Raw genomic sequence first — 56844 nt, 5'->3', positions numbered from 1 at the left:
ACCCTCTCCAAGAGTGGCCCCTGCCAATAGGCAGACAAGGTATCTACATCATCAAACTGATGATAGGCATGGTACGTACAACTCTTGACATCCCCTTTGAGATCAAACTTCGACAAATCTGTCTCCTCTGCCGGAAAAGACTTAGGAGCTTGTGCACAAGCTGCCAGAAAGAGGATACAGAGAAGAAGAATCTTAGACTTCATGGGACATGAAGAGGCCATTAGTTGTGATAGGTGATCTCTCGCTCGGTGACATTCTTCAATGGGGTCACTTCACCGTCATAGATCTGGGTGAGTTCGAGGCGTATCCAGTTACCTTTACGGTCATACTTATAGACTCTCTTCAAGGTCTGAGAGTTTCCCTGTCTGGGATAATCCGACACCTCCTCTATAGAGTTGCCCTTGTCATCGTATTTGTACTTGGTGCGAGAGTCGACATCCATCACATTGTCATCTGACAGGGAGTAATGCACAACTTCGACAAGAAGCCCCTTGGCATCATAGATCTTTTCGAGCTTGTACGACAACTGTTCGGAGCTGTAGTCCTCTTGAAGAGTGATCGCTCCGGACGGATCATAGTGTTCGACACGCGCATAAGAGCAATTGCCTTGCTCATCATAGCTTCTGTGCTCTGTCGTTACCTTACACCCTTTCTCATCATACGAGTGAATAACCTCCTCTAACAAAAGCCCTGATGGAATGTAAGTCTTGGCATTCACGAGACTGTCTATGTCATTGTATGCAAATATGGTCTTGATGGGAAAATCTTCACCTGAGTCTTCGAGAGTCTCGATGAGTCGATTTTTTTCATCATACACATTGACGGTCTTGTACATTCCCATGCTACCCTCGGACATACCCGTAGACTCAATGAGGTTGTTGTTCTGATCATACTTGTAGTGATCCGACAGCACAATAGGCACAGAATCAGGTATCGTAAGATCAGAACGAATGAGACGCCCCTGATCATCATAAGTCTTGAGGGTGACCGTCTCCTCTTCATTGGCAGAAGATTGAACAAATTTGATCAACTTCCCCTCGGCATCGTATTCATAAGATGCAATATAACCGCCATCTTCGCCATCGGACTTTTCATAGATGAGTCTTCCGCTCTCATCAAATTCGGAATAAGCTTCGTTGTAAAGAATATTGGTGGGCTCTCCATCGATCGTGCCTGTGCCATAGCTCTTCTCTTTTACGGACTTGACATCACCGACGAGTTCGTAGTCTTTGAGCGTCAAAGTATCTCCCATGATTGCGCCCCTCTTCGACTGTTGAGTACAAGCGATGCCTAAAAAAAGAACCATCGCCATCAAAATACTGACTTTAATTTTCATTTCTATTTTATTCTAAGTTTTTGGTTTGTGGCAACGACAACTGCTCCTACCCTCATGGATGTAGAAAGGCCTTACATCCATTTCGCGACAAGCAACATCACGACAAATATATGAATTATGATGCAACTGAGACTAGCTTTGTTGAAAAGAAGACCGGAAAAATAAAAATAAACACAGCCGGGCAATCAAAGCATTCTAATGAAATATCAATTCCTTGTAATGAATCTCAACCGTTTCTTGATAAAAAGAGAGCCGTGTCAAAATTACGGTTTTGACACGGCCCTCTGAGTTATGGGGACTATATTATTTTAGTCTATCAGTTGTCTTCCGGCATTGTAGGGAACGAGCGCTCACGAGTCACAGCTTCGGCTGCACGTTGAGCTTCGATATCCTTTTTATTGCCTACGACAAGTTTGTCGTATTCTCGGAGACCCGTACCTGCGGGGATCAGATGCCCACAGATGACATTCTCCTTGAGTGCGTCAAGTGTATCAACCTTACCTTCGATAGCCGCATTATTGAGGACCTTTGGGGTCTCCTGGAATGAAGCTGCAGACATGAAGCTCTTAGTCTGAAGTGCCGCTCTGGTGATACCTTGGAGCACCTGGTTGGTCGTAGCAGGCATCGCATCGCGAACAACGACAGGACGAAGGTCCTTGCGCTTCAAAATACTATTCTCGTCACGTAGACGGCGAGCAGAGATGACCTGACCGGCAAAGAAGATTTCTGAGTCTCCCGGATCTTCGACAACCTTCTTACCCCAAAGACGATCGTTCTCTTCCATAACATCGAGCTTGTCGACAAGCTGTTGCTCAAGGAAACGAGTATCTCCCGGATCGAGGATCTCAACTTTACGCATCATCTGGCGAACAATGACCTCAAAGTGCTTGTCATTGATCTTCACCCCTTGCTTGCGATAAACATCCTGAACACCGTTGACGATATAGTCTTGTACGGCATTTGGACCCTTGATCGCAAGGATATCGGCAGGTGTGATCGCACCGTCAGAGAGTGGCATACCTGCACGGACATAGTCGTTTTCCTGTATCAAAAGTTGCTTTGATAGTGGGATAAGGTACTTACGTTCTTCACCAAGTTTGGAAGTAATGGTGACTTCACGATTACCACGACGTACACGTCCGAGTGAGACTTCACCGTCGATCTCTGCTACGATGGCCGGGTTGGTCGGATTACGTGCTTCGAAGAGCTCGGTCACACGTGGAAGACCACCGGTGATGTCACCACCCTTGAGAGTCGAACGTGGGATCTTGACAAGTACGTCACCGGTCTTGACAGAATCTCCATTGGACTTCACGAAGTGTGCACCCACAGGGAGGTTGTATGTGCGTAGGATATCGCCCTTGGAGTTAAGGATACTTACAGAAGGGGACAAGTTCTTATCCTTGCTTTCTATAATAATGTGCTCCTTGTGTCCTGCACTGACATTAGAGTCATATTCGACCTTGTAGGTCACATTCTCGACGACATCTTCAAACTTGAGTTTACCGGTCTCTTCAGCGATAATCACAGCGTTGAATGGGTCAGACTCAAAGATATTGTCATCCTTCTTCACCTTGTCACCGGGCTTGAAGTACAACTTCGAACCGTATGGGATATGGTGTGTGATGAGGGTCATACGAGTATTCTCATCGATGACGCGCATCTCGGCAAGACGACCGACAACGACTTGATATGCATTGCCTTCTTCGTCCTTGGCATCGACGGTACGCAACTCATCGATCTCCAAGATACCGTCGTACTTAGCCTTGACATACTTCTCACTACCGATATTTGAAGCGATACCCCAGCGTGGAAGGTACGAAGTGTAAGCTGTGTACCGGGTTCACCGATAGATTGTGCCGCAACAACACCAACAACCTCACCGATATGTACCATATGACCTTGTGAGAGGTTACGGCCATAACACTTCGCACAGACCCCCTTCTTCGACTCACAAGTGAGTACCGAGCGAATCTCGACATTGGTGATAGGAGAGTCTTGAATGATGGTTGCTGCCTTTTCGTTGATCTCTTCGCCTGCCTTGACGATGACTTCACCGGTATTTGGGTGGATCACATCATGTACAGAGACACGACCGAGGATGCGTTCGTATAGAGAAGCGATGACAACGTCACCTTCTTTGATCTCTTCGGTGACAAGCCCACGAAGTGTGCCACAGTCCTCTTCGGTCACGATAACATCTTGCGAAACGTCTACAAGACGACGTGTGAGGTAACCCGCATCGGCAGTCTTCAATGCCGTATCCGAGAGACCCTTACGAGCACCGTGGGTAGAGATAAAGTACTCGAGCACAGATAGCCCCTCCTTAAAGTTGGAGAGGATCGGGTTCTCCATAGTGTGCGCCCCTTCGGTACCGCTCTTCTGAGGCTTGGCCATAAGACCACGAATACCTGAAAGCTGGTTGATCTGGTCTTTCGAACCACGAGCACCCGAGTCCATCATCATGAAGATAGAGTTGAATCCCTCGTTGTCCTCACTAAGCTGCTTCATCAAAATACCCGACAGACGTGTATTGACGTGTGTCCAGGTGTCGATGATCTGATTGTAACGCTCGTTGTTGGTGATGAAACCCATATTGTAGTTAGACATGATTTCATCAACCTCAGCGAAACCCTCCTGAATGAGGGTGTCTTTTTCCTTAGGAATAAGGACATCTGAGAGGTTGAATGAGAGCCCACCCTTGAATGCCATCTGGTAGCCAAGATCCTTGATGTCGTCGAGGAACTTTGCTGTCTTTGCGATGCCACACTCCTTGATGACATGCCCGATGATGTCACGGAGTGCTTTCTTACCCAAGATGCTGTTGATATAACCAACGCCTTGTGGCACACACTCGTTAAACATCAAACGCCCGACAGAGGTCTCTACCAAGTGACGAATAGGATTACCGTCGGCATCGACATCATCGACCATCACCTTTATAGGTGCGTGAATAGCAACTTTGCCATCATTGTAGGCAATAGTAGCCTCTTCACGTCCGTAGAATACAAGCCCTGCCCCCTTAGCATCCTTACGGAGCTTGGTGATATAGTAGAGCCCAAGCACCATGTCTTGTGATGGTACAGTGATAGGAGCTCCGTTGGCAGGGTTGAGAATATTGTGCGAAGCGAGCATCAACATCTGCGCTTCGAGGATAGCTTCGTTGCTGAGTGGTAGGTGCACCGCCATCTGGTCACCGTCAAAGTCGGCATTAAAGGCCGTACAAGCAAGTGGGTGAAGCTGAATCGCCTTACCCTCAATGAGCTTGGGCTGGAAGGCTTGGATACCAAGGCGGTGAAGTGTAGGAGCACGGTTGAGGAGGACCGGGTGTCCCTTGATGACGTGTTCGAGAATATCCCAAACTTCAGGTCCCTTCTTATCCACGATACGACGTGCAGACTTCACAGTCTTGACAATACCTCTTTCGAGAAGCTTACGGATAACGAATGGCTTGTAAAGCTCAGCAGCCATATACTTTGGCAGACCGCACTCGTGCATCTTGAGCTCGGGACCGACGACGATAACCGAACGCGCAGAATAGTCGACACGTTTACCGAGAAGATTCTGACGGAAACGCCCTTGCTTACCCTTCAAGCTGTCTGTAAGAGACTTGAGTGGACGGTTGCTGTCAGACTTGACCGCCCCTGCCTTACTTGAATTGTCGAACAAACTATCCACAGCCTCCTGAAGCATACGCTTTTCATTACGGAGGATCACCTGTGGAGCTCTCTGTTCGATCAGACGGCGTAGACGGTTGTTACGTATGATGACACGGCGATATAGCTCGTTGAGGTCGGAGGTAGCAAAACGGCCACCATCAAGTGGCACAAGAGGACGCAACTCAGGTGGAATGACGGGTATGACCTTCATCACCATCCATTCCGGACGGCTATAACCTTCGCTGGCACGGAAGCTCTCGACAACTTGAAGTCTCTTGAGAGCTTCTTTCTTTCGTTGCTGAGACGAGTCCTTAGAGGCCTTCGCTCTGAGTTCGTATGACAGCTTGTCAAGATCTACACGACACAAGAGGTCGTAGATTGCTTCTGCACCGATTTTTGCGATGAACTTCTCAGGAGCATCGTCTTCCAAATCTTGGTTGCCTTCAGGCAAGCTATCGAGGATATCAAGATACTCTTCTTCGGTGAGCAGATCACCTGCAGCAAGCCCTTCGACAGTACCAGGCTGAATGACAGCATAACGCTCATAATAAATGATAGCATCAAGCTTCTTGGATGGAATACCAAGAAGATATGCGATCTTGTTGGGGATAGAGCGGAAGAACCAGATGTGAGCGACAGGCACCTCGAGTGCGATGTGTCCCATACGCTCTCTACGGACCTTCTTCTCAGTCACTTCCACACCACATCGGTCACAGACGATACCACGGTAGCGAATACGCTTGTACTTACCGCAGTGACATTCGAAGTCCTTGACGGGTCCGAAGATACGTTCGCAGAATAGACCGTCTCTCTCGGGCTTGTAAGTACGATAGTTTATTGTCTCTGGCTTAAGGACTTCACCACTTGAATTTTCCAATACCTCTTCGGGGGAAGCGATACCGATCTTAATACGGGTGAAGTTGGCCTTTATCTTTGTATCTCTTTTGAATGCCATAACTATATAATGGGAGATTTATTCTGATGAGGAAAAAACTATAATCACATATCCTCGCCTATTACTCCATACAGAAGCTTAGACCAAGACCTTTGAGCTCGTGTAGGAGGACATTGAGAGACTCAGGAATGCCCGGTGTAGGCATGGGAGCACCCTTGACGATAGCCTCGTAAGCTTTCGAACGCCCTACGACATCGTCACTCTTGATGGTCAACATCTCCTGAAGGACGTGTGCAGCTCCGTAAGCTTCAAGGGCCCAAACCTCCATCTCTCCGAAACGCTGGCCCCCGAACTGTGCTTTACCACCGAGAGGCTGCTGAGTGATGAGAGAGTAAGGACCGATAGATCTCGCGTGCATCTTGTCGTCGACCATGTGCCCAAGCTTCAAGAAGTATGTCACACCGACAGTCGCAGGCTGGTCAAACTGTTCGCCTGTACCTCCATCGTACAGATAGGTCTTACCATAACGTGGGATGCCGGCCTTGTCTGTCCACTGATCCAAATCATCGAGCGAAGCCCCATCAAAGATCGGAGTAGCAAACTTCACATCAAGACGGCGGCCTGCCCATCCGAGGACAGCCTCAAAAATCTGTCCGAGGTTCATACGCGAAGGCACACCAAGTGGATTGAGACACAAGTCCATAGGAGTACCATCTTCCATAAATGGCATATCCTCCTGACGGACGATTTTGGATACAATACCCTTGTTACCGTGACGTCCCGCCATCTTGTCACCGACCTGGATCTTACGCTTCTTAGCTATAAGCACCTTAGCGATCTGGATGATACCATTGGGGAGTTCGTCACCGATGGTTGCATCAAACTTCTTACGTCTGTACTCAGACTCTATCTCCTTAGCCTTACGCAAGTAATTGGAGATAAGTTTCGCCACGAGTTCATCGGTATGCTCATCACCGGTCCAGTTGAAGATTGCCACTTCGCCAAACTCAATCTTTGAGCACACAGCAGGGGTCAACTTTACACCCTTTGGAACAATCTCGGTGTCTTCGAAGTTACGAATACCGTTGGACAACTTATTATCTGTAAGCTGAATGAGTTTCTTGAGCATGAGCTCTCTCAATTCAGCAAGATTTTCCTCCATCTCCTCGTCAAGCTTCTTGACGATTTCACGGACGCCACCCTTATCCTTCTTACTGTGCATAGCCTTTGAGAAGAGGTGGGTCTTGATGACAACACCACTTAGAGAAGGGTTCGCCTTGAGAGAAGCGTCCTTAACATCACCGGCCTTATCGCCGAAGATCGCATGCAGAAGCTTTTCCTCCGGAGTAGGATCGGACTCTCCCTTAGGAGTGATCTTACCGATAAGGATGTCTCCGGGATGTACACGAGCACCGACACGGATGATACCTCTGTCATCGAGGTCTTTTGTAGCCTCCTCGCTGACATTAGGGATATCCGAAGTGAGTTCTTCGAGCCCACGTTTTGTCTCACGCACCTCCAAGATGTACTCGTCCACGTGTACCGAAGTAAAGATATCTTCACGTACCATGCGTTCGTTGAGCACGATAGCATCCTCATAGTTATACCCCTTCCAAGGCATATAAGCCACCTGCACATTACGTCCAAGAGCCAACTCTCCATTTTCGGTCGAATATCCTTCGGTAAGGATATCCCCCTTCTCCACTCTGTCGCCCTTACGACAAATAGGTCTCAAGTCAATGGTGGTGCTTTGATTGGTTTTGCGGAACTTCGGAAGGTTGTATATTTTGAGATTGTCCTCGAAGCTGACAAATGTATCATCTTCTGAACGATCATATCTGATCTTGATCACAGAAGCATCCACAAACTCAACTGTACCTGCACCCTCTGCGACTATCTGTGTACGAGAGTCATGTACAAGTTTTTGTTCGACACCTGTACCTACGATAGGAGCATCACTATGGATAAGTGGCACAGCTTGACGCATCATGTTCGATCCCATGAGTGCACGGTTAGCATCGTCGTGCTCAAGGAATGGGATAAGAGATGCTGCGATAGAAGCAATCTGTATAGGAGAAACGTCCATCAAGTCGATCTCTGATGGAGACACCACAGGGAAGTCTGAGCCATATCTTGCCTTGACAGCATCCTTGATGAACTTACCATTTTCGTCAAGTGGAGCATTACCCTGTGCGACAGTCTTGTCCTCTTCCGCTTCTGCAGTATAGTATTCGACTCCATTCTCCGAGAAGTCGACCTTACCATCGACCACCTTACGATAAGGGGTGGAGATAAATCCAAGGTCGTTGATCTTAGCATAGACACAGAGAGAGGAAATCAGACCGATGTTTGGTCCTTCAGGAGTCTCGATAGGACAGAGACGACCATAGTGCGTATAGTGTACGTCACGAACCTCGAAACCAGCACGGTCACGGCTCAAACCACCGGGACCAAGGGCTGACAGACGTCTCTTGTGTGTGATCTCAGCCAATGGGTTAGTCTGATCCATAAACTGAGAAAGAGCATTCGTACCAAAGAATGAATTGACAACAGAAGAAATTGTCTTCGCATTGATCAAGTCGATCGGAGTGAAGACTTCGTTGTCTCTGACGTTCATACGCTCTCTCACTGTACGAGCCATACGAGCAAGACCGATGCCGAACTGGTTGTAGAGCTGTTCGCCCACAGTACGTACACGACGGTTACTCAAGTGGTCGATATCATCGACGACCTGCTTGCTGTTCTTCAACTCTACGAGATGAGCAATGATCGCAGTGATATCCTCTGTAGTCAAGACTTTGGTCTCCTCATCGATGTTGATACCGAGCTTCTTGTTGATACGATAACGACCGACATCACCAAGGTCATATCTCTTTTCAGAGAAGAACAAGCTGTTGATCACTTCTCTTGCCGAAGCATCATCAACAGGATCCTGATTACGAAGTTGCTTATATATATGATATACCGCTTCTTTTTCAGAGTTAGAAGGGTCCTTTTGTAGCGTATTTGTGATTACCGAATAGTCCAGACCAAGCTCACTGTCATCCTTGGTGATAAGGATATTCTTTGCGCCGGACTCGATGATCTGATCCACATTATCTTCGGTAAGGAGTTCATCACGATCGACGATGACATCATAGCGTTCCATAGAGACCACTTCACCGGTCTCCTCATCCACAAGATCCTCGATCCATGAGTTAAGCACACGAGCGGCAATTTTGCGCCCGTAGTACTTCTTTAGATTAGACTTACTCACCTTGACTTCTTCAGCGATACCGAAGAGGTTGAGTATGTCCTTATCTGTTTCAAAACCTATTGCACGGAGGAGTGTAGTCACCGGCAACTTTTTCTTACGGTCGATGTAAGCGTACATGACATTATTGATGTCTGTCGCAAACTCGATCCAAGACCCCTTGAATGGGATGATACGGGCAGAGAAAAGCTTTGTCCCGTTTGGATGCACGCTCTCACTGAAGAACACACCGGGCGAACGGTGCATCTGAGATACGACAACACGTTCAGCACCATTGATGATGAACGTACCGGACTCGGTCATATAAGGTATAGGACCGAGATACACATCCTGTATTACCGTTTCGAAGTCCTCATGCTCAGGATCCGTACAATAGAGTTTCATCTTAGCCTTGAGAGGGACATTGTACGTCAATCCCCTCGAAATACACTCATCGAGAGTATACCTTGGAGGATCTATGTAATAGTCCAAAAACTCAAGAACAAAGTTATTTCTCGTATCGTGGATTGGAAAATTCTCTGCAAAGACCTTGTAGAGTCCCTCCTTTTTTCTCTTCTCGGGAGGTGTATCAAGCTGAAGAAAATCCTTGAAAGACTTCAGCTGCACATCCAAGAAGTCAGGATACTCCATTGGATTCTTAATCGATGCAAAGTTTACTCTTTGTGTAGGATTATGTGAGGACATATTAGGGAGTAATTTGTGATAATCAAAAAAGACACGAAAAGGTTAAGAACCCACTTTTGTGGATTCTTAACCATATCCTGTTAGCAAACAGGGCTAAAGGGCGGTTTACTTAAGTTCAACCTCTGCGCCTGCTTCTTCTAGAGCTGCCTTGAGAGCATCAGCTGTAGCCTTGTCTACACCTTCCTTAACTGTTGAAGGAGCGCCGTCTACGATGTCCTTAGCTTCCTTAAGACCAAGACCACAGTGTTCCTTAACTGCCTTTACGACTTGGAGCTTTGCAGCACCTGCAGACTTAAGGATTACGTCGAAAGAAGTCTTTTCTTCAGCAGCTTCACCTGCAGCAGCAGGACCTGCAGCGACAGCAACTGCTGCAGCAGCTGGTTCGATGCCATACTCTTCCTTAAGGATAGTAGCGAGTTCGCTAACTTCTTTTACAGTTAGGTTTACTAGTTGTTCAGCAATAGCTTTGATATCGGCCATTTTCGTATTGTTTTAAGTGTTTATACTTTCTGTTATTTTTAATTACGCTCTTGTAGAGTTTGTAAAACCCCATGGATGGTGTTGCCACCGGATTGAAGTGCAGAGATAACATTCTTCGCAGGAGATTGCAAAAGTGCAACAACGTCTGCGATGAGTTCTTCCTTGCTCTTGATATTTACCAAGGCCTCCAAGTTCTCTGGACCGACGTAGATACTTTCCTGTACATACGCACCCTTGAGTTGAGGCTTTCCTTCACCTTTCTTTTCGTTCTTCGTAAAGTTCTTGATCACCTTAGCAGGCACGTTAGCTGTTTCAGCGAACATAACTGCGGTGTTACCCTTTAGGAGAGGGAAGAGAGGCGCAAATGCTTCTTCATTGACTTGTGACATCGCAAGGCGGAGGAGTGAATTCTTCACTACCATCAACTTCACCTCACTCTTGAAACACTCTCTACGGAGCTCACTTGTCTTATCAGCTGGGAGAGCTTCGATGTCTGTAAGGTAGACATGTGGATATTTACCTATCAACTCGACAAGCTTCTCTACTACTAATACTTTATCTTCCTTTTTCATAATCTACGCGTTTTAAATTTCGTCAATTGATTTTGGATCAATCTTGATACCAAAACTCATAGTACTTGAAAGAAAGATACTCTTAACATAAGTACCCTTTGCAGCTGCTGGTTTGAGCTTGATCAAAGTGTTAACAAACTCCTTTGCATTCTCAGCGATCTTCTCGGGAGAGAAAGACACCTTACCAATAGATGCGTGTACGATACCGGCCTTATCGACCTTGAAGTCGATCTTACCTTGCTTGATTTCAGTGACAGCCGCAGCGACATCGTTAGTCACTGTACCGCTCTTTGGGTTAGGCATGAGACCTCTTGGACCGAGTACACGACCCAAAGCACCGATCTTACCCATGATAGCAGGCATAGTGATGATGACATCAACGTCTGTCCATCCACCTTTGATCTTTTCGATATATTCATCGAGACCAACAAAGTCTGCACCAGCAGCCTTAGCTTCTTCTTCCTTGTCAGGAGTACATAGAGCCAATACTCTTACCTCCTTACCAGTACCATGTGGGAGAGACACAACGCCTCTGACCATTTGGTTGGCTTTACGAGGATCAACGCCCAAGCGAACATCTACATCAACAGAGGCATCAAACTTTGTGGTAGTAATTTCCTTTACTAATGATGATGCTTCCTTAAGAGAGTAGACTTTCCCTGGCTCGATCTTACTCAAAGCAATCTTTTGATTTTTTGTCAGTTTGCTCATAACGTTCAAATCGATTTAGATATTTTCTGGGAAAGTTCCCTTGATACTGATACCCATACTCCTTGCAGTACCTGCTACAAGACGCATAGCAGCAGCCAGCGTAAAGCAGTTAAGGTCTACCATCTTATCCTCAGCGATGCTCTTCACGTCATCCCATGTCAATGTAGCCACCTTTTTACGGTTAGGCTCTGCTGACCCGGATTTCTTCTTAGCTTTCTCAAGGAGTTGGACAGCTACAGGAGGAGTCTTGACAATAAAGTCGAAAGATTTATCGCTGTAATAAGTAATGATTACAGGAAGAACCTTTCCGGCTTTGTCTTGGGTTCTGGCGTTGAATTGCTTGCAAAACTCCATGATATTAACCCCTTTAGCACCAAGTGCAGGGCCTACAGGAGGAGAAGGGTTTGCTGCCCCACCTTTAATTTGCAGTTTGATTTGTCCAGCAATTTCTTTTGCCATGATTAAACAGTTTAGTAATTAAGTAAATTGGTTGGATTTTGAGAAAGCGACCTTATCGAGATATGGCTTAGTTCTCTTTCTCCACTTGCATAAAATCAACTTCCATAAGTGTCTCACGACCGAACACTTTGACGAGGAGCTTGAGTTTCTTCTTTTCATTTTGCACCTCAGTGATCTCTCCGAAAAATCCGGCGAAAGGACCGAAGGCTACTTTTACTTTTTCACCGACGAAGAACTCCAAGTCGAACTCTTCCTCTTGCTCTGTCAGCTTATCCATGACTCCCAACATACGCTTCACCTCCGAAGGGCGAAGAGGAGCGGGATCCGGATTAGCTTCGAGAAAGCCCAAAACATTCGGAGTCGAACGCAGGCGATGTTGCACCTCACCTACGAGCTCAGCTTGGACAAAGACATAGCCCGGATAGTATGGACGATCTTTCGAAACCTTCTTCCCATTGCGTATCTGATAGGTACGCTCCATGGGGATAAGGATGTCGCTCACATACTGCCCGAGGTCAGTGTGCTTCATCTCTTTCTCTATATACTCCTTTACCTGCAACTCCTTACCATTGACGGTACGGAGCACATAGTAATGCCTCTGATTATTGTTAGACATAAACCTACAACAACTCAGATGATTAGTTTATAGATCTGCTTGATGATGACTTCGAATCCCTGGTCCACAAGGAAGACGAATGCCGACATGATTAGGGAAGCAATCAAAACAATGACAGCACTGTTCGAAAGCTCCTTAGCTGTTGGCCATGATACTTTGTATCGAAGTTCATTATAGCACTCGCCTAAGTAAGAAGACAATCTCACAAAGACGTTTTTCTTTTCTATAGCGTTAGGATTAGCCATATTAAAATCCATTTTTTCTTATTGGCACGGGTTGAGAGACTCGAACTCCCGACACCTGGTTTTGGAGACCAGTGCTCTACCAACTGAGCTAAACCCGTATATTTCAGATGAAGTCAGGACTTCCCCACCAAGTCGGCAAACCCGACTTCATCTGATATTTTATTGTTCAGATAAGGTAATCTGATTAGTCTAATAGTTCTGTGATCTGACCGGCACCTACAGTACGTCCACCTTCACGAATAGCGAAACGAAGACCTATGTTACATGCTACCGGATAGATAAGATCTACTGTGATAGATACGTTATCACCTGGCATTACCATTTCAGTACCTTCAGGAAGAGTGATCTCACCTGTCACGTCAAGCGTACGGATGTAGAACTGTGGACGGTACTTGTTGTGGAATGGAGTGTGACGACCACCTTCTTCTTTCTTCAAGATATAGACCTCAGCCTTAAATCTTGAGTGTGGCTTCACCTGACCTGGCTTACAGATAACCATACCTCTCTTGATTTCGTTCTTATCGATACCACGGAGGAGAAGACCTACGTTGTCACCGGCTTGACCTTCATCAAGAATCTTGCGGAACATTTCAACACCGGTTACAACTGACTTCATACCTTCAGCACCAAGACCGATGATCTGAACTTCGTCACCTGTGTGGATGATACCGGTTTCGATACGACCTGTTGCTACAGTACCACGACCTGTGATAGAGAACACGTCTTCAACTGGCATCAAGAATGGCTTATCGATGTCACGTGGAGGAAGTGGAATCCATGTATCAGCAGCTTCCATAAGCTCCATGATCTTGTCTTCCCACTTAGCCTCACCGTTGAGTGCACCAAGAGCAGAACCGCGGATGAATGGAGTATTATCGCCATCGAACTCATAGAATGAGAGCAGCTCACGCATTTCCATTTCAACAAGCTCAAGCATTTCCTCATCTTCGACCATGTCACACTTGTTCATGAATACAACAAGGCGTGGCACGTTCACCTGACGAGCAAGAAGGATGTGCTCACGAGTCTGAGGCATAGGACCATCAGTAGCAGCAACTACGATGATAGCACCGTCCATCTGAGCAGCACCGGTAACCATGTTCTTTACGTAGTCGGCGTGACCTGGACAGTCAACGTGAGCGTAGTGGCGGTTAGCAGTTTCGTACTCAACGTGTGAAGTGTTGATTGTGATACCTCTTTCCTTTTCTTCTGGAGCGTTGTCGATAGAATCGAATGAACGCAATTCCGAGAGACCCTTCTTAGCAAGCACTGTTGTGATCGCAGCAGTCAAGGTAGTCTTACCGTGGTCCACGTGACCGATGGTACCGATGTTCACGTGCGGTTTCGTCCTGTTAAAATGTTCTTTTGCCATAGTTTCAATACAATTATAATTGAGTTAAATAGTCTCTTTTTACTTACTCTGATAGAGCACAACGCCCGCCTATTCTCCTACTTAGGAGACCATGACAACCAGGCATCGCACTCTTCCTGTAGACCGATCAGAGCCGATGCCGGGATTTGAACCCGGGACCTCTTCCTTACCAAGGAAGTGCTCTACCCCTGAGCTACATAGGCATTATTAAAAATTTGGAGCGGAAGACGGGGCTCAAACCCGCGACCCTCAGCTTGGAAGGCTGATGCTCTATCGACTGAGCTACTTCCGCAGTCATTGAAAAGAAGCAGTGGGCAGTGATGGATTCGAACCACCGAAGGCGTAAGCCAGCTGAGTTACAGTCAGCCCCATTTGGCCACTCTGGTAACTGCCCTTAAAGTTTCCTCCTTTTCAATTCTTTGAGCCTCTTGTCGGATTCGAACCAACGACCCCGAGATTACAAATCACGTGCTCTGGCCAACTGAGCTAAAGAGGCAATTATTGTCGTTTGACAACCGACCAACCACCGTAAGCTAACCAAAGCCTGCGCCACAGTGGCTAATCGGTTGCAAAGTTAAGTATTAATTTTTAATCTGCAAATGTTTCGTCTTATTTATTTCCCTCTCACCTTATCCTTATACTTATCGAGCTGCTTCTCCAAAGCCTCGCAAGCCTGATTTACAGCTTCTTCAAAAGTATCGGCCACCTTTTCGGCAAATAGATTATCATCCTTGACAACAAGAGTGATCTTAGCAGACTTATTATGGTTCGTTTCGGGCTTCTCCACACTAAGGAGCACTTCAGCATTGATAATATCGGCATAGAACTTCTCCAGCTTCCCGACTTTCTTCTCTGTATATTGGATCAATTTTTCAGTCGCCTCAAAATTGGTGTGTTGTACTCTTAGTTTCATGATTTCGTTTCTTTTTTTGCTCTTGGATGAGCGTTATACATTCGTTTGAGCTCCTCAAACGTGGTGTGAGTATAGATTGCCGTGGTGGATATAGACTCATGCCCCAAAAGCTCCTTTACACTCATAAGGTCGGCGCCATCATTCAAGAGAGCCGAGGCAAAGCTATGTCTCAACACGTGTGGATTCTTCTTGGTGTATTGTTCCAAAGGAGCGAGTGCCCGACGCACGACCGCATACACATACCCTTCATTGACAGGCACACCTTTGCTGTTGACGATCAAGCGATCAGTAAGAGGATTCCACTCCTGCCTATGACGCAAATATAACTTTATTTTCTCAAGAAGCAAAGCCCCAAAAGGTATAATTCGCTCCTTTTTTCGCTTTCCCAAGACTTTCATCTGACACTGTGCCATATCGATACTCGGGAGGGTCAAAGAAACAAGCTCTGCACGCCTCATACCGGTCTGAAAGAGAAGATCGGTGATGAAAGCATTTTCCAGACGATTCCAGACATCTGAGGAGCCGACCTCCAGACCTTCCTCAAAAAAAAGGTACAAGGTCTCGATATGATCAGTAAGCGTGGCAGCATCCACAAATGGAGGTAGACTCTTACGACTTTTCGGAGGCTGTACGGTCGCAAAGGGATTAGACTTCACCTCCCCCTGCTTAAGTAGATAATCATAAAGCCCACGGATGGCACTCATCCTGCGATGTATGGTACGAGGAGCATCCCCTTGCTCGGCAAATCCGATGACAGCCTTGCGTGCCATACGTTTATCCACTGCATTGATGTACCTCACCACAGCTTCTCCATCATCAGGGTCGATACCCTGCATCCTCAACCACTTGAGGAGATCTCCCCGATAAGCAACGAGAGTATGAGACGAAGCCCCCTTCTCATATGCCAAATGAGCAGTGAAGTCTTCTATGATATCTTGTACTTTCATCACAATAAAAAAAACTTCGATCAGTATTCTCTCAACAACCATTCGGCAAAGAAGTGATCATACACCCGATAGCTCTCACCCTCCGATACGACCAAGTCATGTTTAATGAGAGACTTCATGGCTGCCTGCACCGAACTTGCCGAAGAAAGATTATACTTTCTTATAAAAGCGGATGAAGTCACACCTTGCGCTTCACCCTCTCGAGCAATAGCCTGCAAGACCAGCTTCTGCTTCGGAGCCAAACGAGCCAAAATATCCTTATAGACATGCGCCTGCACTTGGATGATGTTCTCTCGGGCGACCTCCAACTTCTCAAGTCCACACCTACCACCCTCAGGTGTGAGAGCGAAAAGCTCATTCATCATCATCTGAACAAACCATGTCGCTCCGCCAAAAAGGTTGTACACCTTCTCCACAACCACTCTATCAACCAAGCGTCCACATTCGGCAAAAAGACGCTCCGCAAAATCGGCATAAACATCCATCGGGATAGCGTCAAGCCCCATGGTAATAGCACTCTGATAGAAGGGCTTCGACGACGAATTGAACATATTACTCATCAGATGTTGCTTACTACCGGCAAAGATGAAAGAAGTCTGCTTACAACGCTGTATCTTAGTGCGCAAGAGTGCCTCCACACTATTACCCTCATAAGTCCCGACCTGCTGAAACTCATCGATTGCAACAATACAAGGCTTATCCGCAGTCTCCAGATACTCGAAGATCTCATCGAGGGTAGTCTGTGGTGTCTGAATATCCCCAAGCCCGATATCGAATGTCGGCTCTCCGGTGAGGGCATCGAGCCTGAACCCCATACGCAAAGATGTGACAATCTGAAAAAAGCCCTCTGCCCAACGGGTTTTCTTGGGTTTAAGTTCCTCATATATTGTCTTACCGAGCAGATACACAAACTCCGCCAATGATGTCGTTGCATAGATGTCCACAAAGAAAGTATGGTAACGCTCCCTCACTCGTTCTTGCGCAAAACAGTGCTGTATCAGCCCCGTCTTTCCCATACGACGAGCCGCCACAAGAGCAACATTGCGACCATTGTCTATCTGCTTGATCAGAAAAGCTGTCTCCTCTTCTCTATCACAGAAATACCTGTCCGAAACATATTTCCCCAACACAAAGGGGTTCATGACCATATCTTTTCCCATAATTTCAGATATCATTTATTGCAAATATAATAATCAAGATCACAATAACCACGAATCCATCACCCTTATTTTTCATCGGGCTCAAAAATCTCCGGCATAAAGAATCTCTCAAACTCAAGTTCCCACAACACCTTTACCACCTGATGCAGAATGACACATCCCTCAGATAGAAGCCTTCAAATCCCCGTACTATTCTTCCAAATAAGGTGCTTTTATATCTGAAATATATGTAGTATCTTTGGCTGACTGTTACTCTGACAAGGAGCTTCTCGATATGCAAAGATTATCACAACTAAATATCTAACTTTTATCATTTACAACTATGAATTTTCCTGAAAATCTAAAGTACACTAAGGATCACGAATGGATCAGACTCGAAGGTGATGTAGCTTACATGGGTATCACTGATTTCGCTCAGAAAGAGCTCGGTGAAATCGTCTATGTAGACGTGGATACAGTAGGCGACACCCTCAACGCAGACGATGCTTTCGGTTCGATCGAAGCAGTGAAGACTGTATCAGACCTCTTCACTCCTGTGGCTATCGAAGTCCTCGAAGTGAACGAAGCTCTCGAAGATGCTCCCGAACTTGTCAACGAAGACCCATACGGTAAGGGTTGGATCGTGAAGGTTAAGGTCATCGAGCCATCAGAAGTCGATGGTCTCCTCTCTGCTGCTGCTTATCAGGATCTTATCAAACAATGAAACCTGTCGTAAGTATCATCATGGGGAGCACATCCGATCTCCCATTGATGAAAAAGGCTATGGAGCTCCTTGAGGAGATGCAGGTGCCTTTCGAGGTACATGCCCTCTCAGCTCATCGCACACCCAAAGAGGTCGAAGAGTTTGCGACAGGTGCCGAAAGCAGAGGGATCAAGGTCATCATCGCTGCAGCAGGCATGGCGGCACACCTCTGCGGGGTGATCGCCTCCATGACGACACTGCCGGTCATTGGTGTCCCCATCAGTGCTTCACTCGAAGGCCTTGACGCACTTCTTGCCATCGTACAGATGCCTCCGGGTGTCCCCGTGGCGACAGTAGGCATCAATGCTTCACACAACGCCGCACTCCTCGCAGTACAGATGCTTTCCCTCTCGGATACAGATCTGGCTCGTCGCTATGCTCAGTACAAAGAAGACCTCAAGGTCAAGATCATCAAGGCGAACGAAGAGCTCTCCGGCATCAAATATACTTACAAGACAAACTGATAAAGCCTCTTCTCAGGCAATACCAAAGGCAGTGTCAAACGATTACGTTTGACACTGCCTTTTTTGGACATCGACTTGAGGACATTACGCTAGACCCTTTGCCTCAAGTGCCAACAACTGCCAAAGATATCGGGCTATTGTTGCATGGGGTGTGGTCTTCAGAGCTTCGGTGTAGAGCTTTTGGGCTTGTCGCTTGAATGAGGGCTGTCGGGAGACTTTCTGAACGCATCGGGCAATATGTGAAGCCTTCCATCTGTGTTGGGGAATACGTATTGCCGAACCGAAGTTTTGGAGATTGTCGAGATTGATTTTCTGTTCGGGCTGTGTTGCGATCCCAACGAGTGGTGTTTGGCTCATGATTGCCGTTTGCAGTGTTCCCTGACCGCCGTGACAGACAACCACGTCCACCTGCTTGTTGATATCAAGTGCAGGGACAAACTTGTCCGTGATGTACACATTTGGATTTTGAGAAACGGCCTTTGCCTCCTCAATGGGACAAATCCCCTTGGGCGAAAGGATGATACCACTCCATTCATGACCAATAGGGGTATCAAACAACTTGACAACCTCGATGAGAGCCTTTTTATTGCCCGAACTACCCAGTGTGCAGTAAACTTTCAGGCGACTATTTTCCCGACTGAGGATATCCCTAATCTGTGGTTCCTCGATGTCACTTTGAGTCGGAGCGGAGAAGACCGGGCCGGTAAAAAGAAACTCTTTCGGAAAGGAGCCTTGATCATAAAATATAGGGAAATCGTTGATGAGGTAGAGGCCGGATCTGAGCATGGTGAAAATGTTTGTCAGGTCCTCACCTTGCCACCCCAGACTAAGAGCAGCTCGACGGATATTACTGTGTCGAAGAGCAGGTAGACGTCCACGCATCCCCTTCGGTACATGACGTATGATGAACCTTTGCCACCCGAGAGGCAGGCGTGACAGCAGCATCTCGTCGGGGAAGGAGGTCAGCATATCCATAAAACTCTCCGTGAGCGGGATAGGTAAGAAGCAAGCATGGGGAGTATTCGGGATAACCATCCTGCGAGCGATACTCCCGACAGGCCAAAAACCATGTATAAGCAGGTCGGGGCAATAGTCTTTGTAGACATTCATTTCACTCGCAATAAGCTGCTTGGCAAGAGTAGGGTCTCCGATAAGCTCGCCAAACTTGGATCGAAAGTCTTCTTGGTATTGAAGACCCTCAAACCTCGGGCTTGCCTCATAGATCTGAAATCCTTCATCCCTTGCGACCTGCTCGAAGCGGCTTCCTCTCGAAACAAATGTAATCTCAGGGATGATACCTTCTGGAGCAGAGTCTCTCAATACCTTGGCAATCTCAATGGCTCTGGTCGCATCCCCGGCATTCTGAAATATCGTCGCAATCAGTATCTTGACATTTCGCATATCGGATGTATTTTTTTATGAAGACTGATCTTTGGGCTAAAGGTACACAAATATATGAGAGGTTATTTTTAACAGCTTCGAAATATAAGACTGATCTTTCGTCGCTTCTTCATGAGGATAGAATTCAAGTCTCATTGACAAGACATATTTGACACAGGGAAAAAGGGATAAGAAAAACGGTCTTGCACACGTGGCAAGACCGCTTGGTATTTATAGTGAGGCTCGGGAAACTGACGGAGAACAGAATGCTTTCTGTCACAGGGCAGAAAAGATTCTGTCGGCGTACAGAGAGTGTTCTGTCGAGAGACAGAAAGTGCCCAAAACTTGGGAGCAGCTTTAGAAATTTATCACTTTGAAAGGAGGGCTTTGACAATGTCTGCGATGAGCTTACCATCGGCACGACCACTGAGAGCTTTTGTCGCTGCACCCATGACTTGCCCCATGCCTTTCATGTCGCTGACACCCAACTGGGCGATGATGGCACTGACCTCGGCACGCACCTCGTCTTCCGAAAGTTGTTGAGGGAGATACTCCTTGAGAGCTTCAGCCTGCGCCTCCTCGACCTCCGCAAGATCCGGACGAGACTGCTCACGATAGATCTTGGCACTCTCTTCACGTTGCTTGACGAGTTTAGCGATGATCTGAAGAGCCTTTACATCCTCCAGCTTGCCACCGGCGTCCTTTGCAGTAAGGGCTTCGAGGAACTCTTTCTTGACGGCTCTGAGGGCTTCCAGTCTCACCTTCTCTTTTGCCAACATGGCTTTCTTGATCTCGTCGTTGATCTTTTCGACTAATGTACTCATATTTTGTCTCTTTCTTTTGTATTTATCATCTGCCGAACATGATGAGTTCGTCATCGAGTTCGGGTTCATCATTCTTCGTATTTTCAGGCTCCATCACAGGTACTTCTTCATGAATGGGTTGGTGAGAACCGACTCTTTGTGTCTCCTCTTTATTGGTCTGAGACTTCTCGCCTGCGCCCTTGCGTCCGGCTCGATAACGATCGACCGTATTGCTACTACGCTTGAGTGTAGGCGTGTCGCAGATCATGGAGATAAACGTCTCGTCCTCCAACTCGTCCACGGTAAAGATGACCGAAGTCTCAGTACGGAACGTGGTCTCGCCCTTCATCTCGTCTCCGTAATACTCCTTGATCTTCTCCATCGCAGTCTCATCGGTGATGAGTGTCTGAACATCGAAGCCTGAAGCAAGAAGTGTCACTCTGACCTGATCGCCGAGACTCTCATCCTTGCCACAACCCCAGATGAAGTCATAATCTCCGAGGATACGTGCCATGAAACTATTGAGGTGATCAAAGACCTCAGTGTCCGGCTGAGACTGCTCGCTGTAAGTGATATAAAGAAGGACACGAGAAGCCTTCTGAAAGTTACTCGTATTGACCAAGGGAGAGTGAAGGGCATCTTTGATCGCATCGTAGACGCTGTTCGGCCCGGATGCGAAGCCTCTGCTGATGATCGCAAGACCACCGTTGGTCAGGATTGTGGAAACGTCGGCAAAGTCTACATTGATGTCTCCCTCGTCCGTCACAAGTTCGGATATCGATCTCGCCGCCGTGGTGAGAGTCTCATCGGCACGCTTGAAGGCTTCGCTGACCTTGAGATCCGGATAGACCTTGCGGAGGAGTTCATTCTTGATGACAAGGATGGCATCGACATTTTGGCTCATCTCCTCTACCCCCTTGATGGCTTGCAAGATCTTGCGCTGACCCTCAAAGAGGAAGGGTATCGTCACGATCCCCACGGTGAGGATCCCCATCTCCTTGGCTATGCGAGCGATGACAGGAGCAGCCCCCGTACCTGTACCACCACCCATACCGGCAGTGATGAAGACCATACGAGTACCATCGGAGAGTGCCTTGCGGATGTCCTCCTTACTCTCCTCGGCCGCCTGCTGAGCACGCTCGGGGCGGTTCCCTGCACCAAGGCCCATCGTTATCTTCTCCCCGATGCAGAGAGTGGTCGGGATGCGACTCTTGTTGAGGTGCTGACGGTCGGTGTTGCACAGCAAGAAGCTGACATCCTTGATATGCTGATCGTACATGTGGTTGACGGCGTTACCGCCACCACCACCTACCCCTATCACTTTGATGATAGAAGTGTTTGCCTCTCTCTTGTTATTGATATGTAATAGTTTGTCTTCCATACTTAATCTTCTTCAACAGGTATCAACCAGCCCAATAGCTTATCCACGACGCCCTTTGCACCACTGTTTTTGGAGGAAGGTTTGGACGAGACCTTCTTTGAGCCACCCTTACCTCCGGCTTTGATGACATCGATTGGTTTTTCCTCAGGTGGAGGCAACTCGTCTTCGGAGAAGAGCGGTTGTTGCTCACCTTCACGGCTATTGATGTAGTCATCTTCGGGATAAGAATTATCCTGCACAAGGGACTCAGCAGTTTGCTGTGTCTGCTCTACGAAAGGCCTCTCGACACAATCCTCCGACGCATAGTCGATCATTGCGTAGAGGAGGTGCAACTTGGGGTTGTTGATGTAAGGAGTATTCTGTCTGTGATTGGGGATAAGTGCCGAAGCCACCTCGACCTTCATCTTGAGGGTCTCGTCCAATCTCTCCAAAAATCCTCTCATTTCCGACCCACCACCCGTGACGACAATACCACCACCGATGTCGTCGGGCTTGATCATATCCTTGAGATGATGGACGACATTGTCGATGATCTCCTTGGTACGAGCCTCGATGAACCTGCACAGCTCATACTTCGAGATCTGCTTGGTCGAAAGTTTGTCCGCAGCATTGACCTCGATCATCGACTTGTCACTGGCCTCAGCTATCGCCGATCCGTCCTGCTTCTTGATGCGCTCCGCCTCACTCTCCGTGATGTGCATGGCCATGATGTCCTTGGTGATATTTTGAGCACCGAGGGGGATCACACGTATGCCGGTAAGGAGCTCGTTTCGAAAGACACATATCGTCGTACTGCCACTACCGAAGTCGATGAGTACACAACCCAGCTTTTTCTGATCCTCATTGAGGAACGTCTTGCTCAGCACGAGAGGGGCAATGGGTAGTCCGGCAAGCTCGAGATTGAGCTTTCGTTCGACGACATTCTCGACATTGCTGCGTATCTGAGGGTTCGCCACGATAAGCTGAAACTTGGCATCGATCTTGAGTGCCTGCACCCCTATGGGCGAAGTCGTATAATTGCTATTGATGAAGTATTGAGGAGAGTCTATAAGGAGTCTCTCGTACTTGTCATGTGAGAAGCTCTCGACCTGACTGTACAAAGTCTCTATATCCTCCTTCGTGATCTCGTGAGGCGTGTCAAAGGCTAACGACTCGATATGCCGGACGGTGCGCAGCGTATGCCCCCCAATGTTCGAATAAACCTTGGTGATACGCTTTCCGTACAGTTTTTCGAGACGAGAGATGACCGACTGTGCTTTCTGCGCAGCCTTCTCCATATTGTAGATGACGCCCCTCTTGATACAATCATCGGAGGGCTCGTCGGCATAGTAGAGGATGTCAAACTGACCGTCGGCCAACTTCTCAGCCAACGCTCCCTTAATGACAGAGGTCCCAAAGTCAATGACGACTACTGTGGTGGTGCTATTTTGTTGCATTTAAAGATATGTGGAGAGTGTTAGATTGGGGCGACAAGGGTCGAAAAAAATACTCGTAAAAACACATATTTTTGTCCCTCCTGCGCCTTCAAGCAAATATAAAACTTTTCTGCCAACCACAGGGGGCATTTATAACACTTTTTTTTGACACCAGGTTGATTTTTATGGCTTTGGATAAGAGAAGAAAGAGTATGAGCCGTTTTTTTGCGATGACAGACCGAAACCATCCGTCATCGATGATATCGTAGCGAAAAAAGCATACATTCGGAGCATTTGCGATTTAGAGTGGAAGGGGCTGAGAGCCCTATGGCAATGTAACTGTCCGAGACATGAGATTTTCAGCCTCTACTTGTGTAAAATCCTAAAATGAGTTATTTTTGTTTCTGCATAAAATCTAATCGCATACGCCAATCTCAATATTATTACGATGACACAAGACCATGCCATTGAGGCCGAAAACCTCAGACTCCTCTCCAAACCTCGTGGAAGTATAGAGGTGATCTGTGGCTCGATGTTTTCGGGGAAGACGGAGGAGCTCATGCGCCGTCTCAAGCGTGCTACCATCGCCAAGATGAGGGTAGAGGTATTCAAGCCTGAGACGGACAACAGATACTCGGCTTCTGATGTCGTCAGCCATGATCGCAAGGCCATATCCTGCACTCCCGTGGCGCATTCGAGCAACATCGTACTCATGGCTTCGGATGTGGATGTCGTGGGGATCGACGAAGCACAATTTTTCGACAGCGGCATCGTCGATGTCTGTCAAGCCTTGGCCGACGATGGCATCCGTGTCGTGATCTCGGGACTGGACATGGACTTCATGCGTCGCCCCTTTGCACCCATGCCTGCGCTCATCTCCATCGCCGACTCGGTGACGAAGGTACATGCTGTCTGTGTGTCTTGTGGTGCTCCGGCCAATTATTCATTCCGTCTCGTCGAGGGTGATGATCAGGTACTCCTCGGAGAGATCGGTGAGTATGCACCCTTATGTCGATGTTGTTATCTCGACAGGGTCAAGTCTTCATCTCAAAAATAACATCTGCCATGGTTGTCACCGAACTTGATCTACCCGGAGTATTGCTCTTGGAAGCCCCCGTATATAAGGACAGTAGAGGCTGCTTCTATGAGTCGTTCAACCAAAAATGCTGGATCGACTCACCCATCGGCAAGGCCGGTCAAAAACCATTTGTACAGGACAATGTCTCGGTCTCTCATCGAGGGGTGTTCAGAGGCATGCATCTCCAGCGTGCGCCCCATGCACAGAGCAAACTCGTACGTGTTCTCTCAGGCAGGATCATCGACTTCGTCCTCGACGTCAACCCCTCATCACCGACCTACGGCAAGAGCATAGCAATCTCGCTCGGAGCCCACTCGGGACAAGCCCTTTATATCCCTGCCGGATACGCGCATGGCTTCCTTGCCCTCGACCCGAACACGGTGCTCCAGTACAAGGTGGATGAGAACTATCACCCCGAGAGCGAAGAGACCTATCACTACACGTCTGTGGCAGAACTACTGTCCCGATACTATTCACTCGATGACCTCATCTTGTCGGAGAAAGACCTTGCAGGGGTATCGCTTTGAGTGAGAATGACTATCTTTGCAAGACCCACAAGTGGGGAAGGCAAATAGTTATATCCCAATGAAAATAGCACTTATAGGATACGGAAAGATGGGGCATGAGATCGAGAAGATCGCTCTCCAAAGGGGACATAGCATCGTCTCCATCGTGGACCGAGACAACCCTGAAGCCTTGGCTTCGGAGGCTTTTCTGTCCGCAGATGTGGTGATCGAATTCACGACCCCCGATACTGCCGTACAGCACTATACTTATTGTTTTGAGCATGGACTCCCTATCGTCTCCGGCACTACCGGTTGGCTCGCTCGTCGCGAAGAAGTGGAGCGTGTACGCAAGACCTGCGACGGGGCTTTCTTCTATGCGTCGAACTTCAGTGTCGGAGTCTATATCTTTGACCTCGTGAGCCGTCATCTGGCTCGTCTCATGAATGCCCACGATACTTACGATGTGCGTATGGAGGAGGTGCACCACATTCATAAGAAGGATCATCCCAGTGGCACGGCATTGTCGTTGGCCGAGGGGATCTTGTCCGAACTCGAGCGTAAAGCCACGATCGTACCCTTCTTGGATAGTGAGACTCCTGCAATACCTGCAGATGGACTTGGCATAGCATGCTCCCGAGAGGGTGAAGTCCCGGGCATCCATCGCATACGATATGAGTCGGACATCGACAGCATCAGCATAGAGCATTCGGCAAAGGGACGTCAAGGCTTTGCCTTCGGTGCCGTCCTCGCTGCCGAATACCTCAAAGGGAAAAAGGGCACTTTTGGAATGAAAGATATGATGGGCGTGTGAGTATGCCCTCAAGACTGATAGATTATGAATAAGATAGACTTTAAGAACATAAGCCGTAAGACTTGGTTGAGGTTCGCCCTCTATACAATAATGCTCATACTCTTCACCATCTGGGTGGATAGTTTTTGGGTATTTCTCATCATCTTCCCGATACTTTTTGACGCATTTTTCACCAAGGTCATCCGCTGGAGGTGGTGGGAGGATCACCCCAACTCCACTCTCCGAAGCACGATGAAGTGGGTCGAAGACCTTGTGTCTGTACTCATCCTCGTACACCTGCTCAACCTGTTTGTCTTCCAGCAGTTCAAGATCCCTACCTCGTCTCTGGAGAAGACCTGCCTCGTGGGTGATCACCTCTACGTGAGCAAGCTCAGCTACGGCCCTCGAATCCCGATGACACCTATAGCATTCCCATTGATGCACAATATGTTCCCATGGGGGAGCAAGTCTTACCTCGACACGCCACAGTGGGGCTATCGCAGAGCCAAAGGCTTGGGCAACGTGGAGAGGGGCGACATCGTGGTCTTCAACTTCCCCGCCGGTGACACCGTAGCTCTCAAAAAGCCTGAAATAGACTATTACAGCCTTGTGCTACAGCATGGGAGAGAGAATGTCCGGACGAACAAAGCGATATTCGGCGACGTCGTCTACCGCCCTGTGGATATGCGCGACCACTATGTCAAGCGTTGTGTGGGTATGCCGGGCGACTCGCTCATGATACGTGAAAATGCACTCTTCATCAACGGCAAACGTACCGAAGATCCCGAATACATTCAGTACAATTACTTTGTGCAGACCGATGGCACGTTCCTTCCGGAGGACGAACTGAGTGAACTCGGTGTCAGTCTCGATGATCAGATGGCACTGGATGGCCGTGCTGCCGTTTATGCCGAACTCTTTGCGAGTATGCACCTCGACACGATCTCACCTCAAAATTATGGCATCGTCTACCACTTCCCTCTTACAAAGGAGATGAAAGAGAAGTTGTCGAAGCGTGCAGGAGTCCGAAAGATTGTCGTCGAGCCTACACCAACGGCTGAGAACTTCCCCATCTATCCTTTGGTGATGGACACCGGATGGACACGAGACAACTTCGGCCCTATCTTCATACCCAAGAAAGGAGCAACCATACATATCACCCCCGAAAACCTACCCCTCTACGAGCGTTGCATCCGCAACTTTGAAGGTCATACGCTTGCGGTCAAAGAGGGACGTATATTCATCGATGGCATCGCATCGGACACTTATACGTTTGCCATGGACTATTACTTCATGATGGGTGACAATAGGCACAACTCTGCCGACTCTCGCACGTGGGGATTCGTACCGGAGGATCACATCGTGGGCAAGCCCCTCTTCGTGTGGTTGTCCCTCGACAAGGACAAGTCCCTCTTCGGTGGCGGAATACGTTGGAACAGGTTCTTCACCATCCCCAAATAATCCTGCTTGTCCATCATGGCATCCTCGGTAAACAAGGTCATCAGGAGGTCAATCCTCGCACTCGTCCTCATTGCTTTGGTGGTGGGGCTGCGGACGGCCGTCTTTACGACCTATTACCTCGGAGATGCCGACACTGTGCATCTGGATGGGCTGACACCCCACACCCTGCTATTCATCAACAAACGCTCTCGTACCGTCGAGGTCTCCGATGACCTTATCTATCAAGATCCCCTGACATCAGGCACCACCCAAAGGTCGCTCATCACGCTCGGACGATGTGTCGGCAAGCCGGGGGATGTCTACCATCTCAACGACAGTATCGTACTCCCCATCCCTGTCCGTGGCGAAGAGATAAGTCTCGACAGTGCCAAGGTCGAAATGCTCCTACCGCTCCTGCTGGCCGACATGGACGAGAAGGCGAAGGACTTTTCGTACGAGAAGTTATTCAAGCTCACGAGGACAAAGAGACACCGTTTTTCACGAGATTATTTTCTCCTCAGCACGGTCTATGGCACCCATGTTTGGATCAGTAAGGAGGATATCGTAGGCCGAGTGATCGGCTCAGTGAGTTTGCCATTTTGACACCCATGATTTATCCTTCCAAGGTCTATCTCCCCACAGCCTTTCTACCCTCCGTCGCCTACATGAGGTATATTGCCCATGCCGACGAAGTCTACATCTACACGGGCGAGTCTTATCGCAAACAGACCTACCGCAACAGAGCCGATCTCATGACACCCAACGGTCGTGCTTCCATGTCCATCCCTGTGGAGAAGTACGACTATCCCCCTCCTACAACAACTACCATACACCTTTCGGAGCATGGAGAGTGGCGCGAACGCCATCTTCGCACGATCGAAAGCAGCTACGGCTCCTCCCCTTTTCTCGAACATTTCATCGACGACATCAAAGGTCTGCTGACCCATGATCACGAGCACGAAACCCTGATCTCATACAATCACCGCTGGTTGGCTTTTCTCTGTGAACATCTCGGTCTCAAACTCCCAAGCCTCACAGACACACTCCCTGTGGATGCAGTCTTCGTGAGCGAAGTCTGCGCACGCGACTATGAGCCGGAGTCATCGAGGTTCGAGAGATATTGGCAGGTGTACGAGGAGCGTTGGGGCTTCGCGCCCAACCTCTCCGTCCTCGACCTTCTGCTCAATACAGGCAACGAAGCCATCCTCTACCTCCAAAGCCGATAACCTCTCTCCTCAACAGTCCCTGAATCTGAGAAAACAAGTCCTTTGACTTGTTCTCGAAAGTCGTTTGATTTGTTCTTGAAAGTCCTTTGACCTTTTTTGTCCCACTCAATGCCCGAACCGTGATGGGGTCAACTGTCGCAGCACGGGCAAGTCAAAGCCACGTTGCTCAGCCAAGGTCAGGAGCTCCTGTGTCAGATGCTCCATCTCTCCCCGGGCATTGAGAGAATGTCCGAGGACGAAAGTCTCTGCCCATCGGGAATCAAAGAGGCATGCCAGCACGGCCCTTATCATCCACACCGGCACGAAACGTATCAGTCCGAACCTCTCAGGTCGGATACCTATACCCGACTGTCGGATGAAGGCGAGCGTCTCTTTCAGGGCTTTGGCGGCAAGGGTGAGGACTGTCGTGTTTCGTACCAAGGTGCGATTGTCACCCCCATCGAGGTAGAGGGCGCAAGCCAAAGGGCACACGAGTGCCAGATGGGTCTTCTGCCAAGCATCCATATCCCTCCGGATTTCGGTCGCAAATCCCGCCCCATCAAGCAGTTTTCGCAATTTCTTCATCCGTACCGATCGTTCCCCTCCGATTTCACCCAATACCGTCGGCTGTACCATCTTCTTGGTGAGGCCGTAACACACGACACCCTCACGGATCTCTCCACCTGCGCCCGGGAAAGCCGGGAGCACCCGGCCTTTGCCCAACACCTCTTCCCACAGATCGTAACCCCGAGCATTGTTCACCATGAACACGAAAGTCTTCGAGCGGTTTGAAGCAAGCAGAGGGAGTGCCGACATGACTTGTTCGGCACGGAGGCAGACGAACACATAGTCGTAGACCTCCTCGGCGTCAAGGTGATCGATGACACGGACAGAGGGCTTTAGGAGCGAAGTCATCGAAGCACCGGTCACGTCTGTCCTTTGGAGCCGAAGCCCGTCACTTCTCAACTCCTCCAATCTCCGTCCACGAGCCAAGAGGGTCACCTCTGAGCCACCGAGAGCGAGCAGTCCGCCATAGATCGAGCCGATGACGCCGGCACCGAAGATCAAGATGCGTCGTGCAGCCATCTATTCAGTTTTTTTCGACAGAGGTTGTCCTTGTCTGCCCTCTCATGGTCACCAATGCGATGAGATAGAAGAGGGAGAAGATGATGTTGAACCAGCCTCCTCCGATGATGACGGGCAAAGGCGTAGGCAAAACGCTCCATATCGCCCCAAGCCAGACCGTCACGATGGGGGTGAAGAGCACTGCCCATCGAGGGAAGTCCGTGTGTTGGCGAAGGATAAGGCAGGCATAGAGCGACCACCCCAAGCCCAGAAGGGCAAAACCTATCCCTCCGAGCCAAGAGAGATAGCTGAGTAAAGGTTCTATGAGCTGCGCCTGCCCTTCGGACGAGACAATCCCGAAAGCCGGAAAGAAAGCGTGATAAGCCCCCGAACAGAGGATCCCCATACCAAGCAATACGAAAGTCCATCTGCCCCATTCCTTGTACGGATCCTTTGTCCTGAGATAGAGGTGATAGAAGCCCACGAGATAGAGAGCCATAGCAAACGGAGCGACGATCCCTCCGGCAAAGAGCCGTGCTGTGGGGACGTTCCCCATGAAGATCAACAGATCCTTCTCCACATCTATGAGGGGTTCGGTGGTGAAATACAACAACATATCTCCCACGAACATCAACAAACTTCCGAGCAGTCCGGCCCGAGCGGTCAGGTAAAGCCTCTTGTCCATATCAACCTCTTATCTTTTGTGTCACAATATCATACGGACAAAAGTAAGGCTTTTAACCACGCCAAAAAATCCCCATAATTAAGTATTTCGACACAATAAAATACGGACTTTCCACTTGGACTCCGAATATCATTTATAACTTTGCGGTACATTTAACAAACTGTCGGAAATCTCTCCGACATTCACAAAAACATCATAGACATGAACATCAAAATCAAACTGGCCTTCGTCGCTGCCGTCGGCCTCTTCGTGGCGTGTACTCAGCCCAACCGGCAATCTACCCTTGCCAACCAAGAAACCTTATCCGCTCCCGACACCACGATGGTCTCCATGAGGGGCAATGCACTACCCATCCTCGGTCATCAACCTATGGTCGGCGAGGTGGCACCGGACTTCACTGCTGTCCGAGTGGATATGTCCGACCTCACTCTAAACAGCCTCAAGGGCACTCGTGTCGTCCTCAACATCTTCCCCAGCATCGACACCGGTGTCTGTGCTCAGAGTGTGCGTACATTCAATGAGCGTGCCGCTCAGCTCGAAAATACTGTCGTCCTCTGTGTGTCCAAGGATTTGCCTTTTGCACAAGGTCGCTTCTGTGGAGCCGAAGGGATAGATAAAGTGATGACCGTATCGATGTTCCGCAACATGGACTTCGACCTTGCTTACGGTGTGCGCATCGCCGAAGGACCTTTTGCCGGTCTCTTCGCTCGTGCCGTCGTCGTCATCGATGAAGAGGGCAAGGTCATTCACCACGAGCTTGTGTCGGACATCTCACAGGAGCCTGACTACGAAGCTGTCGTGAAGGTACTTTCGTAAGGTCTCCTGAGTCATGAAAGACAAAACGAGCTGTGTCGAAGCCATCATCTCGACACAGCTCGTTTTGTCACATTCGAGGGGGAGTGGTGTGCCCTGCCGAGGCGGTCTGTACCTTTGGCACATCTCTGTCCCGTGACAGAATGTATTCCGCACCTCGACAGAATGCATTCTGCCGTCTGACAGTCAGAGAGATGAGGCTGAAAAAGGCATCCAAAGGAGAGGAAGCACGGGCAGTCTCTTTTTTTGTCCCACGGCATCCCCTCTTCCCCTCGGTCGAGAAAGTCTAAATCGCTCATCACGAGCTCCGAAAGAGTTAATTCCAAAGGAAATTTTAGGGGATAATCAATAAATAATAGTTTTTTTGTGCAAAATCACAGAAATAATGTGTATTTTACTTGGACTTGAAGTATAACGTTTATAAATTCGCTCTCTCAAATTTAAGCATCAATAGTCATTATATGGAAGAGAAAAATATAAACAACGGCGTAGAAGCTACTTCGGACGCCCCAAAGGGGAATGTCTTCAGCAGGGTCTATCGCTTCTATATCAATGGGTTCAAGCGTATGACCTGGGGGCGTACGATGTGGGCCATCATTGGCATCAAGCTGTTTATCATGTTCGCAATACTCAAGGCTTTTTTGTTCCCCAACTTCCTGAAGAAACAAGGGGATACAGTCGATGAGCGCACCGAGTATGTATCGTCGGAGTATGAGCGTAGAGCTCTGGAGTGAGCGATCGACAGGGACGACAAGACTTCACAGATAATAAAAAGACAAAACACTAAGAATATTCTTTATCTAAACAAAATCCAAACATTATGTTTCTAATTGACAACACTCTCATTGATTGGTCGAGAGCCCAGTTTGCTCTTACAGCGATGTACCACTGGCTGTTCGTACCACTCACCCTGGGTTTGGGTATCATCATGTCATTGGCCGAGACAAAGTATTATCGCACGGATGATCCTTTCTGGAAGGCCACAGCGATGTTTTGGCAAAAGATCTTCGGTATCAACTTCGCCATCGGGGTGGCTACCGGACTTATCTTGGAGTTTCAGTTCGGTACCAACTGGTCGAACTACTCCATGTTCGTGGGCGACATCTTCGGTGCACCACTCGCCATCGAAGGTATCCTTGCGTTCTTTATGGAAGCGACATTCATTGCGGTGATGTTCTTCGGGTGGGACAGAGTCTCCAAGAGGTTTCACCTCGCATCGACATGGCTCACCATCATCGGAGCGACGCTCTCGGCATGGTGGATCCTCGTCGCCAACGCATGGATGCAGTACCCTGCCGGCATGGACTTCAACCCCGACACGCTCCGTAATGAGATGAGCGACTTCTGGGCAGTGGCACTTTCGCCGGTGGCAGTGGTCAAGTTTTTCCACACCGTGATCTCTTCGTGGGTGCTTGGCTCATGCTTCGTCGTCGGTGTCAGTGCATGGTACCTCCTCAAGAAGCGTCAGCAGAGATTTGCGGTCGAAAGTATGAAGATCGCGGCAATGCTCGGCCTCGTGTCGATCATCATCACGATCCTTACCGGCCATACCAGCGCAAGCCAAGTGGCTCATCACCAGCCTATGAAGCTCGCAGCGATGGAAAACCTCTATGTCGGACACAATGGCGTGGGACTCAGCACAATCGGTGTAGTCAATCCGGCAAAGGAGCACTATGAAGACGACAAGTCTCCATACATCTTCACGATCGATGCCCCCAAGACGCTGTCGTTCCTTGCCTTCAATGACTTCAATGCGTATGTCCCCGGCATCAAGGATATCATCGATGGTGGATACACCATGCCCAACGGGGAGATAGCTCTCTCTGCGGACGAAAAGATCTCAAGAGGAAAGACTGCCATCACTGCCCTCGGTGAATACCGCAGAGCAAAGAAGGCCGGTGACGAAGCAAAGGCTGCTGTCGAACTCAAGACGCTCGAAGAGAACTTCCCTTACTTCGGTTACGGCTACATCAAAGACAAGGTCGACCTCATCCCCAATGTGACGATCCTTTACTATAGCTTCCGCCTCATGGTAGGTCTCGGGATGCTCTTCTTGCTCGTCTTTATGTGGGCGATCTGGCGCACACGTAAGGGTAGCGATAGGATCGTGAAGGATCGCTGGTTCCACTACGTAGCCATCGCTTGTATCCCATTCGCTTATGTCGCATCGCAGGCAGGATGGGTGGTGGCAGAGGTAGGACGTCAGCCTTGGACGATCCAGGATATCCTCCCCGTCAATGCGGCGATCTCGAACCTCTCCTCAAACTCGGTCATGGTGACGTTCATACTCTTCCTTGTGCTCTTCACTGCTCTCCTCATCGCAGAGATCAGCATCATGGTGAAGGCCATCAAGCATGGCCCGAACATCGACAAGGATGGTAAAGCCATCGAAAATGCAGGTCACTGAGCAACGGAATCACTCAAACTATAGAAACGAAAGACAACATAAGTTATGGAAACATATTTAGCACTACAACATTACTGGTGGTTCCTCGTATCTCTGCTTGGTGCCTTGCTGGTATTCCTTCTCTTCGTGCAGGGTGGACAGTCGTTCATCTTCACACTGGGTCTCGACGCGGCAGACCGCCGCATGATGGTCAATTCGGTGGGGCGTAAGTGGGAGTACACCTTCACTACCCTCGTGACCTTTGGGGGTGCATTTTTCGCATCTTTCCCATATTTCTATGCCGTCAGCTTCAGCGGTGCGTATTGGGTATGGATGCTGATCCTATTCTGCTTCGTCATTCAGGCGATCTCATACGAGTACCAAAACAAGAAAGGTAACGTCTGGGGCTCAAAGACCTATCAGATCTTCCTCTTCATCAATGGTGTCCTCGGCCCCATCCTCCTCGGCACGGCAGTGGCTACCCTCTTCACCGGAGGTAACTTTGTCCTCAACAGGGATGCGATGATTGCATTTGAGGGCAATACGACGATGAGCTCATGGGTACCCTTCCACGGGATACAGCTCCACGGCCTCGAAGCCGTCCTCAATCCTTGGAACGTCGTCCTCGGCCTTGCGGTATTCTTCTTGGCAAGGGTGAGCGGTCTCCTCTATTTCATCAACAACATCGTGGAGCAGGGTCTCCAGGCAAAGGCACGTAAACAACTCCTCCCTAATGCGATCTTGTTCCTCGTGTTCTTCTTGCTCTTCCTCGGCTTCCTCCTCACGACATCGGGCTATGCCTACGATCCTGTGACGAAGGTGGTATCGCAGGAGAAGTTCAAGTTCTTCAACAACCTCATGGCCATGCCTTACCTCATCGCAACACTTCTGGTGGGTGTCGTCCTCGTCCTCTACGGTATGGGTAAGAGCATCTTCGTCAAGGACTACAACAAGGGGATATGGTTCCATGGCGTGGGTGTCGTCCTCACAGTGCTCACCCTCCTCCTCCTTGCAGGATGGAACAACACTTGCTACTACCCATCCATCGCCGATCCACAGAGTTCATTGACGATCGAAAACAGCTCGTCTTCACCATTCACTCTCAAAACGATGAGTTATGTATCGATCCTCATTCCATTCGTACTTGCATACATCTTCTACGCATGGAGACAGCTCGACTTCCACAAGATCGACAAGAAGAGCATCGATAAGGGTGTAAACTACTGATCAAGGTCGTTTGCCTTTGAAGGATAACGATCCATCCATAATTTAAGAGGGTACTGTGCCAAATTCTGTTTTTTGGCACAGTACCCTCTTCTCATTTACATTCTCGATAAAATATGTATATCTTTGGACGTATGATGAACAGTCTTTTAAGAACGAATGCAGTATGAGAGAATATTTCTTCGATGACTTTCTCCGATCGAATGTCCCACTGACTGACGAGCAGAGGGTCATGCTCTTTGAGCACAGTATGGTCAAGGAGTACGATCGTGGAGACTTCATACTGAGTGCAGGGGAGACTTGTGTCCACCGCTTTTTTATCGAAAGAGGGGCGATAAGAGAGTATTCGATAGACCCCAAGGGGAAGGAACACTTGTTGTTTTTTGCCGTCGAGGGATGGTTTTTGATGAATGTGGACAGTGTGTTCTTCAACCTACCATCGAACCACTTCATCCAAGCCATAGAGCCCACCCGACTGCTGTTGATCAATGAGAATCAACTCCAAAAGCTCGTCCGTGAGGATCCGGCTTTTGCGGAGCTCGACAGACAACTGCTGTACGAGCATATACAGATGCTCCATAGACGGATCACGCTCCTCCAGAGTGCTTCAGCGGAGGAGCGTTACTTGCAGTTCATCAAGGACTTCCCCGAGATCCCCCTGAGAGTGCCTCAGACGATGATAGCCTCATATCTGGGGATCACGCCGGAGAGTCTGAGCCGTGTCCGCAGAGCAATCGCAAAAGGGGGATGAGACATCCTCCTATCGCTTCTTAACATAGATCAATGCCGGAGGGGGCGAAGGTCACTAACTTTGCAGTGTAAAACAAAGTTGATAACAACAGCAAAGAAAGGACCAACATTATGAGAACAAAAGATATTGCACTTGTGACAGCCCCCCAATCTTCACACTGGGTAGGTGACGGCTTCTTTGTCCACAACTTCATCCCTTCCATCAAAGGACTCTCGATGCAGGAGATGGATCCCTTCATCCTCCTCGACTACAATGCCCTTCGTGATGTGGCTCCGACAGATGTCCCCGGAGGAGTGGATGTCCATCCGCACAGAGGATTCGAGACGGTGACCATCGCCTATGAGGGCGAAGTCGAGCATGCCGACAGTGCAGGTCATGGCGGTGTCATCGGTCGTGGAGATGTACAGTGGATGACGGCGGCAAAGGGTATCTTGCACCGAGAGTTTCACGGGACAGAGTGGGCCAAGAAGGGCGGACCGTTTCAGATGGTACAGCTCTGGACGAACCTCCCAGCCAAGGACAAAATGTCTCCCCCCAAGTACCAGTCCATCACCAACGCATCCATGGGTAAGCACACTCTTCCCGATGGTGCCGGGATGATCGAAGTCATTGCGGGCGAGTATCAAGGTACAGCAGGGCCTGCAACCACCCACTCACCGATATATCTCATGAATGCCAAGCTCAACGAAAGTGGTCGAGCGGACTTCTCTTTCCCGGCTTCGCACAACACGGCTCTTCTTGTCGTCCGTGGAGCCATCCGCATAGGAGACAGAGACATTGACACAGACACCTTTGTCAAGTTTGCCCGCAATGGAGAGGACTTCACCATCGAGGCTACTCGCCCCGACACAGTGGTGCTCGTGATGAGTGGCGAACCCCTCCGCGAACCGATAGCGGCTTATGGCCCATTTGTGATGAACTCCAAAGTCGAACTTCTACAGGCTTTCGAGGACTTCAACAACGGTCGTTTCGGACACCTTGACACCAAACGATAATACCCCCTGAACACACACCTTTACCAATCTGACAGCCCACTCGGAAAATCCATTTCGAGTGGGCTGTCCTTTTTTATCTGAATCGTGATGATCGGTCAGACTTTCATACAAGACTTTTTTGGGGGGCAGTGTATCATGGGTTTCGCATACACACAAAAATAGGGTGCGTCAAGATGAGATCCATCCTGACGCACCCTGTTATTGAAGGTATCGGGGTCTGATTACTTTTCCAAACGTGCTACGAAAGTATCGACAGCTTCGGTGCATTGAGCCTTGAGAGCATCATCGGTGATGCTGAGACTTTCGATGTCGAAATTGCGTCCGAAGCTCGGAAGCGAAAACGTCGCAACGACTTCTGCGCCGCAGAGGGGGAAGGTACTCTTTCCGGCAGCAAGGACATTGGCACCACCAAGTCGGCCGGGTGAAGTACTCATGAGGAGCATGGGCTTCTGTCCAAACACCTCACGACGGACACGGGATGACCAGTCGAAGAGGTTCTTGAAAGCTGCGCTGTATGAGCCGTTGTGTTCGGCCAACGAACACACTATGCCATCGGCACCATCCATGGCTTCGAGAAATGCTTTTGTTTGTGGTGGATAACCGGCTTTTTCTCTGTCTTCGGAGAAGAGTGGCATCTCATAGTCGTTGAGATCGAGGATGCGAACTTCGTATCCGGGCATCTGTTTCAACACAGATGCGACAAGGTGTCGGTTGATTGAAGTGCTTGAAGTGCTGCCTGCAAAGGCAACGATCTTAATGGGTCTTTTTGTAGATGCTTCGTTCATATAAAATCTTTTTTTAGTTGTTTGAGTTTAAGAGAGAGGAATGATGCCGTGAACAATCGACTTATACGTGGCAGCCTATGCCAAAAAGCCTCTTTCCACAACACCATCGGGGTCATAGAAAGAGGCCGTTCTCAAAACGGAAAGACATTGTCCTTGACGACATAAATCGCTTTCAACTGAGATTTGAGGCTCTTGATATGGTCGCTAAGTAGAGAATGAAGACCGTCGGGATCTATCGTGTCTGTCTCCAAGAGGAGTGCTTCGGGTTGTTGGAGCTCCAACATTTTGCGGATGAGTGCACGATCGGAGCTGTCCATATCACGGTCGATGACAACGATGTCAAAAAGGATGCCCTGCATCTTCTCCACACCTTCTTCGGCAGTGGAGACAGCAGTGTACCTGCTCTCTGCAATGCGCTCCAAAAGGTCGATGTGCGCCTTAAAAGTTTCTCCCACGAGTAGAATGTCAAATTTCATCATAATATTCTCCTTTCTTTTTTATTATGATGCAAAGATACTGTACCACCGGAAGATGTACATTGATCTATGGTAAGAAGTATGGAGCCCCTTTTGAGGGTGAGAGATGATGAGCCTCAGCCGATTATGAAAGTCGGGGGTATAAAGAGATCAGACCTTGCGGAGACGAACCCCTCGGATGGCGTGGTTGTGCCCCTTCTCCAGGATGAGATCCGAGCGGAATCGTGTCGGCTGGATATTTTGTTCGAGATTTACGAGGTTGATCTCTTCCCAGATGCTGTTACCGAGTCGACGTGCCTCTTCTTCGGAGAGATTGGCATATCGTGTGAAGAAGGAGTCCGGATCTTGGAAGGCCGTACGCTGGAGCTTCAAAAACCGTTCGATGTACCACTCTCGTATGTCCGACATATCCGCATCTACGTAAATACTGAAATCGAAGAAGTCCGACACAAAGACTTGTCGCTTCGCCTTTCCGGGGACGGTCTGGACTTGCAAGACATTGATGCCTTCCACAATAAGGATATCGGGATTATTGACGATCTGCACCTCATCGGGGATGACATCGTAGTAGAGATGAGAGTAGATGGGAGACTCAAGATTGGGACGGCCACTCTTGACAGCAGAAAGGAAGCTAAGGAGACGGACGGCATCGTAACTCTCAGGGAAGCCCTTACGGTTGAGGATACCACGAGCTTCGAGCTCGGCATTGGGATAGAGATAACCGTCGGTAGTGATGAGGTCGACATGAGGTGTCGCGGGATTCATCGAAAGGAGCTTGCGAAGAACCCTCGCTGTCGTGCTCTTTCCTACCGCCACACTACCGGCAATGCCGATGACATAGGGGATCTTGACACCCCGACGGTGAAAAAACGTATCGTACTCTGCATGAAGCCTCTTTCGATGCGTGATGTGTATCTGCAAAAGCCTGCACAAGGGGAGGTAGACATCTTGTATCTCCTCAAACGTGAGAGGCTCATTGAGCCCTTGCAACTTCGAAAGGTTGATCTCCTGCAATGGGAAGTCCGGATGGTCGTCAAGCCGGCTCCACTCCTGACGAGTAAAGCTCTGAAAAGGCGAAAATGTCGCAGCATAGAGCGGTGGAAGCTCCTGTGTCTCGTCTGTATGTAAGTCCGACCTCATATCCCGGCTTGCAAAAATTCTGGATTAATCTAAAGTGTTGCAAATGTAAGGGTTTTCATTGATATCCCACATCAAAAGGCTCTCTAACCTCTCAAAAACAGCTCCCAAAGCTACCGAAAATCCTCTAAGGCTGGCTAAAGTCACTCATTAACCCCAACAAAATCCATAAACGCCCCCACCATCAAATATAGTCTACCACCATCAACCCACACCCTAAAACACATCTAACACTTAACCTCAACAACATTCTTCCCAAAACACTTGCACAGAAACATTATTTATCCTAACTTTGCAGAGCAAAATCTCAGGAGAGATGGCAGAGTGGTCGATTGCGGCGGTCTTGAAAACCGTTGAGGTGAGAGCCTCCGGGGGTTCGAATCCCTCTCTCTCCGCTGGAAGGTCTGGACAAAAACAGACAATAAACAGACAAAATCCTACAAGTCAATGATTTGTAGGATTTTTTGTTTGTATTTTGTCCAGCATAAAAGACACCAAAAAGACCTCAAAAGACACAAATCTGTGCCTAAATCGTTACCGATTCCATACCGGACAAAAACGGTAACGATTTGTCCAAAAATGACCTCTCGTTGTCCAAATTTGTACAGCCTGTATATATCTCACAATTAACACATTAAAAGTAGTTTTGTAACATTAAAAAGTGAGATTATGAAGAGTACATTCAAAGTCCTTTTCTACCTAAAAAAAGGGTCAGAAAAACGTAATGGAGAGGTAACAATCATGGCAAGAATTACCGTTGATGGAAGAATTTGCCAGTTTAGTACCAAACAAAGTATCCATCCCGATAATTGGAGTGTGAAAGCTGGTAAAGCAACTGGGAAGTCCTGCGCACAACTCAATAAGTTACTGGAAGACATTAAAGCATCATTACACCAAATCTACCATGAACGGCAACGGCGAGAAAACTATGTTACTGCCGAGCAAATCAAGAATGAATTTTTAGGGCATACGGAGAACCACGAAACGTTGCTGAATTTATTTCAGAAGCACAATGATGATGTGAAGCAGCTTATAGGTCTATCTAAATCTGCATCTACCTATCAAAAGTATGAAGTAACCCGCAAGCATCTTGCGAGTTTTATCCAAGCTAAGTACAATCTTTCCGATATAGCTTTGAAGTCTATAAACAATATGTTTATAAATGACTTTGAGGTCTATCTTATGACAGTTGGCAGATGTAACCATAACACGACTGCCAAGTTTATGCAGTTCTTCAAACGTATAGTCTTGATTGCCCGGAACAACGGGCTGATAGTCGGCGACCCTTTTGCCAACTATAAAATACGCTTACAAAGGGTTGATAGAGGATACCTTACGGAAGATGAAATCAAGAAAATCCTTGAACTCAACCTTGTTTCCGAAAGGCTGGAACACGTTCGGGATTTATTTCTTTTTTCTTGTTTTTGCGGTTTGGCTTATATAGATGTAGCAGGACTTAGAAAAGAGCATATCCGCAAGTCGTTTGACGGCAACCTTTGGATTATGACTAAGCGGGTGAAAACTGGAATAGATGTAAATGTACCGTTACTGGACATTCCAAAGATGATTTTGGATAAATATAAGGATAAGCTTCCTAACGGTAAAATCCTTCCTGTAATCAGTAATCAAAAACTTAATTCCTATTTGAAAGAGATTGCCGACCTTGCCGGAATCAAGAAAAACCTAACGTTTCACCTTGCCCGTCATACCTTTGCCACCACAACGACACTGGGTAAAGGAGTTCCCATTGAAACCGTTTCTAAAATGCTGGGGCATACCAATATTGAAACGACCCAAATCTATGCCCGCATTACTAATAGTAAGATTAGCAGCGACATGAAGGGACTTTCCGAACAGTTTACTGGTATTGAAAAAATCTATAAAAAAGTGGCTCAATAGTTACCTATTTCCAGTAGGTAACCAATGGGTAACGAATTAGGTAACGATTTTTATTCTAAAACATTAAAATATAAATAGATATGGAATTGCAAGTCATTCAAAACAAAATCTTTGAAGTCCGGGGATACAGGGTAATGCTGGACTTCCATTTAGCAGAGTTATATAATGTAAAGACAAAAGTTCTCAAACAGGCTGTCAAACGTAACATTCAGCGCTTTCCTTCTGACTTTATGTTTGAACTGGATAAAGAAGAGTTTCACCAACTGGTCACAATTTGTGACCAGTTCCCCGAAACCCTAAAACACAGTTCTGTCAGCCCAATGGTTTTCACGGAACAGGGTGTAGCAATGCTTTCTACGGTATTAAGAAGTCAAACAGCAATAGATGTAAATATATCTATTATGCGGGCATTTGTCCTGATGCGACAAATGGTTATCGGATATGATGAACTTCTTAAACGTATCGAGGAACTGGAAGAAAGTACAGATGCACAGTTCAGTGAGATATACCAAGCTTTAACCCAGTTATTAAGTAAACCTGACCCCAAACCAAGAAAACCCATAGGGTACAGAATACCTGATGAAGAAAAGTAACTTATCACAAATTGTGATAATCTAATGATGGCGAGCCGATAAAGCCCGCCATTTTTTATTTAGCCAGTTTCAAAATTCGGATTGCACCACGAATAACAACAAGAAAAACTACTATACCTATTATCAAATCAGGGATATTGCTTTCAAGCCACCAAACAAATAAGGCTGCTATAATAACTCCAATATTTATAATAACATCGTTTGCCGAAAATATTACGCTTGCTCTAATATGTGCATCCTTACTTTTAGTACGTTGAAGCAACCATAGACAGATGGAGTTAGCAAGTAAGGCAAGTAAGCTAATGACAATCATGGTTTTAAATTCGGGCATAATCTCAAATCCTAAGAAACGCCTTATAACCTCTGACAGCCCTAATGCTGCAAGTAAAATTTGTAGGTAGCCGCTTATAAGTGCCACTCGCTTTTTCTTTGCAATAACAGCCCCCACAGCCATAAGGCTCATACCATAAACAAGAGCATCCGCCAACATATCAAGGCTATCTGCTACTAATCCCATTGAACCTGAAATAAGCCCTGTTGTAATTTCAATCAAAAAGAAAGCGAAATTGATTGCGAGTACAATCCATAGAACTCTTCGCTGTCGGGCTGGATTATCGATAGAATCATTACCATCTGTTGCCACTGTTTCTTGAAGCTTTGCACCAAGATTAAGTGATTCAAGTTCTGTAATAAAATTACTGCTGTCGCCACTATGTGTTACAACTAATATCCGTTTTGCAAGGTCGAAATCAAGATGCTTGATAGATTTAGTATCCTGTAATTTCATGCGAATAAGGCTTTCTTCACAGGGGCAATCCATTTTTGGAATATGAAATATTGATTTATACATAATTAAAACCTTTATTATATGATACAAAAGTAATGCTTTTTTGCCAGCTTCTTTAACCGTAAACCACTCCCATAGGCAGTCATTCCATCGGGGCGGTTAATCATTTCCATTTCTATATGCAAAAGTATTTACGGCTTCTTAACGTCTTTGAAAGTTCAAGCCCTAATGGGTTTGATGTAAAAATCTTCCTGCTGCGCTTCGCTTGAGAGTATTTTTCCACAAAAACTTGCAAAGACTAAAGCCTACACTTTCCGGCATATATGAAACGAAAACGACCGACCCGACGGAAAGACGCATATAAAAAAAGTCGGATTTACGAGAAGCAGGAAAAAAGGTTATGAAACTCAACTCCCTCACCTCAAGAATCCGCATATATCTAAAAAAATCAGAAGTTATGGAAGCAACAAGTTTAAGCGAAGCAAGGATTTATGTAGGTACATACGCAAAGTACAACGATGGCTCAATCGAGGGCAAGTGGTTTGACCTTTCCGACTTTTCGGACAAAGACGAGTTTTACGAAGCTTGTAAGGAGTTACACGCAGACGAAGAAGACCCGGAATATATGTTTCAGGACTGGGAAAATATACCGGATGAATTAATAGGCGAAAGCTGGTTATCAGACAATTTTTTCGACATCCGGGATGCAATGGACGATTTAAGCGAAGACGAGCAGGAAGCGTTTATGGTGTGGTGTAATCACGGTTCACACGACCTATCTACCGAAGATGCACACGACCTTATTTCTTCTTTCAGGGATGATTTTCAGGGCAAATATAATGAAGAAGAAGATTACGCCTATGAAGTTGTAGAACAGTGCTACGAACTGCCGGAGTTCGCAAAAACATACTTCGATTATGAAAAGTTTGCCCGTGACCTGTTTATGGGTGATTACTGGTTTGAGGATGGTTTTGTTTTCCGGGCTTCCTGATTATTCACCGGGCGGGGAAACCCGCCTACAAAATAAAAGACAATGAAAATAGGCGGTTTATTCAGGTTATTGTTTCGGATGGGGTTACTGGCTTCAGTAATTTATTTTCTGTCCATATCGGCGGGTACATGGTTGTTACTGATAGTTGCATTTTTTGTTATCCGCTTTATCCTGCGGTTATTTGTATCTGTATTGTATAGCCTTTTGATAGCTGCGGTTTTCATCGCCTTATTACTCACTTTATTAATGTAAATATATGGAATCACTAAATAAAAACGGAGTGTCCACGACCCAAGAGCCGGGGCAGGAAAAATATGTAACGTTCATTGCGGGAGCGTTCAGGGGGACAGAATATTTCCAGTATGATTATCGCCATACGGATGGAGAGCTTTTCTCTACGGTAGCGAAAACGCTGGAAGAGTGCCGAAAACGGCGGGATGAATGGTTAAACAAAAAACAGTAAATTATGAAGGCATATATTTTATTTCAAACGGACGTACACAAAACGAAGTCAAGCCGGGTTTGCTTTGGCGTTTTTTCTACGGAAGAAAAAGCCATCATAGCAGCAAAAGAAAACGACTTATACAATTATCTGTCGGAAGTTGTAATCATCGAATGTGATATAGATAAATTTGAAGAATTATAAACCAACGGGCGGAAACCCCGCCCGCTACTTTCTTTCGTGAAGTGTGCTGAAAAAGAAAGTAGCAAAGAAACCGCTTTCCAAACTTTTGATTTTTATTGATGAAAGGATCCACCGCTAACCCGGTGGATTCTTTCATGTGTTATAAATTCAATCAGATGCTATCTAAAAATAAAGACCATTAGTAAAACGCCAATGGTCTTTATTTTTAGATATTTATTTCTTCATCCCACAACTCTATATCTGTGGGTGCGCTTTTAATACTTATCGCTATCCAGCACCATGAAAGGAACTGATAGACAGCTATACATACATATATTGTATTCATTCCTTTTGCTCTTCTTTCTCGTTCTCATTATTAAAAGCAAACGTTAGCTGTACCACCTGCCCGAAGCTGTCTTCGATATACACATCAATTTGTTGCTGGTCGGTGGAAGCCGAAGTATAGTATAGGCGGAACGTTTCGCCCGGAAGCGGGTACAAATCATTTGGAAGAAAAACTGTTCCGTTCGCCATCCGAAGCGTACCTTTTCCATCCGGTTGAAAATACCTGATGAAATACTTGGTATCTTCGTAATATCCTTCCCTTTGAAGTTGAAAACGTATTTCTGCCGTTTCACCCATCTTAATACGTTTTTGCACGGGCATCGTTGTTACCGTAAACGGGTAAACCTGCTGAACATCCAGCTTATCATCACAAGAAAACACCAGCAGCATTGCTCCCAGCAAGTACACCCCCATTAATATGTTTCTGATTATCTTTTTCATATCGCACTAATTTATTATGAATTTAAAACCGACCCCGAATTGTGTGTGGAACTTCCCGATGGAAGAACCAAACAGCACACGTTCACGGGCATTGATAAGAAAAACCACCCTGTCCGTCAGGTAAGTTTCCAGTTCCAGCGTAGCAGCCCCACCATAAACAAAGGCATCTTTGTTCGTGAGTGTAGAACCATCGTATAGTTCCTTATCTCCCCAGTTGCTTGTTTCATATCCGGCAAGAGCTGACAACCCGAAGGACAGAAAGAAGGTTTTCCGGCGGTCGGAAAGTATTTTTATATAATACCCGCCTTCTCCCGTAAACTGGCTTACAGGTACGGTTACATTCTTATATTCATACTCCTTATTGAAGTATTCCGCACCGACTACCCAACGGTTTCCGTTTTTGGTATAAGTGGCAAGCGCTGCACCGAAATAATACGCCGATTCCGGTTTACCGGGCTTCTTAAAGCCGTCTGCCATCCCGCCCGTAAGTTGGATTCCTTTTTGTCCGGGCAGGTAACGTTGTGCGTGTGCCAGGTTGAAAGTCTGGCACAAACACAACACTGCTATAACACAGATTAATTTCTTCATCTTACTTGATTTTAAGTTCGTTAATCACTCTGGCGTTCACAATATCCGAACTTTCGATACGGATATTTTGGTGACGGCCACCGTTCTTTTCGACCAGCTCTACCACCAGTATCTTATCGTCCGGGATGGTGAACTTTGGTAAGGTATAGACCGTGCGGACAGTGGATTTTCCGCCTATGATAATCACTTCGTTAAAACTGCGGACGGGATAAAGTACCGATTCCTGAATGGCAGTGCGCTTTGCCACCTTCTTATCGACAACCTTAAATTTAATGAAGTCCGTATCAAACGGAACATTGGAAGAGTTCTTCACCTGTGTATGGAAATAGAACATTCCGTTATGCACGTAAATTCCCTTGATTAAAAATTGTATCCCGAAACGCTTGCATCCCAAGTGGCGTATTTCTCTATCGTTATTTTTATAGATAGACTGCATTATCAGCTTTACCAGCAAAGGCGATTCATTACCTAATTCACGGAAGTAAATGTTCATCCGGGTATGGGAATAATCAGTTATGCTTTCATTCTCAAGGAAGTCTTTCATTTCGATGTTCAGCATTTCCGGCTCATTGGCGTATTTGGCATTGAAAGAATAAAAACTGCCGTCCTCACAGATAACTGAAAAGTTGGTTTCTCCCGGAAAACCTTCGGTAGCAGCTTTAACACGGATAACATTTTCTGCCCCATCCGCTTTTCCTGCGATAAGATGGTTAGAACCCAAATCCACATATTTGACAGTGGAAGGGAAGATAATGTGTACTGTTTTGGCAAAAGTGACCTGAACGCCATAAGGCGTAACCATCTGCCCGTAAGGAAATTTTTGGGTAATACCCTGAAACAAATCATTGCTTTGCGCTTTGACCGTTACCGCACCGATAACCAGTGCGAACATGATAATTAACTTTTTCATTACAAATTGATTTTTAGTTGCCGTTGGCGGGTGGATAGCCCACTTTCCGGCAGATTAATAATTGAGATTTTTTTGTGGTTATTATTATTGTTTTGTGTATAGCATTACTTTATAATCGGCCTTCAGGTTTACTTTTACCGTCCTGATTTTTTTTGAGAGGTATTGCGAACCGCCTTGCAGAACACCCCTTGTCAAATCCGACACGATGGCAGCCCCCGCATTTTGATTGACAGTAAAACTTGAGCCAAGCCCAGCCCCGATATTTGCCATACCTTCGTTCAGGGCTTGCATTTCCAGCGAGGACGGAACGGATAAACCTTTTTGCCCGTCCGAATCATAGACCACCAATTCAACCGGAATGATATTACCTTCATATTCCAATGAAGATATATTAATATCCATGCGCTCACCCTGAACCCGTGCCGTTCCTGATAACAGGCTGTTTTTCGGCATACGGATATGACCTGCCTGTAACGGCTCTAACAGGCGAAGCCGGACATTCTGCCCGTCCATTACCGACTGGTCTTCATGGATACAGGCAAGAATAGTATTCTTTCCCATTAACGACCCAGTTCCGACCGCCGTATTAAATCCAAAGTTCCGGGGCTGGCTATATGCTGCGATAAACCCCGCATCACTCATAGGTACTTGCAGTCCCGAAACGGTTTGTTCCGTTACCGCTTGTACAGGCAACGCCTGAACCTTTCCCTGTATGGATGCAGTTGGCGTTACCTGCTTTACTGCCTGTTCCTGCCCGCCATTCATGTATTTGGCTGCCAGTTCATAGGATTTTTCAAGTAGTGCCAGTTGTTCATCCGCCGTACTTTGGGTATTCTCCCGTTCATACAGCCGGGATTCCAGTTCTTCAATCTTCCGTGCCAGTTCTTCTTTTTCCGGGTCTTCTTTGGGTGTTTCGTAGAAACTTCCCAACTGTCGGTTTATATCCTGATAGGCATAAGCCGAAGATTGGACATAAGAACCATTGCGGGAAGAACCGCCGTAATAACTCCGGCTGTTATTTGCTGGTTGTTCTTCCGGCAGGTCGGCGGTCAGGCTCAAATTATCCGTAACCTTATTTTCTTCACCCAATGTAAAGCCGAAGTCCTGCAAAGAACGCATCCGGTCTTCCTGTTTCGATTTCATGGATTCCTGTTCGTAAACCGTCTTTTTATCGCTATATATCCCGTCTTCTTTGGGTAATGGAATATCGGCATTAAAACCGCCGATTTCCTCCGGCTTTACTTCGTCTTTTGAGGACGGGGCAAATATCAGCCACATACATCCGGCAAAAGCAAGGAACATCAACGGGAAGATGATAAGTTTCTTCCGTTTCTGTAATTCCTGCGGGGAAAGTTGCTTTTTCTCTTTCCCTTCTTTGTTGTTACTCGTTTCCTGATTCAAATTCTGATTCTGTTCCATATTTTTGTAATTGATAATGGTTTATACTGTCTTTCCGTTCCAGTTCCAAGCGTTCAATGTGTCTTATCTCCATAAACTCTTTCTCTGCACTCTTCTTTCCTATATTATATATGGAAGAAACCGTCCAGTAAATAGAAAGGATACTACCGCCGAGAATAAAGGTTATGATAATGATAATCCGGGCATCTTTCGACAGGCTTCCACAAGCATAGCGCAGCTTATCGTCTATCCAGTCCCGCAGGTTCGTTAATGATTTCTTTACCATAGCCCTACCGTTTTAATACTTGTAAATCCTTATTCTCCGTAATCTCGAAAGCTTCAATGGTAAATCCATGCGGGTTGTTATCACTTCTTACAGAGTTCAGCAACCGGCATCGGGTAATAAGGCTTCTTTCGGTAACACTACTTTCCCGAATAATCATTTGCCGGGCATATGTCGCCACCTGATAGGGATAGTGGTCGAAGTTGCATATTACACTATCCACCTGTACCGACTGGTTGATGTTCCCGGAAATGATACGGTTATAGTATCCCTTTTCGGATAAGTCCTTATAATAATTGAAGGCACTTTTATCCGCCAAGTATAAGGAACGCTGTATGTTCGATTCAATGGCGTTCTTATCCGGCGACAGGGTGAAAAAGAGTTCGTGGAAACGCCGAACGTGTTCCTTTGCTTCTACGGGACGGTTCTGTGATAAGTCCTGCGAAAGTGCCAGCATAAGCGATTTACCCCCATCGAGGACATAAATCTTTTCACGCTGTTTTTCCGCAAAGCTGTACGAGTTCCAAAGGGCATAGCCCACAATCCCGGCACACAGGCATACAAATACAATCCCGAACAGGCGTATTTGTTTGAAACTGGTTTCTATATTTTTTAATGACTTAAATTCCATTTTTTACTGTTTATTTTTTAATTAGTTTTCCTGAAATATTTCCGGTCGCTGCACCTGCTGCTGCACCTGCAAGGTTTCCGCCACCACTTGCTGTTTTAGAAAGATTCCGGTTCATACCACCCAATCCGCCAGCCTGAATAATCCAGTTGGATACTGTCGGGATGGTGAAGTATCCCACAATTCCGATAATCATAAAAATGATGTAAACCGTATTGGAACTGTCGGGTATAAAACTGGGGTCGTCCAATAACTGTAGATCACGTTCCAGCATTAAGACCTGAATCCGGGCAAGGATGGAACTGAATAAATCCGATACGGGAAGCCACAGATACACGCTTACATAGCGTGTTATCCATTGTGTTAAGGTTGATTGAAAGCCATCATAGACCGATATTGCAAAAGCAATCGGGCCAAGTATGGCTAATACAATCAAATAGAACGTCCGTATCGTGTCAATGACAAGGGCAGCAGCCTGAAAGAGTATTTCCAGCAGTTCCCTGAACCAGTCCCGGACTGCTTTCTTTATATTGTAAGAAGCCCGTTCCATATACATCCCCATCGTTGTAATCAAATCCGAAGGCGACCATCCCAGTTCATCCAGTTGCTTGTCGAACTCTTCATCGGAAACGAGGTAAGCGGTTTCAGGATTCCGAAGCATAGCTTCATATTCCTTTTTATCTTTCAGTTCCCGATACTTATTCATATCAAAGGTTTGCCCTTCCAGTATATTATGTGTTCCTTTCACTACCGGGGACATCACACTGTTTATCGTTCCCAGTACGATAGTCGGAAAGAACATAATGCACAACCCGATGGCGAAAGGTCGCAAAAGCGGGTACACATCTATCGGTTCGGCTCTCGATAGGGCTTGCCATACCTTTGCTGCCACATAGAACAATGCACCCAGTCCCGCCACACCTTTGGCTACCCCTGTCATATTACTGCACAGGGGCATCATATCCACATAGAGATTTTTCAAAATCTCATGCAGGTTTCCCCAATCAACGGCTAACAACGTCATAATTACCAGTATCTATCGTTAGCAGTTCCATACAAGGCTATCACACGGTCGGTATCGCTGATTTTCTTTGCCCGTAAGTAAGACACGGATATATTTTTGCGGGTATAGTAGGAAACCAAATTCCGGTAATTCAATACGGAATTATATGCTTTGTCTATCCGTTCCATACGTTCGGCATCGGTCATGGAAAGCCCGTTGATATTTACCACATTTTTAAGTTCGGTCAATACATCCGAACTTTCTTCCAGCAGTTTGGAATATCCGAAAGCAATGGCGTTGAGTTCTTCTGGTCGGAAGTTCTTATCTGATAACATTAGCTGGAAGTTGGTAACGTATATATCCGTAATCTCACCCAGCAAAAGCACGGTTTTCTGTACTTTGCGGGCATCTTTCACTAAATTGTTTACCGATTTCAAGGCATCATAATATTGCTTGCCTTGGTCGTACAATTTCTTGGTTTCCTTAAAAGTATCTACCGTATTGCCTACAATTTTTGAAGTCTGTGCAATTTCTTTGGTAGTATTGACAATACCCTGAGCCAAATTTGTCGGGTCAATGACCGCCCATTGTGCGCTGGCGTTACCTGCAAACAGGCAGAGTGCCACGACTAACATCATTATTTTTGTTTTCATCGCTTAATTTTTTGATTGTTTTTTACTTCTTACATATTCACCGCCGGAGGATAATAGTATCCGGTCAGTTTCACTATCATAGCTTACCAGTATGGAAAATCCTGTTTCGATAAACAGGTATCCGTCTTTATCTATGATTTGGTAGGTTTCCGCACGGGTTTCGCCCCTGCGGGTTCTTCGTTGCATGGTTACTTTATAGCCATCCGCACTTTCAAAGACTGTGAATGATGGTCGGTTTGTAACGCTTTCCCAATGACCGCACATGGCTTTCAGTCGGTCGGCATTCGTTTCCTTACAGGAAGACAAAGCCAGTAGAATAGCACAGAGAAGCACCGGGAAGATGATTTTTATTTGTTTCATATTGATTTGATTTTAATTAGGATTACGCTTGCTTTCGGCAAGCTGTTTAATAGCAAACTCAAGGTCGCCATCCAGCCTATCGGCAAGTTGGAACAGTTCGAGTTTTTCAGTTTCTTCCGTTGTAAATGCGTAATACTCTTCCAAACTTACTTCTGTGGCATATACAGCCGATTGTACGCCACCCAGTCCTATCCATACTTCTTTGTATTTCCGTCCCGGATGGTTCGCCATGTTGATGGAAAGTATTTGCGCCTTTTCCTTATCGGTCAAACCCAGCATCGCTTGTATGCTGTCAAACTTGTTCATGTATTTGCGCTGGTCGAGCAGGATTTTACAGTCGGAGTTCGTTATGATGGATTCTTTCACAATGGGAGAATGGACAATATCGTCCACTTCCTGCGTTACCACCACCGCTTCACCGAAGTATTTACGCACCGTTTTGAACAGGTATTTCAGATAATGTGCCATGCTATCTTTGGCGATAGCCTTCCACGCTTCTTCCAAAAGCAGCATCTTACGGATTCCCTTTAACCGCCTCATTTTGTTGATGAAAACTTCCATCAATATGATTGTAACCACAGGAAAAAGTACGGGGTTATCTTTGATGGCATCTACCTCAAAAACGATGAAGCGTTTGTTCAACAAATCCAGTTCCTTATCCGAGTTCAACAGGTAATCGTATTCACCACCTTTATAGAAAGGTTGCAACACGAATAGGAAATTATCAATATCGAAATCCTTTTCCCTGACATTCTGTTCGTTCAGGTTATTCCGGTATTCATTTTTGATAAATTCGTAAAAGGAATTAAAACTGGGTACGATGGACTTATCCTGTGTAATCAGGTTAATAAAATCGCTTACAGCATTGGACAAGGCAACGCTTTCCGCCCCGGTGGGTTTTTCATGTTCCTGTTTCCACAAGGTCAGGATAAGCGTTTTGATGGATTCCCGTTTCTCAATATCGAAGACATTATCTTCGGTATAGAATGGATTAAATGAAATCGGGTTATCTTCGGTATATGTAAAATACACGCCATCTTTCCCGCCAGTCTTCCGGTGGATTAATTCGCATAATCCCTGATAGGAATTTCCGGTATCCACTAACAGGACGTGTGTACCCTGTTCGTAATATTGACGTACCATGTGGTTGGTAAAGAAGGATTTTCCACTTCCGCTCGGCCCAAGAATGAATTTATTACGATTCGTAATAATTCCTTTTTTCATGGGCAAATCGGAAATATCAATGTGAAGTGGTTTTCCGGTAAGCCTGTCCACCATCTTAATCCCGAAAGGGCTGGGTGATGATTGATAGTTCGTTTCTTCCGTGAAGAAGCACAAAGCCTGTTCAATAAATGTAAAGAAGGATTCTTCCGCCGGAAAATCGGCTTCATTGCCGGGGATACCCGCCCAGTAAAGGGTCGGGGTATCCGTTGTATTGTGGCGGGGCTTGCACTCCATCAAGGCAAGCTGGCTTCCCACATCATTTTTGATATGCTTTAATTCCTCTTTATCATCCGCCCATGCCATTACGTTGCAATGGCAGCGAACGGAGGTCAAACCCTGACTGTGCGCTTCGTTCAGGTATTCCTCTATCCACTCTTTGTTCACCTGATTGGAACGGCTGTATTTGGACAGCGAGTGCATATTACGGGCTTGCTTCTCAAAGCGTTTTAGGTTCTCCGCATGGTCGTCTATAAAGATATACTGGTTATAGATATGATTACAGGAAAGCAATACGCCCACAGGCGAAGCGAACGACAAACGGCAGTCGCTACGGTCGGTGGACAGCTTTTCGTAACGGGAATCAGTAGTAACCGCACCCGGCAGGTCTTCCACATCCGAAAGCGTATGCAAGCATAAAATATTATCGCCGATACGCATATCTTCGGGGTTCAGTTGCATATCCAGTAGTGTAGTCGTATCACTCTGCGACAGGGAAAAGTATTTTTCAATAATCCCAGCTTTTTCCGGCGTTCCGGTAATATCATCCGAAGTCAGGCGGGTAAGGGTGATAAATCCCGAATCGTTCATTATCCGTTCAAACTGCCCGACCGATTCCAAAAACTTCGTTACTGTTTCCTTATCCTGAATTTCCTTTGGAATGATGAAGCCCCGGCAAAGCGTATTAAAATTACTTTGGGTACGGCTTCTTTCCTTTGTGGTTTTAGTCAGGAACAGGTAACAGGTATGATTCAGGAACGGTCTTTCATTGAAATGCCGTTCAAAGCTTCGGGATAGGAAACTTAACCCATCCTTTTGAATTTCAGGGGTATAGTTTTCCTTAATAAACCAGTCCTGCTTATGCACAATACTGTAATCGGGCAATACTTTGATTGCCTTATGCCAAGCGGAATGTATCGCTTCGTATTCGACCCCGGTAACGGTGAACAGTTCGGGTAGTTCAACCCGGAACGCCACCGTAATATCGGCATCCTTACTGATGATACAATCGTGTTCGGCTGCCAGCAGGGGAAATTTACTTTCCAATGTGGCAGCTTTTAATATATACCTCATGCGTGCTTCTGTCTTTTATAGGTGAATAATCGGGGGATGGCTTTCCGGTTGATAATGTACCGGGGATGGCTTTTGCGGGCGGTCATTTTCATAAGACCGTGAGTACCGTATTTATCATTCAGCATAAAAGTGAAGTACACAAGAGCCGAAGCCGCTACGACCCCGAACCCGATGCAAACCCACTGGTTTATACCTATCATGTAAAGAATGATGAACAATACGAAGACGGCAAGTAGCCCGCCTGCAAAAATGAAAAGGTATTGGCTGCGAAGCCCTTTGAACTCCGCAGGTTTTCCAATCCCCCTGTTAATTGAATAGCTAATCATAACACCTATGATTACAGGAAGAATGAACGAAGGATGGTAGCAGCCACAATCAGGAAGATACAAGCCCCGAACCACGAAGCTGCGGTTTTACTTGTATCCGGGTCGCCTGAACTGAACTTGTTATACACCTTTACACCCCCAATCAAACCAACGACAGCACCGATGGCATACACCAATTTTGTCGCCGGGTCGAAATACGATGTAACCATGTTTGTAGCTTCTGTAATGCCACCTACGCCGTTGCCCTGTGCAAATGCGGAAGTTGCAGCCAAGACGATGGCTGCGGAAAGAAATATTTTCTTTTTCATTATAAACTTAATTTTATGATGCCGGAAAGCGGGTGGATAGTCCGCTATTCCGGCGGGATTAATAATTGAGAATTTTTGTGGTTGGTCTTCTGACCTCTTTTGAATGGTTAAGCCCAGCTAACCGTAATCTTTTTCTTTCATACCTGATTCGTTTTAAAGGTTCTACTTATAGTCGTTCATATCGAACGCCTGTAAATCTACGGGGCTGGCTTCGTTTGGCGGGGCGATAAATACAGCATCGTATTTACCCAGCATTTCCGCCACCCGTACCATGCCCCCGTTTATCTGTTCCATCATTGTGTCGTACAGGCTGGTTTGTTGCATAACCGACAAGGTTTGCAGGGCTTTCCGTTCCTCTTCTTCCGGGGCTTCCTGCTCCCTGACGACCTGTACCGCTTGTGCCATTTCTTCAAAGGAGATACCCCGTGCCGACTGACCTTCACCGCCAGTGATAAGTGCGATTTCTTCCGCTTCCAGTTCATCTTCCGGTACTTCATTTTCATACTTCATTTCAAATTCAACATCCATTGGCTGCGGGGTGTCTTCCGTGTCAGCCGGGGCAAATATAGAAGCATTATCAACCCCTTTAGAAAACTGGCTTTCAGTGTCTTCGGATGGCGTTACTTGTCTTAACCGGAAGGTAGTTTTTCCTACGACAGCCCTTTCGTTTTTACGGTTGCCGGGACTTTTGGAAGGGGAATTGTTTGCTTCCTTCCTGAACCGACAAAACAGGACGAAGTAGTAAAGGACAACCCCAGCTATCATTAATTTTAGTATCATATCGGGCTTTCAAAAGTTTTCTTATACAGTTCGTTGATTTCGTCCTGATACTGGTCGAAGTGATTCAGGATAATTGTTTCCACATAGCTGCTTACAGTCGCTTTTCGTTCACCGATAACCATTACTATTTTCATTAATTTTTCATGGGTGGAACGACTTACATATATCGGCTGGCGGTCGGGAAGTTCCATTTTCTGAAAATAGGTTTCCCGGTAATCGGCAGGGGTACTTTTCTTCCGGCGGGTAGTTTCCCGAATGGTTTTTTCTTCCGGTTGCCGGACAGGTTCTACCACAGTTTCCTGTCTTACTTCCGACGTATCCGGTTCTTTACTTACTGCTTTAGGTGAAATTTCCTGTTTCATGGGTAAACCCTGTGAAATGATTTCTTTCATAAAATCTTCATCCACCTGTACTTTTTCCTGTTTTGCCATATTAGTATAGTTTTATAATGTATCCTATTTCAGCCACCAACTCTTCAAGGTTGCTGCCTTTTATCATTCGCTTATCCGCAGGGAACAGTGTGGAACGGAAGACAGAAGTCTTATCACCGGACAGTTCCTTTTTGTAGCGTTTGGTATCCGGGATAAAGGTTTTCATAAGGGGTAATTTCAGTTCACCGATAGTATTTTCATAAATTCTATACAAGTCGGTTTTCTCCCTGCCATCGACCTGATTCCAAAATAGGTGCAAACCTTGTATCCGGTAAGCCTCATTCTGTACCAGCAGGTTGTTCACCGTTCCCGGCAGGTCGAAAAAGACCACATCCATTTCCATCGGCTCTGTTTTCAGGAACTCTTCGGCTGTACTGATGGCAGCTTCGGGAGTGCTGCACAAGACCGGATAGGCTTTCTTTCCCAATGCTTTGAACTGATTAAAGGCAAGCACCTTGTAATTGGTATCATTGTTTACCTGTTCACCGTCCCGTTTACGCATGGCACTGATACTGTGCTGCGGGTAGTCGCAATCCACAACCGCTACATTGTAGCCTTTCAGGTAATAGAGATAGCTTGCCACCAATACCGTGAAAGTGGTTTTACCGACCCCGCCCTTTTGGGTGGAGAAGGCTACGAATAATGTTTCTTTCTTCATTTCTTTGATTTTTAATTTGTTAATTCGGGTTCATGTTGTAATTCCAGACAGACCGATGCTTCTCCGTTCTTGCGAAAAAAATTTCTTCCAACGACCTTAAATCGAAAACCGGATGTTTCACTTTCCGGCAGATGCAGAAGGCAAACAAAGTTCAGGTATGACGTTTGGTCATTTTTTGTGATGTTGTTTTCATCGTCAATAACCACGTAATCTCCAATGTGGGGTATTTCACACAAGGCAACCATAATAGCTTCGGAAATTGAATCCCCGTTTTCATTTTTAATAACTACAAAAAATTCCTTCATGACTTCATTGTTTAATTTGTACTACATTTCTATATCTAAATCATTCTTTAATTCTGTCAGTCTGCCAATAATCCAATCCGTATTTCAGTAAGGAAACATGGAAGTATTTACTTCATGACAGATTGTTTTATTGATAGCTTGAAATATTGATTTCAGTATTTCTTGCTTTCTTGAAATCAGTAAACCAGTCTTTCCATATTGCCCGATTCATTCCAATATTTCTATCGGTATTTACCGCTTTACTTATCTGTTTCAATACTGATTTCGAGAACAAATAAATGGAGAAAAACCGTCCGTTTTTGAAAATGGCTTTAGATGGCTTTAGATGGCTTTGTTTGTCCTATAATGTGCTATGGCACAGCATAATTAATCCCTGTTACTTTGCATCGGAATCCTATCTGAACCAATAAAAAGGTATCCGTTCGGTAGCTTCCCGGAGTTCATTCACCTTATGGCTAACTGCTAATCCGTCCCATGACGGATTTTATTTGCGCCGTGCAAATAGCAAGGTGTGTTCTGCGCAGCTTGAAATTCTTTCAGCAGCTTAGAACCCCTTGCCCGGACAAGCCGGGATGGGTTGTACTCCGAAGTCGTAAACCCTTAAAAAAATAATGGTATGGAAAAAGAAAAAACGAATGTGCCACAATCCGGTGGCAAAGGACGAAAGCCAAAGGCAGACCCGGCAGTTTTCCGGTATTCGGTCAGCTTCAATGCGACCGACCATGCCCGTTTTTTGGCTCTCTTTGAACAGTCCGGTATGCGGACGAAAGCGCATTTTATCACAGAAAGAATCTTTGGCGGTTCATTCAAAGTGATAAAAATTGATAAGGTAGCAGTCGATTATTACACACGGCTGACAACTTTTTACGCTCAATTCCGGGCAATCGGCGTAAACTATAATCAGATTGTGAAGGCTCTGAACTCCAATTTTACCGAAAAGAAAGCCCTTTCTTTTCTCTATAAATTGGAAAAGGCGACCGAAGAACTGGTGATATTAAGCCGGAAAATTATCGAACTCACACAGGAATTTGAACAGCGATGGTTGCAAAAATAAATGTGGGAAGTTCGCTTTTCGGTGCGCTGGCGTACAATCAGAATAAGGTTGATGAAGAACAAGGCAAGGTACTTTTCAGCAACCGGATGTTTGAAAGTGAAGATGGTAATTTCAACATCCAGCGTTGCATGGAAAGTTTTG

At 46.7% G+C, this 56844-nt stretch carries 60 protein-coding genes, 6 tRNA genes and 1 pseudogene (2 of these 67 running past the window's edge); 22 read left to right on the top strand and 45 right to left on the bottom strand.

What is annotated here, in order from left to right:
* The 19 genes and pseudogenes from EL262_RS08675 to EL262_RS08585 form a co-directional block, all read right to left on the bottom strand.
* Nucleotides 1–203, bottom strand: the start of a protein-coding gene (locus EL262_RS08675) for an RHS repeat domain-containing protein (protein WP_159100481.1). 931 nt of this gene lie to the left of the window's left edge; only the first 203 of its 1134 coding nucleotides appear in the window; it begins with the start codon at nt 201–203; its stop codon lies off the left edge, out of view.
* A 17-nt stretch (nt 204–220) separates the two neighbouring features.
* Entirely contained in the window at nt 221–1336 is a 1116-nt protein-coding gene (locus EL262_RS08670; RefSeq protein WP_126464411.1) for a hypothetical protein, read from the bottom strand.
* Between the two features lie 316 nt (nt 1337–1652).
* Nucleotides 1653–5950 (bottom strand): annotated as a pseudogene (rpoC, locus tag EL262_RS08665) (DNA-directed RNA polymerase subunit beta').
* A gap of 61 nt (nt 5951–6011) precedes the next feature.
* Complete coding sequence (rpoB, locus tag EL262_RS08660; protein WP_078735471.1) at nt 6012–9827, bottom strand: DNA-directed RNA polymerase subunit beta; 3816 nt, start codon at nt 9825–9827, stop codon at nt 6012–6014.
* Between the two features lie 105 nt (nt 9828–9932).
* Nucleotides 9933–10307: a 50S ribosomal protein L7/L12 gene (rplL, locus tag EL262_RS08655; RefSeq protein WP_025836735.1), complete on the bottom strand. Its 375-nt coding sequence runs from the start codon at nt 10305–10307 to the stop codon at nt 9933–9935.
* Between the two features lie 38 nt (nt 10308–10345).
* Nucleotides 10346–10879: a 50S ribosomal protein L10 gene (rplJ, locus tag EL262_RS08650; RefSeq protein WP_025836733.1), complete on the bottom strand. Its 534-nt coding sequence runs from the start codon at nt 10877–10879 to the stop codon at nt 10346–10348.
* A 12-nt stretch (nt 10880–10891) separates the two neighbouring features.
* Nucleotides 10892–11590: a 50S ribosomal protein L1 gene (gene rplA, locus EL262_RS08645; protein ID WP_025836731.1), complete on the bottom strand. Its 699-nt coding sequence runs from the start codon at nt 11588–11590 to the stop codon at nt 10892–10894.
* Between the two features lie 15 nt (nt 11591–11605).
* Nucleotides 11606–12049, bottom strand: coding sequence for a 50S ribosomal protein L11 (gene rplK, locus EL262_RS08640; RefSeq protein WP_025836730.1), 444 nt, complete (start codon nt 12047–12049; stop codon nt 11606–11608).
* A 67-nt stretch (nt 12050–12116) separates the two neighbouring features.
* Complete coding sequence (gene nusG / locus EL262_RS08635; protein ID WP_025836728.1) at nt 12117–12665, bottom strand: transcription termination/antitermination protein NusG; 549 nt, start codon at nt 12663–12665, stop codon at nt 12117–12119.
* Nucleotides 12666–12679: 14 nt separating this feature from the next.
* Nucleotides 12680–12910 carry a preprotein translocase subunit SecE gene (gene secE, locus EL262_RS08630; RefSeq protein WP_025836726.1) on the bottom strand — a complete coding sequence of 77 codons (231 nt, stop codon included), beginning with the start codon at nt 12908–12910 and terminating at the stop codon, nt 12680–12682.
* A gap of 22 nt (nt 12911–12932) precedes the next feature.
* Nucleotides 12933–13008 (bottom strand) — tRNA-Trp (locus EL262_RS08625).
* Nucleotides 13009–13094: 86 nt separating this feature from the next.
* Entirely contained in the window at nt 13095–14282 is a 1188-nt protein-coding gene (tuf, locus tag EL262_RS08620; protein ID WP_025836724.1) for an elongation factor Tu, read from the bottom strand.
* A 131-nt stretch (nt 14283–14413) separates the two neighbouring features.
* Nucleotides 14414–14485 (bottom strand) — tRNA-Thr (locus tag EL262_RS08615).
* Nucleotides 14486–14498: 13 nt separating this feature from the next.
* Nucleotides 14499–14574 (bottom strand) — tRNA-Gly (locus EL262_RS08610).
* Between the two features lie 19 nt (nt 14575–14593).
* Nucleotides 14594–14676 (bottom strand) — tRNA-Tyr (locus EL262_RS08605).
* Between the two features lie 28 nt (nt 14677–14704).
* A tRNA-Thr gene (locus EL262_RS08600) sits at nt 14705–14778 on the bottom strand.
* 117 nt (nt 14779–14895) lie between these two features.
* The gene (gene hpf, locus EL262_RS08595) at nt 14896–15195 is read right to left on the bottom strand and encodes a ribosome hibernation-promoting factor, HPF/YfiA family (RefSeq protein WP_025836722.1); all 300 of its coding nucleotides are present in this window, start codon (nt 15193–15195) and stop codon (nt 14896–14898) included.
* Entirely contained in the window at nt 15192–16142 is a 951-nt protein-coding gene (locus EL262_RS08590) for a tyrosine-type recombinase/integrase (protein ID WP_126464410.1), read from the bottom strand. The genes hpf and EL262_RS08590 overlap by 4 nt, the downstream gene beginning before the upstream one ends.
* A gap of 20 nt (nt 16143–16162) precedes the next feature.
* Nucleotides 16163–17302 carry an AAA family ATPase gene (locus EL262_RS08585; RefSeq protein WP_025836718.1) on the bottom strand — a complete coding sequence of 380 codons (1140 nt, stop codon included), beginning with the start codon at nt 17300–17302 and terminating at the stop codon, nt 16163–16165.
* Nucleotides 17303–17624: 322 nt separating this feature from the next.
* On the opposite strand from EL262_RS08585, the gene gcvH reads away from it, so the two are divergent.
* Both gcvH and purE read left to right on the top strand, forming a co-directional pair.
* Nucleotides 17625–18005: a glycine cleavage system protein GcvH gene (gene gcvH, locus EL262_RS08580; protein WP_025836714.1), complete on the top strand. Its 381-nt coding sequence runs from the start codon at nt 17625–17627 to the stop codon at nt 18003–18005.
* Complete coding sequence (gene purE, locus EL262_RS08575; RefSeq protein WP_025836712.1) at nt 18002–18508, top strand: 5-(carboxyamino)imidazole ribonucleotide mutase; 507 nt, start codon at nt 18002–18004, stop codon at nt 18506–18508. The genes gcvH and purE overlap by 4 nt, the downstream gene beginning before the upstream one ends.
* Nucleotides 18509–18592: 84 nt before the next feature.
* Here purE and EL262_RS08570 read toward each other — a convergent pair whose 3' ends face one another.
* From EL262_RS08570 to ftsA, 4 genes are all read right to left on the bottom strand, one after another.
* Nucleotides 18593–19909, bottom strand: a complete 1317-nt coding sequence (locus EL262_RS08570; RefSeq protein ID WP_078735470.1) for a glycosyltransferase — start codon at nt 19907–19909, stop codon at nt 18593–18595.
* A 347-nt stretch (nt 19910–20256) separates the two neighbouring features.
* The gene (locus tag EL262_RS08565) at nt 20257–20712 is read right to left on the bottom strand and encodes a GatB/YqeY domain-containing protein (RefSeq protein WP_025836709.1); all 456 of its coding nucleotides are present in this window, start codon (nt 20710–20712) and stop codon (nt 20257–20259) included.
* Between the two features lie 25 nt (nt 20713–20737).
* Complete coding sequence (ftsZ, locus tag EL262_RS08560) at nt 20738–22072, bottom strand: cell division protein FtsZ (protein WP_025836708.1); 1335 nt, start codon at nt 22070–22072, stop codon at nt 20738–20740.
* A gap of 2 nt (nt 22073–22074) precedes the next feature.
* Complete coding sequence (gene ftsA, locus EL262_RS08555; protein ID WP_025836707.1) at nt 22075–23508, bottom strand: cell division protein FtsA; 1434 nt, start codon at nt 23506–23508, stop codon at nt 22075–22077.
* A 427-nt stretch (nt 23509–23935) separates the two neighbouring features.
* Here ftsA and EL262_RS08550 point away from each other — a divergent pair, with 427 nt between their 5' ends.
* Genes EL262_RS08550 through EL262_RS08525 form a run of 6 tightly spaced genes read left to right on the top strand, consistent with a single transcriptional unit; the run spans nt 23936 to nt 28527 of the window.
* Complete coding sequence (locus EL262_RS08550; protein WP_025836705.1) at nt 23936–24544, top strand: thymidine kinase; 609 nt, start codon at nt 23936–23938, stop codon at nt 24542–24544.
* A gap of 8 nt (nt 24545–24552) precedes the next feature.
* Nucleotides 24553–25092: a dTDP-4-dehydrorhamnose 3,5-epimerase gene (gene rfbC, locus EL262_RS08545; protein WP_025836703.1), complete on the top strand. Its 540-nt coding sequence runs from the start codon at nt 24553–24555 to the stop codon at nt 25090–25092.
* Nucleotides 25093–25150: 58 nt separating this feature from the next.
* Nucleotides 25151–25882, top strand: coding sequence for a 4-hydroxy-tetrahydrodipicolinate reductase (gene dapB, locus EL262_RS08540; protein WP_025836702.1), 732 nt, complete (start codon nt 25151–25153; stop codon nt 25880–25882).
* Nucleotides 25883–25906: 24 nt separating this feature from the next.
* On the top strand, nt 25907–27322 hold the full coding sequence (gene lepB, locus EL262_RS08535; RefSeq protein WP_025836701.1) for a signal peptidase I: 1416 nt from the start codon (nt 25907–25909) through the stop codon (nt 27320–27322).
* 15 nt (nt 27323–27337) lie between these two features.
* Nucleotides 27338–27904, top strand: a complete 567-nt coding sequence (locus tag EL262_RS08530) for a hypothetical protein (RefSeq protein ID WP_036853276.1) — start codon at nt 27338–27340, stop codon at nt 27902–27904.
* Nucleotides 27905–27909: 5 nt separating this feature from the next.
* A complete protein-coding gene (locus EL262_RS08525) occupies nt 27910–28527 on the top strand; it encodes a WbqC family protein (RefSeq protein WP_025836698.1) in 618 nt (205 codons plus the stop codon).
* A 105-nt stretch (nt 28528–28632) separates the two neighbouring features.
* Here EL262_RS08525 and EL262_RS08520 read toward each other — a convergent pair whose 3' ends face one another.
* Together EL262_RS08520 and EL262_RS08515 are read right to left on the bottom strand one after the other, a co-directional pair.
* The gene (locus EL262_RS08520; protein WP_025836696.1) at nt 28633–29592 is read right to left on the bottom strand and encodes a ketopantoate reductase family protein; all 960 of its coding nucleotides are present in this window, start codon (nt 29590–29592) and stop codon (nt 28633–28635) included.
* A 4-nt stretch (nt 29593–29596) separates the two neighbouring features.
* Complete coding sequence (locus EL262_RS08515; RefSeq protein WP_025836694.1) at nt 29597–30256, bottom strand: DUF6796 family protein; 660 nt, start codon at nt 30254–30256, stop codon at nt 29597–29599.
* A gap of 321 nt (nt 30257–30577) precedes the next feature.
* Here EL262_RS08515 and tpx point away from each other — a divergent pair, with 321 nt between their 5' ends.
* The 6 genes from tpx (at nt 30578) to EL262_RS08485 (ending at nt 36425) form a co-directional block, all read left to right on the top strand.
* Nucleotides 30578–31072 carry a thiol peroxidase gene (tpx, locus tag EL262_RS08510; protein ID WP_036847085.1) on the top strand — a complete coding sequence of 165 codons (495 nt, stop codon included), beginning with the start codon at nt 30578–30580 and terminating at the stop codon, nt 31070–31072.
* Between the two features lie 458 nt (nt 31073–31530).
* Nucleotides 31531–31803 carry a DUF4492 domain-containing protein gene (locus tag EL262_RS10250; protein WP_025836690.1) on the top strand — a complete coding sequence of 91 codons (273 nt, stop codon included), beginning with the start codon at nt 31531–31533 and terminating at the stop codon, nt 31801–31803.
* Nucleotides 31804–31889: 86 nt separating this feature from the next.
* The gene (locus tag EL262_RS08500; protein WP_420874816.1) at nt 31890–33476 is read left to right on the top strand and encodes a cytochrome ubiquinol oxidase subunit I; all 1587 of its coding nucleotides are present in this window, start codon (nt 31890–31892) and stop codon (nt 33474–33476) included.
* A gap of 45 nt (nt 33477–33521) precedes the next feature.
* Nucleotides 33522–34682, top strand: a complete 1161-nt coding sequence (locus EL262_RS08495) for a cytochrome d ubiquinol oxidase subunit II (RefSeq protein WP_025836687.1) — start codon at nt 33522–33524, stop codon at nt 34680–34682.
* Between the two features lie 163 nt (nt 34683–34845).
* The gene (locus EL262_RS08490; protein ID WP_025836684.1) at nt 34846–35430 is read left to right on the top strand and encodes a Crp/Fnr family transcriptional regulator; all 585 of its coding nucleotides are present in this window, start codon (nt 34846–34848) and stop codon (nt 35428–35430) included.
* A 110-nt stretch (nt 35431–35540) separates the two neighbouring features.
* Entirely contained in the window at nt 35541–36425 is an 885-nt protein-coding gene (locus EL262_RS08485) for a pirin family protein (RefSeq protein WP_078735469.1), read from the top strand.
* A 221-nt stretch (nt 36426–36646) separates the two neighbouring features.
* Here EL262_RS08485 and EL262_RS08480 read toward each other — a convergent pair whose 3' ends face one another.
* The 3 genes from EL262_RS08480 to coaA form a co-directional block, all read right to left on the bottom strand.
* On the bottom strand, nt 36647–37210 hold the full coding sequence (locus tag EL262_RS08480; RefSeq protein WP_126464409.1) for an NADPH-dependent FMN reductase: 564 nt from the start codon (nt 37208–37210) through the stop codon (nt 36647–36649).
* Between the two features lie 131 nt (nt 37211–37341).
* Complete coding sequence (locus EL262_RS08475) at nt 37342–37689, bottom strand: hypothetical protein (protein ID WP_025836680.1); 348 nt, start codon at nt 37687–37689, stop codon at nt 37342–37344.
* Between the two features lie 147 nt (nt 37690–37836).
* Nucleotides 37837–38826, bottom strand: coding sequence for a type I pantothenate kinase (gene coaA / locus EL262_RS08470; RefSeq protein ID WP_078735468.1), 990 nt, complete (start codon nt 38824–38826; stop codon nt 37837–37839).
* Nucleotides 38827–39133: 307 nt separating this feature from the next.
* Here coaA and EL262_RS08465 point away from each other — a divergent pair.
* From EL262_RS08465 to EL262_RS08455, 3 genes are all read left to right on the top strand, one after another.
* Nucleotides 39134–39218, top strand: a tRNA-Ser gene (locus EL262_RS08465).
* 274 nt (nt 39219–39492) lie between these two features.
* Entirely contained in the window at nt 39493–40722 is a 1230-nt protein-coding gene (locus tag EL262_RS08460; protein ID WP_025003713.1) for a site-specific integrase, read from the top strand.
* A gap of 80 nt (nt 40723–40802) precedes the next feature.
* Nucleotides 40803–41315, top strand: coding sequence for an ORF6N domain-containing protein (locus EL262_RS08455; RefSeq protein WP_025003714.1), 513 nt, complete (start codon nt 40803–40805; stop codon nt 41313–41315).
* Nucleotides 41316–41370: 55 nt separating this feature from the next.
* Here the strand turns inward: EL262_RS08455 and EL262_RS08450 are convergent, their stop codons facing one another.
* A complete protein-coding gene (locus EL262_RS08450) occupies nt 41371–42165 on the bottom strand; it encodes a cation efflux transmembrane domain-containing protein (protein ID WP_025003715.1) in 795 nt (264 codons plus the stop codon).
* Nucleotides 42166–42559: 394 nt separating this feature from the next.
* On the opposite strand from EL262_RS08450, the gene EL262_RS08440 reads away from it, so the two are divergent.
* From EL262_RS08440 to EL262_RS08430, 3 genes are all read left to right on the top strand, one after another.
* A complete protein-coding gene (locus tag EL262_RS08440; RefSeq protein ID WP_025003716.1) occupies nt 42560–43093 on the top strand; it encodes an antirestriction protein ArdA in 534 nt (177 codons plus the stop codon).
* Nucleotides 43094–43349: 256 nt separating this feature from the next.
* Nucleotides 43350–43556: a DUF3873 domain-containing protein gene (locus tag EL262_RS08435; RefSeq protein WP_025003717.1), complete on the top strand. Its 207-nt coding sequence runs from the start codon at nt 43350–43352 to the stop codon at nt 43554–43556.
* 3 nt (nt 43557–43559) lie between these two features.
* Nucleotides 43560–43739: a DUF7336 domain-containing protein gene (locus EL262_RS08430; protein WP_025003718.1), complete on the top strand. Its 180-nt coding sequence runs from the start codon at nt 43560–43562 to the stop codon at nt 43737–43739.
* Between the two features lie 321 nt (nt 43740–44060).
* On the opposite strand, the gene EL262_RS08425 is transcribed toward EL262_RS08430, so the two are convergent.
* The 16 genes from EL262_RS08425 to EL262_RS08350 form a co-directional block, all read right to left on the bottom strand.
* Complete coding sequence (locus EL262_RS08425; protein WP_025003719.1) at nt 44061–44504, bottom strand: DUF3872 domain-containing protein; 444 nt, start codon at nt 44502–44504, stop codon at nt 44061–44063.
* Nucleotides 44505–44510: 6 nt separating this feature from the next.
* Nucleotides 44511–45092, bottom strand: coding sequence for a conjugal transfer protein TraO (locus EL262_RS08420; protein ID WP_025003720.1), 582 nt, complete (start codon nt 45090–45092; stop codon nt 44511–44513).
* 1 nt (nt 45093) lies between these two features.
* A complete protein-coding gene (gene traN / locus EL262_RS08415; protein WP_025836676.1) occupies nt 45094–46002 on the bottom strand; it encodes a conjugative transposon protein TraN in 909 nt (302 codons plus the stop codon).
* 84 nt (nt 46003–46086) lie between these two features.
* Complete coding sequence (traM, locus tag EL262_RS08410; protein WP_025836675.1) at nt 46087–47421, bottom strand: conjugative transposon protein TraM; 1335 nt, start codon at nt 47419–47421, stop codon at nt 46087–46089.
* Nucleotides 47384–47686 carry a TraL conjugative transposon family protein gene (locus EL262_RS08405; RefSeq protein ID WP_025003722.1) on the bottom strand — a complete coding sequence of 101 codons (303 nt, stop codon included), beginning with the start codon at nt 47684–47686 and terminating at the stop codon, nt 47384–47386. Before EL262_RS08405 ends, traM begins: the two co-directional genes overlap by 38 nt.
* 4 nt (nt 47687–47690) lie before the next feature.
* Nucleotides 47691–48314 (bottom strand): conjugative transposon protein TraK, encoded by a 624-nt coding sequence (gene traK / locus EL262_RS08400; RefSeq protein WP_025003723.1) that lies wholly within the window; start codon nt 48312–48314, stop codon nt 47691–47693.
* 10 nt (nt 48315–48324) lie between these two features.
* Entirely contained in the window at nt 48325–49335 is a 1011-nt protein-coding gene (gene traJ, locus EL262_RS08395; RefSeq protein ID WP_025003724.1) for a conjugative transposon protein TraJ, read from the bottom strand.
* Nucleotides 49336–49337: 2 nt separating this feature from the next.
* Nucleotides 49338–49967 (bottom strand): DUF4141 domain-containing protein, encoded by a 630-nt coding sequence (locus EL262_RS08390; protein WP_025003725.1) that lies wholly within the window; start codon nt 49965–49967, stop codon nt 49338–49340.
* Nucleotides 49968–49970: 3 nt separating this feature from the next.
* Complete coding sequence (locus EL262_RS08385; RefSeq protein WP_025836670.1) at nt 49971–50327, bottom strand: DUF3876 domain-containing protein; 357 nt, start codon at nt 50325–50327, stop codon at nt 49971–49973.
* Nucleotides 50328–50339: 12 nt separating this feature from the next.
* Nucleotides 50340–52841, bottom strand: a complete 2502-nt coding sequence (locus EL262_RS08380) for a TraG family conjugative transposon ATPase (RefSeq protein WP_025836668.1) — start codon at nt 52839–52841, stop codon at nt 50340–50342.
* Nucleotides 52838–53167 (bottom strand): DUF4133 domain-containing protein, encoded by a 330-nt coding sequence (locus tag EL262_RS08375; RefSeq protein WP_025003726.1) that lies wholly within the window; start codon nt 53165–53167, stop codon nt 52838–52840. The genes EL262_RS08380 and EL262_RS08375 overlap by 4 nt, the downstream gene beginning before the upstream one ends.
* 11 nt (nt 53168–53178) lie before the next feature.
* Nucleotides 53179–53475 (bottom strand): DUF4134 domain-containing protein, encoded by a 297-nt coding sequence (locus EL262_RS08370; RefSeq protein WP_025003727.1) that lies wholly within the window; start codon nt 53473–53475, stop codon nt 53179–53181.
* Nucleotides 53476–53637: 162 nt separating this feature from the next.
* Nucleotides 53638–54255: a hypothetical protein gene (locus EL262_RS08365; RefSeq protein WP_234394633.1), complete on the bottom strand. Its 618-nt coding sequence runs from the start codon at nt 54253–54255 to the stop codon at nt 53638–53640.
* Nucleotides 54252–54686 (bottom strand): DUF3408 domain-containing protein, encoded by a 435-nt coding sequence (locus EL262_RS08360; protein ID WP_025003729.1) that lies wholly within the window; start codon nt 54684–54686, stop codon nt 54252–54254. The genes EL262_RS08365 and EL262_RS08360 overlap by 4 nt, the downstream gene beginning before the upstream one ends.
* A 1-nt stretch (nt 54687) precedes the next feature.
* Nucleotides 54688–55344 (bottom strand): ParA family protein, encoded by a 657-nt coding sequence (locus EL262_RS08355; protein WP_025003730.1) that lies wholly within the window; start codon nt 55342–55344, stop codon nt 54688–54690.
* Between the two features lie 11 nt (nt 55345–55355).
* The gene (locus EL262_RS08350) at nt 55356–55649 is read right to left on the bottom strand and encodes a hypothetical protein (protein WP_025003731.1); all 294 of its coding nucleotides are present in this window, start codon (nt 55647–55649) and stop codon (nt 55356–55358) included.
* Between the two features lie 616 nt (nt 55650–56265).
* Here EL262_RS08350 and mobA point away from each other — a divergent pair.
* Nucleotides 56266–56703, top strand: coding sequence for a conjugal transfer protein MobA (gene mobA, locus EL262_RS08345; protein ID WP_078735467.1), 438 nt, complete (start codon nt 56266–56268; stop codon nt 56701–56703).
* On the top strand, nt 56688–56844 hold the beginning of the coding sequence (gene mobB, locus EL262_RS08340) for a conjugal transfer protein MobB (RefSeq protein ID WP_036872639.1). Its footprint extends 1106 nt past the window's final position; only the first 157 of its 1263 coding nucleotides appear in the window; its start codon is at nt 56688–56690; the stop codon falls past the right edge of the window. The genes mobA and mobB overlap by 16 nt, the downstream gene beginning before the upstream one ends.

This window comes from Porphyromonas cangingivalis (assembly GCF_900638305.1).
GTDB lineage: Bacteria > Bacteroidota > Bacteroidia > Bacteroidales > Porphyromonadaceae > Porphyromonas_A > Porphyromonas_A cangingivalis.
Note: the sequence above shows the minus strand (reverse complement) of the source record. Positions and strands in the feature narration are given on the sequence as shown.

Bases quoted from the DNA above. Each gene is read 5' to 3' on its own strand.
- EL262_RS08670 (WP_126464411.1), bottom strand. From the start codon at position 1,336: ATGAAAATTAAAGTCAGTATTTTGATGGCGATGGTTCTTTTTTTAGGC.
- rpoB (WP_078735471.1), bottom strand. From the start codon at position 9,827: ATGTCCTCACATAATCCTACACAAAGAGTAAACTTTGCATCGATTAAG.
- rplL (WP_025836735.1), bottom strand. From the start codon at position 10,307: ATGGCCGATATCAAAGCTATTGCTGAACAACTAGTAAACCTAACTGTA.
- rplJ (WP_025836733.1), bottom strand. From the start codon at position 10,879: ATGAAAAAGGAAGATAAAGTATTAGTAGTAGAGAAGCTTGTCGAGTTG.
- rplA (WP_025836731.1), bottom strand. From the start codon at position 11,590: ATGAGCAAACTGACAAAAAATCAAAAGATTGCTTTGAGTAAGATCGAG.
- rplK (WP_025836730.1), bottom strand. From the start codon at position 12,049: ATGGCAAAAGAAATTGCTGGACAAATCAAACTGCAAATTAAAGGTGGG.
- nusG (WP_025836728.1), bottom strand. From the start codon at position 12,665: ATGTCTAACAATAATCAGAGGCATTACTATGTGCTCCGTACCGTCAAT.
- secE (WP_025836726.1), bottom strand. From the start codon at position 12,910: ATGGCTAATCCTAACGCTATAGAAAAGAAAAACGTCTTTGTGAGATTG.
- tuf (WP_025836724.1), bottom strand. From the start codon at position 14,282: ATGGCAAAAGAACATTTTAACAGGACGAAACCGCACGTGAACATCGGT.
- hpf (WP_025836722.1), bottom strand. From the start codon at position 15,195: ATGAAACTAAGAGTACAACACACCAATTTTGAGGCGACTGAAAAATTG.
- EL262_RS08590 (WP_126464410.1), bottom strand. From the start codon at position 16,142: ATGAAAGTACAAGATATCATAGAAGACTTCACTGCTCATTTGGCATAT.
- EL262_RS08585 (WP_025836718.1), bottom strand. From the start codon at position 17,302: ATGGGAAAAGATATGGTCATGAACCCCTTTGTGTTGGGGAAATATGTT.
- gcvH (WP_025836714.1), top strand. From the start codon at position 17,625: ATGAATTTTCCTGAAAATCTAAAGTACACTAAGGATCACGAATGGATC.
- purE (WP_025836712.1), top strand. From the start codon at position 18,002: ATGAAACCTGTCGTAAGTATCATCATGGGGAGCACATCCGATCTCCCA.
- EL262_RS08570 (WP_078735470.1), bottom strand. From the start codon at position 19,909: ATGCGAAATGTCAAGATACTGATTGCGACGATATTTCAGAATGCCGGG.
- EL262_RS08565 (WP_025836709.1), bottom strand. From the start codon at position 20,712: ATGAGTACATTAGTCGAAAAGATCAACGACGAGATCAAGAAAGCCATG.
- ftsZ (WP_025836708.1), bottom strand. From the start codon at position 22,072: ATGGAAGACAAACTATTACATATCAATAACAAGAGAGAGGCAAACACT.
- ftsA (WP_025836707.1), bottom strand. From the start codon at position 23,508: ATGCAACAAAATAGCACCACCACAGTAGTCGTCATTGACTTTGGGACC.
- EL262_RS08550 (WP_025836705.1), top strand. From the start codon at position 23,936: ATGACACAAGACCATGCCATTGAGGCCGAAAACCTCAGACTCCTCTCC.
- rfbC (WP_025836703.1), top strand. From the start codon at position 24,553: ATGGTTGTCACCGAACTTGATCTACCCGGAGTATTGCTCTTGGAAGCC.
- dapB (WP_025836702.1), top strand. From the start codon at position 25,151: ATGAAAATAGCACTTATAGGATACGGAAAGATGGGGCATGAGATCGAG.
- lepB (WP_025836701.1), top strand. From the start codon at position 25,907: ATGAATAAGATAGACTTTAAGAACATAAGCCGTAAGACTTGGTTGAGG.
- EL262_RS08530 (WP_036853276.1), top strand. From the start codon at position 27,338: ATGGCATCCTCGGTAAACAAGGTCATCAGGAGGTCAATCCTCGCACTC.
- EL262_RS08525 (WP_025836698.1), top strand. From the start codon at position 27,910: ATGATTTATCCTTCCAAGGTCTATCTCCCCACAGCCTTTCTACCCTCC.
- EL262_RS08520 (WP_025836696.1), bottom strand. From the start codon at position 29,592: ATGGCTGCACGACGCATCTTGATCTTCGGTGCCGGCGTCATCGGCTCG.
- EL262_RS08515 (WP_025836694.1), bottom strand. From the start codon at position 30,256: ATGGACAAGAGGCTTTACCTGACCGCTCGGGCCGGACTGCTCGGAAGT.
- tpx (WP_036847085.1), top strand. From the start codon at position 30,578: ATGGTCTCCATGAGGGGCAATGCACTACCCATCCTCGGTCATCAACCT.
- EL262_RS10250 (WP_025836690.1), top strand. From the start codon at position 31,531: ATGGAAGAGAAAAATATAAACAACGGCGTAGAAGCTACTTCGGACGCC.
- EL262_RS08500 (WP_420874816.1), top strand. From the start codon at position 31,890: ATGTTTCTAATTGACAACACTCTCATTGATTGGTCGAGAGCCCAGTTT.
- EL262_RS08495 (WP_025836687.1), top strand. From the start codon at position 33,522: ATGGAAACATATTTAGCACTACAACATTACTGGTGGTTCCTCGTATCT.
- EL262_RS08490 (WP_025836684.1), top strand. From the start codon at position 34,846: ATGAGAGAATATTTCTTCGATGACTTTCTCCGATCGAATGTCCCACTG.
- EL262_RS08485 (WP_078735469.1), top strand. From the start codon at position 35,541: ATGAGAACAAAAGATATTGCACTTGTGACAGCCCCCCAATCTTCACAC.
- EL262_RS08480 (WP_126464409.1), bottom strand. From the start codon at position 37,210: ATGAACGAAGCATCTACAAAAAGACCCATTAAGATCGTTGCCTTTGCA.
- EL262_RS08475 (WP_025836680.1), bottom strand. From the start codon at position 37,689: ATGATGAAATTTGACATTCTACTCGTGGGAGAAACTTTTAAGGCGCAC.
- coaA (WP_078735468.1), bottom strand. From the start codon at position 38,826: ATGAGGTCGGACTTACATACAGACGAGACACAGGAGCTTCCACCGCTC.
- EL262_RS08460 (WP_025003713.1), top strand. From the start codon at position 39,493: ATGAAGAGTACATTCAAAGTCCTTTTCTACCTAAAAAAAGGGTCAGAA.
- EL262_RS08455 (WP_025003714.1), top strand. From the start codon at position 40,803: ATGGAATTGCAAGTCATTCAAAACAAAATCTTTGAAGTCCGGGGATAC.
- EL262_RS08450 (WP_025003715.1), bottom strand. From the start codon at position 42,165: ATGTATAAATCAATATTTCATATTCCAAAAATGGATTGCCCCTGTGAA.
- EL262_RS08440 (WP_025003716.1), top strand. From the start codon at position 42,560: ATGGAAGCAACAAGTTTAAGCGAAGCAAGGATTTATGTAGGTACATAC.
- EL262_RS08435 (WP_025003717.1), top strand. From the start codon at position 43,350: ATGGAATCACTAAATAAAAACGGAGTGTCCACGACCCAAGAGCCGGGG.
- EL262_RS08430 (WP_025003718.1), top strand. From the start codon at position 43,560: ATGAAGGCATATATTTTATTTCAAACGGACGTACACAAAACGAAGTCA.
- EL262_RS08425 (WP_025003719.1), bottom strand. From the start codon at position 44,504: ATGAAAAAGATAATCAGAAACATATTAATGGGGGTGTACTTGCTGGGA.
- EL262_RS08420 (WP_025003720.1), bottom strand. From the start codon at position 45,092: ATGAAGAAATTAATCTGTGTTATAGCAGTGTTGTGTTTGTGCCAGACT.
- traN (WP_025836676.1), bottom strand. From the start codon at position 46,002: ATGAAAAAGTTAATTATCATGTTCGCACTGGTTATCGGTGCGGTAACG.
- traM (WP_025836675.1), bottom strand. From the start codon at position 47,421: ATGGAACAGAATCAGAATTTGAATCAGGAAACGAGTAACAACAAAGAA.
- EL262_RS08405 (WP_025003722.1), bottom strand. From the start codon at position 47,686: ATGGTAAAGAAATCATTAACGAACCTGCGGGACTGGATAGACGATAAG.
- traK (WP_025003723.1), bottom strand. From the start codon at position 48,314: ATGGAATTTAAGTCATTAAAAAATATAGAAACCAGTTTCAAACAAATA.
- traJ (WP_025003724.1), bottom strand. From the start codon at position 49,335: ATGACGTTGTTAGCCGTTGATTGGGGAAACCTGCATGAGATTTTGAAA.
- EL262_RS08390 (WP_025003725.1), bottom strand. From the start codon at position 49,967: ATGAAAACAAAAATAATGATGTTAGTCGTGGCACTCTGCCTGTTTGCA.
- EL262_RS08385 (WP_025836670.1), bottom strand. From the start codon at position 50,327: ATGAAACAAATAAAAATCATCTTCCCGGTGCTTCTCTGTGCTATTCTA.
- EL262_RS08380 (WP_025836668.1), bottom strand. From the start codon at position 52,841: ATGAGGTATATATTAAAAGCTGCCACATTGGAAAGTAAATTTCCCCTG.
- EL262_RS08375 (WP_025003726.1), bottom strand. From the start codon at position 53,167: ATGATTAGCTATTCAATTAACAGGGGGATTGGAAAACCTGCGGAGTTC.
- EL262_RS08370 (WP_025003727.1), bottom strand. From the start codon at position 53,475: ATGAAAAAGAAAATATTTCTTTCCGCAGCCATCGTCTTGGCTGCAACT.
- EL262_RS08365 (WP_234394633.1), bottom strand. From the start codon at position 54,255: ATGATACTAAAATTAATGATAGCTGGGGTTGTCCTTTACTACTTCGTC.
- EL262_RS08360 (WP_025003729.1), bottom strand. From the start codon at position 54,686: ATGGCAAAACAGGAAAAAGTACAGGTGGATGAAGATTTTATGAAAGAA.
- EL262_RS08355 (WP_025003730.1), bottom strand. From the start codon at position 55,344: ATGAAGAAAGAAACATTATTCGTAGCCTTCTCCACCCAAAAGGGCGGG.
- EL262_RS08350 (WP_025003731.1), bottom strand. From the start codon at position 55,649: ATGAAGGAATTTTTTGTAGTTATTAAAAATGAAAACGGGGATTCAATT.
- mobA (WP_078735467.1), top strand. From the start codon at position 56,266: ATGGAAAAAGAAAAAACGAATGTGCCACAATCCGGTGGCAAAGGACGA.